44 protein-coding genes (1 of these 44 only partly in view) are annotated in these 46,841 nt (G+C 51.5%); 23 read left to right on the forward strand and 21 right to left on the reverse strand.

Annotation, left to right across the window (positions count from 1 at the left end):
- Together mutH and ABD028_RS02040 are read right to left on the reverse strand one after the other, a co-directional pair.
- Positions 1-376 carry the 5' portion of a DNA mismatch repair endonuclease MutH gene (gene mutH, locus ABD028_RS02035; protein WP_343841131.1) on the reverse strand. The gene continues 305 nt to the left of window position 1, outside the view, so only the first 376 of its 681 coding nucleotides appear in the window; the start codon lies at positions 374-376; its stop codon lies off the left edge, out of view.
- Positions 363-1,019 carry a lysoplasmalogenase gene (locus ABD028_RS02040; RefSeq protein WP_343841136.1) on the reverse strand — a complete coding sequence of 219 codons (657 nt, stop codon included), beginning with the start codon at positions 1,017-1,019 and terminating at the stop codon, positions 363-365. Before ABD028_RS02040 ends, mutH begins: the two co-directional genes overlap by 14 nt.
- A 139-nt stretch (positions 1,020-1,158) precedes the next feature.
- Here ABD028_RS02040 and rppH point away from each other — a divergent pair, with 139 nt between their 5' ends.
- The 7 genes from rppH (at position 1,159) to ABD028_RS02075 (ending at position 8,512) form a co-directional block, all read left to right on the forward strand.
- Positions 1,159-1,683 carry an RNA pyrophosphohydrolase gene (rppH, locus tag ABD028_RS02045; protein WP_102798096.1) on the forward strand — a complete coding sequence of 175 codons (525 nt, stop codon included), beginning with the start codon at positions 1,159-1,161 and terminating at the stop codon, positions 1,681-1,683.
- A 3-nt stretch (positions 1,684-1,686) separates the two neighbouring features.
- A complete protein-coding gene (gene ptsP / locus ABD028_RS02050) occupies positions 1,687-3,966 on the forward strand; it encodes a phosphoenolpyruvate--protein phosphotransferase (protein ID WP_102798097.1) in 2,280 nt (759 codons plus the stop codon).
- 38 nt (positions 3,967-4,004) lie between these two features.
- Positions 4,005-4,805, forward strand: coding sequence for a sulfite exporter TauE/SafE family protein (locus ABD028_RS02055; RefSeq protein ID WP_102798098.1), 801 nt, complete (start codon positions 4,005-4,007; stop codon positions 4,803-4,805).
- A gap of 105 nt (positions 4,806-4,910) precedes the next feature.
- The gene (gene lgt, locus ABD028_RS02060; RefSeq protein WP_102798099.1) at positions 4,911-5,708 is read left to right on the forward strand and encodes a prolipoprotein diacylglyceryl transferase; all 798 of its coding nucleotides are present in this window, start codon (positions 4,911-4,913) and stop codon (positions 5,706-5,708) included.
- Complete coding sequence (locus ABD028_RS02065; protein ID WP_343841143.1) at positions 5,705-6,538, forward strand: thymidylate synthase; 834 nt, start codon at positions 5,705-5,707, stop codon at positions 6,536-6,538. Before lgt ends, ABD028_RS02065 begins: the two co-directional genes overlap by 4 nt.
- A gap of 4 nt (positions 6,539-6,542) precedes the next feature.
- On the forward strand, positions 6,543-7,553 hold the full coding sequence (locus ABD028_RS02070; protein WP_343841145.1) for a response regulator: 1,011 nt from the start codon (positions 6,543-6,545) through the stop codon (positions 7,551-7,553).
- Positions 7,553-8,512, forward strand: coding sequence for a sensor domain-containing diguanylate cyclase (locus ABD028_RS02075; RefSeq protein ID WP_343841147.1), 960 nt, complete (start codon positions 7,553-7,555; stop codon positions 8,510-8,512). Before ABD028_RS02070 ends, ABD028_RS02075 begins: the two co-directional genes overlap by 1 nt.
- Positions 8,513-8,609: 97 nt before the next feature.
- On the opposite strand, the gene ABD028_RS02080 is transcribed toward ABD028_RS02075, so the two are convergent.
- On the reverse strand, positions 8,610-9,038 hold the full coding sequence (locus ABD028_RS02080; protein WP_343841149.1) for a MarR family winged helix-turn-helix transcriptional regulator: 429 nt from the start codon (positions 9,036-9,038) through the stop codon (positions 8,610-8,612).
- Between the two features lie 122 nt (positions 9,039-9,160).
- On the opposite strand from ABD028_RS02080, the gene ABD028_RS02085 reads away from it, so the two are divergent.
- Positions 9,161-9,970 carry a DODA-type extradiol aromatic ring-opening family dioxygenase gene (locus ABD028_RS02085; protein WP_343841151.1) on the forward strand — a complete coding sequence of 270 codons (810 nt, stop codon included), beginning with the start codon at positions 9,161-9,163 and terminating at the stop codon, positions 9,968-9,970.
- On the opposite strand, the gene ABD028_RS02090 is transcribed toward ABD028_RS02085, so the two are convergent.
- The 7 genes from ABD028_RS02090 to rapA form a co-directional block, all read right to left on the reverse strand.
- Positions 9,946-10,524, reverse strand: coding sequence for a paraquat-inducible protein A (locus tag ABD028_RS02090; protein WP_343841153.1), 579 nt, complete (start codon positions 10,522-10,524; stop codon positions 9,946-9,948). The genes ABD028_RS02085 and ABD028_RS02090 overlap by 25 nt on opposite strands.
- An 18-nt stretch (positions 10,525-10,542) precedes the next feature.
- Positions 10,543-12,099 (reverse strand): AmpG family muropeptide MFS transporter, encoded by a 1,557-nt coding sequence (locus tag ABD028_RS02095; RefSeq protein ID WP_425542047.1) that lies wholly within the window; start codon positions 12,097-12,099, stop codon positions 10,543-10,545.
- Between the two features lie 389 nt (positions 12,100-12,488).
- Positions 12,489-12,683, reverse strand: a complete 195-nt coding sequence (locus tag ABD028_RS02100; RefSeq protein ID WP_343841158.1) for a hypothetical protein — start codon at positions 12,681-12,683, stop codon at positions 12,489-12,491.
- Positions 12,643-12,966: a hypothetical protein gene (locus ABD028_RS02105; protein ID WP_102798961.1), complete on the reverse strand. Its 324-nt coding sequence runs from the start codon at positions 12,964-12,966 to the stop codon at positions 12,643-12,645. Before ABD028_RS02105 ends, ABD028_RS02100 begins: the two co-directional genes overlap by 41 nt.
- 388 nt (positions 12,967-13,354) lie before the next feature.
- A complete protein-coding gene (locus ABD028_RS02110; protein WP_343841164.1) occupies positions 13,355-14,263 on the reverse strand; it encodes a DUF3530 family protein in 909 nt (302 codons plus the stop codon).
- A 51-nt stretch (positions 14,264-14,314) separates the two neighbouring features.
- A complete protein-coding gene (locus tag ABD028_RS02115) occupies positions 14,315-14,971 on the reverse strand; it encodes a pseudouridine synthase (protein WP_343841167.1) in 657 nt (218 codons plus the stop codon).
- On the reverse strand, positions 14,971-17,793 hold the full coding sequence (rapA, locus tag ABD028_RS02120) for an RNA polymerase-associated protein RapA (RefSeq protein ID WP_343841170.1): 2,823 nt from the start codon (positions 17,791-17,793) through the stop codon (positions 14,971-14,973). Before rapA ends, ABD028_RS02115 begins: the two co-directional genes overlap by 1 nt.
- Before the next feature lie 326 nt (positions 17,794-18,119).
- Between rapA and ABD028_RS02125 the strand changes: the two genes are divergently transcribed.
- Both ABD028_RS02125 and ABD028_RS02130 read left to right on the forward strand, forming a co-directional pair.
- Positions 18,120-19,517 (forward strand): PhoH family protein, encoded by a 1,398-nt coding sequence (locus ABD028_RS02125; RefSeq protein ID WP_343841172.1) that lies wholly within the window; start codon positions 18,120-18,122, stop codon positions 19,515-19,517.
- Between the two features lie 14 nt (positions 19,518-19,531).
- Positions 19,532-20,467 carry a diguanylate cyclase domain-containing protein gene (locus tag ABD028_RS02130; RefSeq protein ID WP_343841175.1) on the forward strand — a complete coding sequence of 312 codons (936 nt, stop codon included), beginning with the start codon at positions 19,532-19,534 and terminating at the stop codon, positions 20,465-20,467.
- Here ABD028_RS02130 and ABD028_RS02135 read toward each other — a convergent pair.
- Positions 20,446-21,435: a hypothetical protein gene (locus ABD028_RS02135; RefSeq protein WP_343841178.1), complete on the reverse strand. Its 990-nt coding sequence runs from the start codon at positions 21,433-21,435 to the stop codon at positions 20,446-20,448. The two genes, ABD028_RS02130 and ABD028_RS02135, sit on opposite strands and share 22 nt — an antisense overlap.
- Before the next feature lie 106 nt (positions 21,436-21,541).
- Positions 21,542-24,097, reverse strand: coding sequence for a TonB-dependent receptor (locus ABD028_RS02140; protein WP_343841180.1), 2,556 nt, complete (start codon positions 24,095-24,097; stop codon positions 21,542-21,544).
- A 223-nt stretch (positions 24,098-24,320) separates the two neighbouring features.
- Between ABD028_RS02140 and ABD028_RS02145 the strand changes: the two genes are divergently transcribed.
- The 3 genes from ABD028_RS02145 to ABD028_RS02155 are packed head-to-tail and all read left to right on the forward strand — an operon-like array spanning position 24,321 to position 27,614.
- The gene (locus tag ABD028_RS02145; RefSeq protein WP_343841182.1) at positions 24,321-24,932 is read left to right on the forward strand and encodes a c-type cytochrome; all 612 of its coding nucleotides are present in this window, start codon (positions 24,321-24,323) and stop codon (positions 24,930-24,932) included.
- Positions 24,929-26,107 carry a cytochrome-c peroxidase gene (locus ABD028_RS02150; protein ID WP_343841185.1) on the forward strand — a complete coding sequence of 393 codons (1,179 nt, stop codon included), beginning with the start codon at positions 24,929-24,931 and terminating at the stop codon, positions 26,105-26,107. The genes ABD028_RS02145 and ABD028_RS02150 overlap by 4 nt, the downstream gene beginning before the upstream one ends.
- Positions 26,100-27,614, forward strand: a complete 1,515-nt coding sequence (locus ABD028_RS02155; RefSeq protein WP_343841188.1) for a parallel beta-helix domain-containing protein — start codon at positions 26,100-26,102, stop codon at positions 27,612-27,614. The genes ABD028_RS02150 and ABD028_RS02155 overlap by 8 nt, the downstream gene beginning before the upstream one ends.
- Positions 27,615-27,906: 292 nt before the next feature.
- Here ABD028_RS02155 and ABD028_RS02160 read toward each other — a convergent pair whose 3' ends face one another.
- Positions 27,907-28,077 (reverse strand): hypothetical protein, encoded by a 171-nt coding sequence (locus tag ABD028_RS02160; protein ID WP_343841191.1) that lies wholly within the window; start codon positions 28,075-28,077, stop codon positions 27,907-27,909.
- A 3-nt stretch (positions 28,078-28,080) separates the two neighbouring features.
- A complete protein-coding gene (locus ABD028_RS02165; protein WP_343841194.1) occupies positions 28,081-28,545 on the reverse strand; it encodes a CreA family protein in 465 nt (154 codons plus the stop codon).
- 151 nt (positions 28,546-28,696) lie between these two features.
- Between ABD028_RS02165 and ABD028_RS02170 the strand changes: the two genes are divergently transcribed.
- The gene (locus tag ABD028_RS02170; protein ID WP_343841197.1) at positions 28,697-28,918 is read left to right on the forward strand and encodes a hypothetical protein; all 222 of its coding nucleotides are present in this window, start codon (positions 28,697-28,699) and stop codon (positions 28,916-28,918) included.
- Positions 28,919-29,063: 145 nt separating this feature from the next.
- On the opposite strand, the gene ABD028_RS02175 is transcribed toward ABD028_RS02170, so the two are convergent.
- Both ABD028_RS02175 and cysG read right to left on the reverse strand, forming a co-directional pair.
- Positions 29,064-29,744 carry a TetR/AcrR family transcriptional regulator gene (locus ABD028_RS02175; RefSeq protein ID WP_343841199.1) on the reverse strand — a complete coding sequence of 227 codons (681 nt, stop codon included), beginning with the start codon at positions 29,742-29,744 and terminating at the stop codon, positions 29,064-29,066.
- Complete coding sequence (gene cysG / locus ABD028_RS02180) at positions 29,716-31,128, reverse strand: siroheme synthase CysG (protein ID WP_343841202.1); 1,413 nt, start codon at positions 31,126-31,128, stop codon at positions 29,716-29,718. Before cysG ends, ABD028_RS02175 begins: the two co-directional genes overlap by 29 nt.
- 325 nt (positions 31,129-31,453) lie before the next feature.
- Between cysG and ABD028_RS02185 the strand changes: the two genes are divergently transcribed.
- Complete coding sequence (locus ABD028_RS02185) at positions 31,454-32,146, forward strand: hypothetical protein (RefSeq protein WP_343841205.1); 693 nt, start codon at positions 31,454-31,456, stop codon at positions 32,144-32,146.
- Positions 32,147-32,194: 48 nt separating this feature from the next.
- Here the strand turns inward: ABD028_RS02185 and ABD028_RS02190 are convergent, their stop codons facing one another.
- Positions 32,195-32,695, reverse strand: coding sequence for a GNAT family N-acetyltransferase (locus tag ABD028_RS02190; protein WP_343841208.1), 501 nt, complete (start codon positions 32,693-32,695; stop codon positions 32,195-32,197).
- 126 nt (positions 32,696-32,821) lie between these two features.
- On the opposite strand from ABD028_RS02190, the gene ABD028_RS02195 reads away from it, so the two are divergent.
- Positions 32,822-34,141 (forward strand): Na+/H+ antiporter NhaC family protein, encoded by a 1,320-nt coding sequence (locus ABD028_RS02195; RefSeq protein ID WP_102798890.1) that lies wholly within the window; start codon positions 32,822-32,824, stop codon positions 34,139-34,141.
- Between the two features lie 13 nt (positions 34,142-34,154).
- On the opposite strand, the gene ABD028_RS02200 is transcribed toward ABD028_RS02195, so the two are convergent.
- The 4 genes from ABD028_RS02200 to ABD028_RS02215 form a co-directional block, all read right to left on the reverse strand.
- A complete protein-coding gene (locus ABD028_RS02200) occupies positions 34,155-34,742 on the reverse strand; it encodes a TetR/AcrR family transcriptional regulator (RefSeq protein ID WP_102798891.1) in 588 nt (195 codons plus the stop codon).
- Positions 34,739-35,605: an alpha/beta hydrolase gene (locus tag ABD028_RS02205; protein WP_343841213.1), complete on the reverse strand. Its 867-nt coding sequence runs from the start codon at positions 35,603-35,605 to the stop codon at positions 34,739-34,741. Before ABD028_RS02205 ends, ABD028_RS02200 begins: the two co-directional genes overlap by 4 nt.
- Positions 35,606-35,731: 126 nt before the next feature.
- Entirely contained in the window at positions 35,732-37,699 is a 1,968-nt protein-coding gene (locus ABD028_RS02210) for a TonB-dependent receptor plug domain-containing protein (RefSeq protein ID WP_343841216.1), read from the reverse strand.
- A 133-nt stretch (positions 37,700-37,832) separates the two neighbouring features.
- Positions 37,833-38,690, reverse strand: coding sequence for a LysR family transcriptional regulator (locus tag ABD028_RS02215; RefSeq protein WP_343841219.1), 858 nt, complete (start codon positions 38,688-38,690; stop codon positions 37,833-37,835).
- Positions 38,691-39,027: 337 nt separating this feature from the next.
- Between ABD028_RS02215 and gcvT the strand changes: the two genes are divergently transcribed.
- The 7 genes from gcvT (at position 39,028) to ABD028_RS02250 (ending at position 46,411) form a co-directional block, all read left to right on the forward strand.
- A complete protein-coding gene (gene gcvT / locus ABD028_RS02220; protein WP_102798895.1) occupies positions 39,028-40,110 on the forward strand; it encodes a glycine cleavage system aminomethyltransferase GcvT in 1,083 nt (360 codons plus the stop codon).
- A gap of 28 nt (positions 40,111-40,138) precedes the next feature.
- Positions 40,139-40,528 (forward strand): glycine cleavage system protein GcvH, encoded by a 390-nt coding sequence (gene gcvH, locus ABD028_RS02225; protein WP_102798896.1) that lies wholly within the window; start codon positions 40,139-40,141, stop codon positions 40,526-40,528.
- A 108-nt stretch (positions 40,529-40,636) separates the two neighbouring features.
- Positions 40,637-43,528, forward strand: coding sequence for an aminomethyl-transferring glycine dehydrogenase (gcvP, locus tag ABD028_RS02230; RefSeq protein ID WP_343841225.1), 2,892 nt, complete (start codon positions 40,637-40,639; stop codon positions 43,526-43,528).
- A 154-nt stretch (positions 43,529-43,682) separates the two neighbouring features.
- Positions 43,683-43,937: a hypothetical protein gene (locus tag ABD028_RS02235; protein WP_343841228.1), complete on the forward strand. Its 255-nt coding sequence runs from the start codon at positions 43,683-43,685 to the stop codon at positions 43,935-43,937.
- Positions 43,925-44,548, forward strand: a complete 624-nt coding sequence (locus tag ABD028_RS02240) for an ATPase (protein ID WP_343841230.1) — start codon at positions 43,925-43,927, stop codon at positions 44,546-44,548. Before ABD028_RS02235 ends, ABD028_RS02240 begins: the two co-directional genes overlap by 13 nt.
- Positions 44,549-45,269: 721 nt before the next feature.
- Entirely contained in the window at positions 45,270-45,923 is a 654-nt protein-coding gene (locus ABD028_RS02245) for a hypothetical protein (RefSeq protein ID WP_343841233.1), read from the forward strand.
- Between the two features lie 11 nt (positions 45,924-45,934).
- Positions 45,935-46,411 (forward strand): DUF2269 domain-containing protein, encoded by a 477-nt coding sequence (locus ABD028_RS02250; protein ID WP_343841236.1) that lies wholly within the window; start codon positions 45,935-45,937, stop codon positions 46,409-46,411.
- The last annotated feature ends 430 nt before the right edge of the window (positions 46,412-46,841 follow it).

Consider the following 46,841-nt stretch of genomic DNA (forward strand, 5'->3'; position numbering starts at 1 on the left):
GGCTGGCTTCAATAGGCACCCAGCATACGCAGGACAACTTATTTTTGACGTTGGACTGCTCCCAGCTTAATCCAGCAATGCCGGTAAGGGGCGCATAGCACACATATGTGGTTTCCAATGGCTTGCCTGAGCTGTCAATGGGCAACGTTTTTAGCTCCACACCAAGTTCAGGGAAATCCTGCTCTGGCTTCGAGCCGGCCTGCGCCCCGAGCCAGGTTTCCAGCAACTGGCCGCTCCAGCCTTTGTGTCTGCGCAAATCGGCCGGGGTGTGCAAACCGGCCATATCGGCTAGCTCCCCGAGGCTGTATCCCGCTAGTATGCGGGCCCGTTCAAGCAGTTCTTCTACACTGTGCGGAGCATGACTAGCGGGGTGCATGGCGTCCTTCATCGGCCATCGGCGCAATCTTCAATGCGCCATTCACCAGGCACAGCTGCGCAAGGTAATAGGTTAGCATGACGGCATAGGCTGAAAATGGGAAAGGTTGAATAAACAGGTTCCAGGCCAATAGCGCGTCTGACACCAAAAAGCTGGCAGCACCAAATAGTAACCAGTGTCCAGAACGGTTAGCCAGGACCGCCATGGTCGCCATACTGCAGATTACCAGCATATAGGCCAGAACAGGCAACCGCATCGCGTCCAATTTTGGTAGCAATTGCCACAGCATCAGTACTGCAAACAACAATACGGCCAGCAGTGGCCACAGCTTCCAGGGCTGCCAATGACGAAAACGCCAGAAGTTAGTGGCATAGGTTAACTGCGCCAGCAGAAAAGCACCTAATCCCAGTTCGAAGCTATGTTTAATGGGGAGGGCCAGAAAAATATCGCCGGTGGCAGAAAAAGCCAGGGCAAGCAAAAGCAGGTATTTATTGCTGGTGGCATTTCTCAGTACCAGCAGCATTAGCCACAGTATGGGCAGAGCCTTGAACAGGAAATCCATAGGGTAAGGGCGATAAGCCAGGCTGAACAAATAGAACAGGCTGCTACCGGCAAATATCAGATTCCAATGTGTACTTCTCATCCCGGGTTCCACTGCTGGTTAAAGGTATTTTGCTCCTGGCTTTGTCGCCTATTGTAATTAATCTTTCTGGGAGCTTTGAAACCTCCATAGTTTATGGAAGAATGCGGTACTAGAAAAGAACTAATGCCCGGGAGTCTAAGTGATTGATGCCGAAGGATTCCGCGCGAATGTGGGCATAGTGATTTGCAACAGAATCGGGCAGGTATTTTGGGCAAGGCGCTACGGCCAACATTCATGGCAGTTTCCACAAGGCGGAATTGATCAGGGGGAAACTGCCGAGCAGGCAATGTATCGGGAGCTCCATGAGGAAGTGGGACTGAAGCCCCAGGACGTGGAAATTCTTGGGGTTACCAAGAACTGGGTAAGATACAAATTGCCAAAGAGGTTGATCAGACAAGGTAGCGAGCCGGTCTGTATCGGGCAAAAACAGAAGTGGTTTCTGTTACGGCTGACCTGTAAGGAAGAAGATGTGAATCTTCTGCATTCGGGGCACCCGGAATTTGACGACTGGCGTTGGGTCAGTTACTGGTATCCGATTCGTAATGTGGTGTCATTTAAACGTGACGTCTATCGGCGGGTGATGAAGGAGTTTCTGCCTGTTGCGATGCCAGTGCAAGGTCGTCCGCCCTTGGCCAATAAGCCAAAGCGTAGAAGGAGAAATTAATCCGTGCTGACGCAGCTCAAGCGCATCGTTCAGGAAGTGAACCAGATTCCGATTCTGGATGATGCCCTTACCTTCTTAGCTAGACGATTGCAGGACACCATGAAGGTGGACTGCTGCTCAATCTATCTGGCTAATTACGAGCAGCAGCACTTTATGCTGATGGCGACCGAAGGCTTGTCCAAGGAGGCCATCGGCCAGGTGGCGATCGGTTTTTCTGAAGGCCTGATTGGTTTGATAGGCCAGCGCGAAGAACCCATCAATATCGAAGATGCACAGAGCCACCCGAGGTTTAAACATTACCCCGAGGTTAAGGAAGAAAAATACCACGCCTTCCTGGGCACGCCCATTATTCACCAGCGTAAGGTGCTGGGGGTGATGACCATTCAGCAGAAGCGTAAACGCAAGTTCAGTGAAGACGAAGAGGCCTTTCTGGTCACCCTGGCGGCGCAAATGGCATTGGAAATTGCCCATGCCGAAGCCCGCGGCGCGTTGAATCTCAGTGATGAGTTAACCAGGCAAACATGGCAAAAGTCTCTGCGCGGCGTACCTGGCTCCAACGGTTTGGCCATTGGTGTTGGGCACATTCCCAATATTAAGTTCAATTTGCGTGGGCTGATGCTCAGGCGCAATGCCGATGCTACCGATCAGATAGCCAGATACCGTGAAGCGGTGCGTCTTACCCGCGATGAAGTGCAAAAGCTGTCTGACAAAATGCAGGGCAGGGTGCCGGATGACGTGCTGGCGATATTTCACCTTTACCAGCACCTGTTAGATGCCAACAGCCTGGGCCATGAAGTGGAGGCTAAGGTTCAGTCAGGCTGGGACGCTGCCTCTTCACTGAAGATGGTGGTGGAAAGCTACATCAACCAGTTTCGCTCCATGGACGATCCTTATATGCAGGAACGGGCCGTGGATGTGGAAGATCTGGGTAATCGTGTATTAGGTCATCTGCTTAAAACCAATCAGGAACAAAGACCGGTGCCGGACCAGGCGATTCTGGTGGCCGAAGAAGTCAGTGCATCCATGTTGGCAGAATTCCCCCATGGCAAGCTGCAGGGCATCATTTCCATGCGGGGCTCCAACAACAGTCACGCCGCCATTCTGGCCAGGGCCATGGGGTTACCTGCCGTGATGGGGGTGACAGATATTCCGCTGTCGCTATTAAGTGGCAAAGACATTTTATTAGACGGTTACTCCGGCGAAGTGATTGTGTCGCCCAGTCAGGCTATTCGTCAGGAATTTCAACAGCTCATCAACGAAGAGCGTGAGCTCTATGGCTTGTTGCAGGAACAGGCGGATCTGCCGGCTGAAACCCGTGACGGTCACAGAGTTGAACTGTTGATCAACGCTGGCTTATCCGCCGAGCTGGAAGGGATCCACAGCGAAGTCGGTGACGGGGTGGGGCTGTACCGCACCGAAGTGCCTTTTATGATGCGTGAGCGATTCCCGTCTGAGCAGGAACAATGCAAGCTCTATCGCAGTGTGCTGAGCATCAATCCGGCCAAAAACATTACCATGCGCACCTTGGATGTAGGGGGCGACAAGCCATTACCCTATTTCCCGGTCACGGAGGAAAATCCTTTCCTTGGCTGGCGCGGGATCCGCATGACACTGGATCATCCCGAAATTTTTCTTGTGCAGGTCAGGGCCATGTTGCGCGCCAGTCTGGGCTTGGACAACCTCAAGATCATGTTGCCCATGATCAGCACTATCAATGAAGTTAATGAATCTAAGCGCCTGATTAGACAAGCTTACTATGAGGTCGCAGAAGAAGCGCAGTTGGACGGTCAAACTTTGAGTATGCCCGAAGTCGGGGTGATGCTGGAGGTACCGGCCGTAATTTATCAATTACCGCAACTGGCGGCCAAGGTAGATTTCTTTTCCATTGGCAGCAACGATCTGACCCAATATTTACTGGCGGTGGATCGCAATAATGCCAGGGTGTCAGGCCTGTATGACTCTTACCATCCTGCCGTGCTCAAGGCGCTGAAGCTGATTGTTGAAGAAGCCTCAAAGCTGAATAAACCGGTCACCCTTTGTGGAGAACTGGCTGGTGAGCCGGGCGGCGCAATACTGTTGTTGGCGATGGGTTACCGCAAGCTGAGTATGAACAGTTTTAACCTGGCCAAAGTCAAGTGGGTTATCCGCACCCTGAGCATGGCCGATGCTGAATTGTTGCTGGAAGAAGTACTGGATCTGGAGCATCCCCACCAGGTTCGCGATCGTATCAATCGTCATTTGGAAACCCTAGGCCTGGGTGGACTGGTGCGGGCCGGAAAATAGTGCAGTTGCCAAGCTCTTGGCAAAATGAGGTATAGCGTTTGGACCCTTTGTTGTTTTTGATTCTCAGCTGTATGGTGCTGGGGTGTGTCGCAGGTGTGCTGGCTGGTCTGTTGGGCATAGGTGGTGGGCTGATTATCGTACCGACTTTGGTGTATCTGTTGCAGTCGCAGCTATCCCTGCCCCTCGATATTGTGATGCCGATGGCGGTGGCAACGTCACTGTCGACCATTATTTTTACCGGGTTTTCGTCTTTTCTGACCCATTACAAGTTGGGAAATCTGGATATGCGGGTGTTTCTCACCTGCTCTATTGGCATTGCTGTGGGGGCCGCCGCTGGCGCACAATTTGCCGCGATGATGCCGGCTGACTTGTTGAAACAGGTGTTTGCCGGTTTGATGTTGTTGCTGGCTTTTCGCATGGCCTTTGGTAAGAATCGCGTCACGCAAAGTTCACTGAGCCGCGGTAAGCTGGTGGGCATCGGCCTGGGCGTTGGTGGTTTCTCGTCTCTGCTTGGCATTGGTGGTGGCGCCCTGTTGGTCCCCGCTCTGGTCTGGTTCAGGGTGGCGATGAAAACCGCCATTGGTTGTGCGGCGGCATGTGGTATGGTGATTGCCTTGTTTGGCAGCGCCAGTTTTGTTCACGCCGGGTGGCTGGAGCCCGGATTACCAACCTTCAGCCTGGGGTTTATTTATTTGCCTGCTACTGCCGCTATTGTCAGTACTTCTATGCTGGCTGCCAACCAGGGCGCAAAGTGGGGACATAAGTTGCCTATCCCCATACTAAAGAAAATTTTTGCTGGCTTCCTGGTTCTAGTAAGCTTGCACATGTTTTTGAACTGAACAGCCTGACGACTTTCTATATCAGGGATGATTCAGTGCATGCATTGGTGTCCCTGTGCTTTGGATATTTGGATTTTTTAAGATGTTTCCAATTGGATTTGTTAAATGACAGAGTATTTTACTTTCCCCGAGATCGATCCCGTCATCTTCAGTGTCGGTCCGGTAAGCCTGCGCTGGTATGGGCTGATGTATCTGGTGGGATTTGTGGCGGCCTGGTTTTTAGCCGGTAAACGCCTGCACCGAACGCACTGGAGCCGTGAGCAACTTAGCGACCTGATGTTTTACGGTTTTCTCGGTGTAATTCTGGGCGGGCGCATCGGCTATGTGTTTTTCTACCAGTTCGAGCATTTTCTGCAAGAGCCCCTTTACCTGTTCAAAATCTGGACCGGGGGCATGTCTTTTCACGGTGGTCTGCTTGGGGTTGTCGTTGCGCTGTGGTGGTTTGCTAAAAAGAATGGCTCCAGTTTGCTGCAGGTAGGGGACTTTATTGCCCCTCTGGTACCTATTGGTCTGGGGGCCGGACGCATAGGTAACTTTATAAATGCTGAGTTGTGGGGGCGTACCACCGATGTGCCCTGGGCCGTGTTATTCCCTGGTGCCGGGCCCTTGCCCCGCCACCCTTCACAGCTGTACGAATTTTTCCTTGAAGGGGCATTGTTGTTTGCGATTTTGTGGTGGTATAGCGGCAAGTCCCGTCCGGTTGGTGCAGTGTCGGGTATGTTCCTGGCAGGGTATGGCGCATTTCGTTTTATCGTTGAGTTTTTCCGTGAGCCGGATGCGCACATTGGTTTATACAGCGGTGCCGTGTCACAAGGGCAACTTTTGTGTATTCCCATGATCCTGATTGGCCTGATTCTGATTGTCAGGGCTGGGCGCCAACAGGTGGAGGGGCGACAGGCATGAAACAATATTTGAGCCTGATGCGTCATGTTCTGGAAAATGGCGTCAAAAAGGAAGATCGCACTGGCACCGGCACATTGAGTTTGTTTGGTTATCAGATGCGCTTCAATCTGGCTGATGGCTTCCCGTTAGTGACCACCAAGAAATGCCATTTGCGTTCGATTATTCATGAACTGTTATGGTTTCTCAAAGGGGAAACCAATATTGCTTATTTGCAGGAAAACAACGTGAGTATCTGGGACGAGTGGGCTACAGATGACGGCGAGCTGGGGCCGGTATACGGCCAGCAATGGCGCAGTTGGCAAGGGGCCGATGGTCAGGTGATTGATCAGATCAGTGAGGTTATTCAGCAGATTAAAACCAACCCGGACTCGCGGCGTTTGATTGTCAGCGCCTGGAATCCGGCAGTATTGCCAGATACCCGTTATTCCCCCAAAGACAATGCCGCCATGGGACGCCAGGCTTTGCCACCTTGTCATACCCTGTTCCAGTTTTATGTGCTGGACGGCAAACTGAGCTGCCAGCTTTACCAGCGCAGCGGCGACATTTTCCTCGGCGTGCCCTTCAATATAGCGAGTTATGCCTTGTTAACACTGATGGTGGCGCAGGTGTGTGGATTACAACCCGGGGATTTTGTGCATACCTTTGGTGATGCTCACCTGTATCTCAACCATCTCGAACAGGCCAAAACGCAATTGGCGCGTGAGCCCTATCCAATGCCACAGATGAAGATCAACCCGCAGGTACGGGATATCTTTGCCTTTCGCTTTGAGGACTTCGAACTGATTAACTATCAGGCCCATCCGCATATTAAAGCGCCGGTGGCCATTTAAGCTTATGACAATTAAGGTCCTCATTTGCGATGACTCCAAATTCGCCCGCCGCCAGTTGGCCCGGGCTATCCCCAAGCATTGGGATGTGGAGATTCAATTCGCAGAAGATGGCCAGCAAGCTTTGGATCTGATCCGCCAGGGCCGTTTCGATGTCACCTTTCTTGATCTGAATATGCCGGTACTCGACGGCTATCAGGCTATGCAGGCCATTCGCGATGAAGACCTGCAGACCATGGTCATTGTTGTTTCAGGCGATGTACAACGTGAAGCGCGCACCCGTATGTTGCAGTTAGGTGCACTGGACTTTATTGCCAAACCTGTAAATAGCCAGAAGCTCACCAGTCTGTTGCAACAGTTTGGTTTGTATGACGGTAACGCCATTGGCCGGGAGCTGCCGCAGGAAGACGATGATGAACTGCAGGATCGGCTGGATATTTACCGCGAGTTGATTAATGTTGCGATGGGGCAGGCTGGTGACAAACTGGCGCAGGTGCTTGGTGAATTTATTCATTTGCCGATTCCCAATGTTAACCAGATTGCCAGCAGTGAGCTGAGCATGGCGATTGCTGAGATTCAGCACAACAGCTATGTATCTGCGGTATCCCAGGGCTTTGTCAGTGCCGGTATCAAAGGCGAAGCGCTGGTGATCTTTAACGATACCGATTTTGGCAATCTGGTGCGTCTGTTGAAATATAAGAGCCAGCAGCTATCCGAACAGCTGGAAATTGAAGCGCTGATGGACTTGTCCAATATTCTTATTGGTGCTTGCCTAAACGGCCTGTCCAGCCAATTGGATGTCAGCTTCAGCCAGAATCACCCGATTATTCTTGGCCGTCATTGCGATCTTGAACAGTTGCTGAAGAGTAATGTTTCGCGCTGGAATCAGGTGGTGGCCATTGAGATCGGTTATTCTATCGACAGTCACAATGTGCATTTTGATTTATTGCTGTTATTTCCGCAGGATGCCATGGATGCCATGTTCGACAAACTTATGCTGTTAAGCGCGGAGGCCTGATGGACCCTTCAAACGGCCAGCAAATGGAAGACCTGCACTGGAAACTGGATCTGCTGGATTCCATCGAGGTTGGTATTGTGGTGATAGACAGGGACTTTCGGGTCAAAGTCTGGAATGAGTTTATGCATAACCACAGCGGTATTCATCCTGCAGATATCGAACAGCAATCCTTGTTTGACCATTTCGCCGAAATCGATCAGGACTGGTTTCGTCAGAAAACTGAGCCGGTATTCACCCTGAAAAGTCCTGCTTTTGTGATCTGGGAACAGCGTCCCTATCTGTTCAGGTTTACCAGTTATCGTCCGGTAACCAGTGCCAGTGACTTAATGTATCAGAATATCACGCTGTTCCCCCTCGCCTCTCGCAGTGGTGAGGTAGAGCATCTGTGCGTAGTGGTGTACGACGTCACCGACGAAGTGGTGAGTAAGCAGCGTCTGGCCTCGGCCAATGAGCAGCTACGTAAACTCAGCCGCATAGACGGTCTGACCGGCCTGTATAACCGTCGTTACTGGGAAGAGTCCTGTGAGCTGGAGTTTAAACGTTGTATGCGCAAACGCGGTTCGTCTTCTGTCGTCCTGTTGGATATCGATTATTTCAAAAGTATCAATGACACTTATGGCCATCCCGCTGGTGATCAGGTGATTCGTTCGTTGTCGCGTATCGTTCGCCAGACTGTCAGGGAAACCGATGTATGTGGCCGTTACGGCGGAGAAGAATTCGCCCTGGTGTTACCTGATACTTGTGCCGAGGAAGCCGGGCAGGTGGCTGAGCGGATCCGTGAGCAGGTGCAGTTGCAGCCTGTTCAATATGAAGGCCACAGCATTCCGTTTACTGTGAGCCTGGGGGTTTGTCAGTTCAACACGTCCTTCAAAAACCATATTGCCTGGGTAGAGCATGCGGATCGGGCCCTTTATCTGGCTAAAGATGGCGGCCGTAACCGCACCTGTATTCAAAGTTAGGCTGTCTTAGTGTCCCTGGCTGCTACCCCATTGATACGACGGCTACACAAGATTAGTTATTTTCAGTTGATTCTCTTCTGCATCTAACAAGGTCTGCTCAGCAACGGAGCAGTTTGTTACGTATCCCGTCCAGAGTCTGGATGAAATGCCGGGCTTGCTCGTCATTTAGATCGGCCAGCATCTCGTCACGTATCTGTTCTGCGACCTGTTGAATCTGCGCAAGATGCGGCGCAGCTGCCTCGGTAAGCCGAATCTGATAGGCCCGTCTATCCCTGGGGTCAGGCACCCGCTCAATAAGCCGGTTATCCGCTAACTGATCGAGCAGTCTTGCCATGGTCATTGGCTGAATCTCAAGGGCATCAGCCAGATCGACCTGTCTGACACCTTCAAAACGGGATACGTAAAACAGTGCTCTGGCCTGTGCCAGGGTCAGTGAACTGTTTTGCAGACGTTGCTGAAACAGTCTCCTCATCAGCCTGGAAACATCTGCGATAAGGAAGCCAAGATAGTTATGGGGAGATGACATAGTTGCATCTGCATATAATAAGCTTTGGCTATTATATGTTTTGGTTTTTAATTGTCCAGGTTGGCATTTCTGAATAAAAGCGCACAATGGTCAACATAACTTGACGCTGGGAAGGGCTTAGTATGTCTGTAATACAACCTGTTGTGTTTTTGTCACATGGTGGCGGGCCTTTGCCGCTGCTTGGCGATAAAAGTCATCTGGAAATGCTGGACGTCTTTGCCAGCCTGAAGGGGAGGCTGACAAAGCCTGCAGCCATTCTGTTGGTTAGTGCGCATTGGGAAGAGCCCCAATTTACATTAACAGCGACCGCGTCACCGGGATTGGTATTTGACTACTATGGTTTTCCACCTGAAACCTATCAGTACCGCTATCCTGTGCCCGGAGCACCTGATTTAGCCTTGAAAACTAAGGCGTTACTGCAGGAGCATGGCCTGGAAGCCCATCTTGAGTTGCATCGGGGAGTTGATCACGGTGTATTTGTACCCATGCTGTTGTTGTTTCCCGACGCCGATGTACCTGTGGTGCAACTTTCATTAAAAAGAGGTCTGGATGCAGCCGAGCATTTGCAGTTGGGACAGGCACTGCAGCGGCTCAGGCAACAGGGGATATTGTTAATGGGCTCTGGATATACGTTCCATAATTTGTCGGCAGTAATGGGTGTGAAAACCGCCAGTGTAGTGGAAAAGTGCCTGCAATTTCATGACTGGCTTGACATACAGATTACCGATCCGGGCTTAAGTCAGAGCCAACGGTTTGCTGCGCTAACACAGTGGCAACAGGCACCTAATGCCAGATTCTGCCACCCCCGTGAAGAACATCTGCTGCCTTTGCATTTTTGCTGTGCTGCGGCCGATGGGCAAGTGGCTGAAGCGCTGCATTTTAATATGATGGGGTTACCTGCGCGCTGTTACTTCTGGGCAGGCGCAGACTGAGTTTTCAGGCCATATTGCAGCAGTTGGCTGGCGGCCAATGACAGCAGACAATAGCCAACAAAGTAGTAAAAGCCATCGCCCAGCATTGACTGTGTGGCACTGCTGATATCAAAATCCAGGCGTAAGCCGAACATATTCAGGCTTTGCCGGGTTGTGGTTTCGGCATGATTGGTGGACAGCATGGCCAGAAAAATCGCCACTACAAACACATCGGCCATTGACCATTTGCCTATGGCAGCCACCCAGGTGGCCAGTCGTTTGCCTTTTTGCAGTTTGTGCCAATACCAGGCCAGGCCTACCAGTGTGGTTTTCAGCAGTGGTACCAGTACCGAGAACACAAATATCAGTGCGGCGACCAGTAACCTCTGGTCCCGCCAAAGTTCTTCTACTGTCTGCATAATAGATAATTCTTTGTCTACCAGGGAGGCCCCTAACCGGCCCTGACCAAACCAGGCATTCATCTCGGTTTTTAAGGCAAACATGGGTAGCAGAATGCCAGGAAAGAACAGCCCCAGCGCCAGCAAATTCAAACCCAGACCTAAGTGTCTTAACACCGTTTCGCGCTCCTGAAGTTAAGCCCGTTGTCCGGCCAGATCTCTGACCCGATGACGTATCAGATAAAGCAGCACCAGGCTGGGTACTACCATCAGCGCAGTCAGCAGGAAAAATAGCTGCCAGTTACCGCCCAGGTTGTCTACTATCAGGCCGCTGTAGGCGCCCAGCGTAGTACGCCCGAAGGTACCTATGCTGGCCAGCAAGGCATATTGGCTGGCGGTAAATGCCCGGTTACACAGCACTGAGATAAAGGCCATAAAGGCTACCGTGCCCCAGGCTGCTGTAAAACCGTCTACTACAATGGTGATAAATAATAAGGTTTTGTCCGGGCCCACCGATGCCATCAGGGCAAACAGCAGGTTACTGGCGGCCATGGCAATGCCACCCACAAACAGGCCTTTTATAATGCCGATACGCAGGTTAATCAGGCTTCCCGTTACCGATGCCACTATAGTAACTGCCCAGGTCAACAGCTTGGAATAGGCCGCGATATCTGAATTGCTGAAGCCCACTTCCTTGTAAAACACAATACTCATGCGACCCAGTATCGCCTCACCCATTTTAAACAGCATTACAAACAGAATCAGTGCCAGTGCCAAGCGCACCCCGTTGCGATTGAAAAAGTCCCGAAGGGGCTCGCCCATGGAAACCAGTACCCAGGCCATGGCCCGTTGGGCATGACCGCTATGCTGCATTGCTACAGAATGCGGTGTTTTCAGCATCCGGCTGGTGGCGCTGATGGCATATACCAGCAGTAAAATGACCAGCAGGCTGAATACGCCATTCTGATAGCTAAACCAGCTCGGGCCGAAGACCCCGGTGAAGCATAAAACAACGGCCAGACCAATGGCCATCAACACCAGTAAGGCCTGATGCCCTTTAGCCGAAACCGCGGCCAGGTAGCGGGACTGTGCTTCCTGATAGGCTTGTTCGCGAATAGAGTGTGGCTCTTTGGCCACACCGATAGCCAGCGTCAGTAACAGCATGATCGCGCCCAGCAGCAGATAAACATCGGGCCACTGCCAGCCGGGTAAGTCGGCAATAAAAAACGGGATAGCGCCAAGTAAGGCATAACCTGTCCACCAACCCGAGGTGGACATGGCGGCTGCGCTGGATTGCTGTTCATTATGCTGCGGATCGATACTGTCGATACGATAGGCATCAATAGCAATATCCTGAGTTGCCGAACATAAAGCGATCATCAGTGCTGCGAGTCCGGCCAGAGTCAGGTTGGCGTTCGGGTCAATTTGTGACAACAGCAGGCAACACAAGGCGATCAGTAGTTGCATACTCAGGATCCAGCCCCGCCGTTGTCCTAAGCGGCGACAGAGCAGCGGTACTTTTATCCTGTCCAGCATCGGCGACCAAAGAAAATTTACCGAGTACACGGCAAAAACCGCGGTGAAATAACCTATGGCCGAGCGGGTCAGCCCGGCGTCTTTCAACCAGGCCGATAACACCGAGCCAATCATCACCCAGGGAAAACCGCTGGCAATGCCAAATAGAAAAATACTTAGCATGGTGCGGTTGCCGAACTGACGGAAGTGCGAAATCAATGACTGCAAGGAGGTGATCTTGTTGCTTTTATTGTCAGGCTATTGGGCCATGACTGGCGCTTTGGGTCAAGGTTGGAGGGGGAGTTGTCAGTACTCAGTCGTCAGATGGCTGAATTAAGTGGTCAGTAATCAGTAGTCAGTTGGCAGAGCAGGGGCGACCTGAACTGCCAACTGTAAAGTACCTACAGATTTTGAAGCTATTGTTGTTGGGCTTAAGCCCAACCCACAGTGGGTCGAAATTAATTTCGACAGCAAAGTCCAGATAAACACAAAGAGTCAGAATTGATTCCGACAGCAAAACCCAGTCCAAGCACCGTGGGTCGGACTTGAGTCCGACGGGATGTAAGCCGTCAGAACTGAGTGGTCAGTAATCAGTCGGCAGTTAGCTGAAATCCGTTGACAGAACGCTAGGGCGAGTCAGACTGAACTGCCAACTGCCAACTGCCAACTGCCAACTGCCAACTGCCAACTGCCAACTGCCAACTGCCAACTGCCAACTGCCAACTGCCAACTGCCAACTGCCAACTGCCAACTGCCAACTGCCAACTGCCAACTGCCAGTTCAGGGACGTACCCCGACGCAATCCAGTGGATACTGGCCATCCCCTTCCAGATAATCCAGACAAGTCTGCAATTCGCTACGTAGAAATGGATCTTCCAGTAGTTTTTGCTCTGACCAGAAATGTAACTGATGCAATAAGTGCCAAAAAACCCGTTCTTTAGCACTGAAAGGTTGGTTGTTGCGATCTTGCACCTGATGCCATTCCTCCATGGTGTCCCAGAAGTAAAGATCCACTTCCCGGTAGGGAATACGTCTGTCCCAAAAGGCCCTCACAAAGAAGGCCAACTGCTTTGCCTTACGATTGATAAAACCCTGTACTGTCACTGGTATCACCCGGAGTTGCTTTAAACCCCAGTATAGTTGGGATTTACAGAATCGCTTGGAACGATTGATTTGACTTCGCAACCAGTATTGAAAGCGATCTCGCTGTGATGCTGAAGCGCCAAGAAAAGCCCGCAGCAACAATACCTTCAACCACTCGGTGTTCTCTGTGCCTCTGTGGTTTTTTTATACTTCTGCGCAGACAGATGGTCACCACAGAGGCACAGAGAGCACGGAGGTTTCACAGAAGTTTCAGGGCTTGCGCTTGGCGAACTTGGCGGCGCTGCGCGGGAGTTTTCGTTTTTTCGTGGTGATAAACACAAAGCGGCTAACAAGCACTGATGTAAGCAAAGACAGGGTCGTACAGACTATGTCCATTAGCGTTAAGGTGTCACCACCCCATTTGGGTTAACCAACCCTGTATTTCCTTGGCCAGGTAAGCGCTTTGATTGGTTGATAAAGGCTGACCAACGATTTCTCTCTGGCGATAGTGCAGTTTCAGGGCTTTTTGCGCTGCCACCATTCGCTGCTTGCGGCTTTGCCGGGTCCACTCATTGTCCCATTGATTGTAAATATCCAGCAATGGGCTGGGTAACTTGCCCACATACTGGCTGAGCTGATGGTTCCATTGGCTGTCAGGCCAGAATGGTGCGATGCTGATTAAAGCATCCGGCGGACCCAGCTTGTCTTCAGCATACAGTTTCGTTAGCCAGGCGGCGCTGGTGCCCTGGCTGATAACCAGGAAAAAACCAGGATATTGTTGGGCGACGGGCACTACCGCCGTCATCTGCTGACGTAGCGCCAGTTCCTGATTATCAAAGCTGCCTTGACTGATAGCTGATTGATACTGATTGGGCTTGACTGGCGTTGATTGCTGGCCTTGCTCAGTGGCAGGCGGTGCGGTTTGCTCTGCATCAGTATCGGTTTGAGATTCGGGATTGGACTCTGTTGATGGCGAGGCGACAGGTGATGCCGGCTGTGCGCCAAACAGCTCAGTGTCAGGAGCACTCATTAATACGGTAACCCAACCGGTATCATTTAAAAAGCCGGTTAAGGGTGCCAGTGACTGCGACCCCATATGCCCCAGACTAAAGTCATTGACCAGAATGGCCACCCCACGGGTATTGACCGTGGTGCTGTCCTGTATCACCACGGTAAAGTCTTTTTCACCGGCCAGCAGGGTCTGATACTGGTGTGGCGCCAATGCCTGCTGGATATCCTCGCTGCGCATAGCCTGGGGATCCAGTTGCTGGGCCAATATGGCCGGGGAAAGCAAGAGCAGGGCAAAAAATAACTTCATGGCATATCCATCTGAGGCTCAGCCTCTTTATCGGAGCCTCGGCGGCAAACTTTAAAATGGACAGGGGCTGACAAAGCGCAGTGTCTGGCCGCTTTGCGGGTGGCTAATCTGTAGCTCAGCGGCATGCAGCTGTAAACGTTCTGCCATCCGCAAGGCCTGGCCTTTGGCATATAGCCTGTCGCCCAGAATAGGGTGGCCGAGACTGAGCATATGCACACGTAACTGATGTGAACGGCCTGTTACCGGCTCCAGGCGTATAAGACTGTGATCGGCCTGGGCCTGCAGTAACGACCAGCGGGTCAATGCATGCTTGCCACGGACAAAATCCACCATTTGCCTGGGGCGGTTAGGCCAGTCACAAATCAGCGGCAGATCAATTTCCCCTGACTCCGCGCCCGGAACGCCGTAAACCCTGGTCAGGTAGGCCTTTTGGGTTTGGCGACGTTCAAATTGCAGGGAAATATGCTTGTGGCTATGTGCATTTAACGCAAACAACATAATGCCGGAAGTGGCCATATCCAGCCGATGTACCACAGTGGCAGTGGGGAACACCCGCTGCACACGCAATTGCAGGCTGTCTTTATGCTCGGCCGCCTTGCCAGGCACGGAAAGCAACCCGCTGGGCTTGTCCAGCGCCAGCAGGTCATCGTCCCGGTACAAAATGTTCAGGTAGGGACTTAAGGGGGGCGAATAATCCAGTAACGCCATCAGTGGCTGTTCACCACCAAGCGGATGGCTTCGAGGCGTATTTCCGCCTGCCCCATGGCTTGCTTCAGCGCTGCTATTTGTTCGCTGATATGGACCAGTTCTTCTTCACGCACAGAAGGATTGAGTGCCTTAAGGGTTTGCAGGCGATTGAGCTCATCGCCAAGCAGTCCTTGCATGGATTCAGTGGCCTGCTGGTTAATCGCGATGGCCTGTTTTGCCGCTTGAGCACCGGCCTGTTCCACGGCTGTGGCAATCTGTGCTTTGAGGGCGTCAACCAGTTGTCGGCCCATTTTACCCTTCAGGCGTTCCAGATTCACAAACTGCTGGTCGCACAATTTACCCGTGGCATCCACACACACGCGGATAGGCGTAGGGGGCAAATAGCGATGCAACTGCAGGGCGCGTGGCGCGCTGGCGCTGAGCACGAACAAACATTCCACCCAGTAGCTGCCGTTTGGCAGGGCTTTGTCCTGACATAAGGCAACACTGCTCATACCTATGGTATCGGTCAGAATCATATCCAGGGCGTGTTGTACCATAGGATGATCGGCGCTGATAAAACGCACATCTTCACGGGCCAGGGCAATACCTCGCTCGTAGGTGATGGTCATACCTTCTTCATCCAGGCCGGGTAACTGGCTGATCATGGACTCGCCAGGCCGCAGGATATAGCAATAGTCGTCCATTTCTTCCTGGGCAATACCAATGGCATCAAATAAGCGGGTCAGAAAGCTTTCCAATTGCGGGCTGTCATCCAAATCGGCAATGGCTTGCACCAGTGACTCAACCCGGCCACGGCCTGAGGAGTTCAGCTCCAGTAATTTATCACGGCCCTGCTCAAGCTTTTGCTTGAGTTGCTGGTGCAGGCTTAATGTGGTGCTGAGCAGATTATCGACGTCATCTTCTTGCTGAGCATGCAGGCAGCCAAGCAGTTGGTCTTTAAGCTGCTCGAATACCGCTGTACCAGTAGGGCAGGTATGTTCAAAGGCATTCAGCCCCTGGTGATACCAGTTCATCAGTAATTGCTGAGCACTGCCGCTGAAATAAGGGACATGAATATGGATATCGCGTTTCTGGCCGATACGATCCAGGCGGCCAATACGCTGTTCCAGCAAATCCGGCACCAATGGCAAATCAAATAGCACCAGCTGGTTGGCGAACTGGAAGTTACGTCCTTCACTGCCTATTTCACTGCAGATCAGCACCTGAGCGCCTTCCTCAGACTGGGCAAAATAATTAGCCACCCGGTCACGTTCAACAATACTCAAGCCTTCATGGAAAACACCGGCACGGATCCCGGCTTTAACGCGCAGTGCTTCGGCCAGTTGCATGGCAGTACCTGCACTGGCGCAGATGGTCAGCACTTTCTCGCCTTTAAGGTTTTGCAGCAGTTCAATAAACCAGTTAACCCTAGGGTCCAGTTCGGTCCAGGTGCCTTGCAGTAATGGGTGGCGTTCCGGTGTCAGACGAAACTCCAGTTTCAGTTCAGCGTCGTCGAACAACTGTTGATAGCGCTGTGGTAATGGCAATGCGTGGGGCAGCAACTGGCGCTTGGGGAAACCCTGAATACCGGCGCGACTGTTTCTGAATAACAGGCGACCAGTACCATGGCGGTCAATTAAATGGGCCAATAGCTTTTGTTTTTGTTGTTCTGTGGCGCTATTGATATTCGTCAGGCTCGCTTTCTCTTCCGGTGCAAATGCTGCGATGGCCTGAATCTGAGCATCGCTCAGTTGTTGTCCTTCCACCAGTGGGGCAATGGCATCGGCCAGCGCCGCATATTGCTGTTCTTCAGCCAGAAAGCTTTGATAATCGTGGAATCTGGCCGGGTCGAGCAAACGCAAGCGGGCAAAGTGGCTTTCATGGCCAAGCTGGTCTGGGGTGGCGGTCAGTAACAGTACCCCTTTTGTCTGAGCGGCCAGCGCTTCAATCACCCGATATTCTTCTGAGGCCTGCTGCTCCGACCATTGCAAATGGTGGGCTTCGTCGACTACTAACAGATCCCAGGGGGCCTCAACGGCCAGCTCGTGGTATTGCGGATGGCGGGTCAGAAAATCCAGGCTGCACAATACCAATTGTTCTGATTCAAACGGATTACCGCCTTCTTCGGCCAGGGACTGACAACGCTCCTCATCAAAAATGGCAAAGGCCAGATTTACCCGACGCAGCATTTCTACCAGCCATTGGTGCACCAGGCTCGACGGCACCACAATCAATACCCTTGCAGCGCGACCCGTCAGCATTTGCTGATGAATAATCAATGCCGCTTCAATGGTTTTGCCCAGGCCTACTTCATCGGCCAGTAATACTCTTGGGGCAAAGCGGCCAGCTACGGACTGAGCGATATGCAACTGATGGGGGATCAGGTCTACCCTTGCGCCGGTCATACCCAGCAGTGGCGAGGTTTGATGCTGATGCTGGTGGTTAAGGCAGGCCAGACGCAAATCGAACCAGCGTGGATCGTTAAAATTGCCGCTGTACAGGCGCTGGTCAGGTTTGTCCAACTGGTAGTGGTGGTCAATAAAGGTTTCTTTCAGTTCCACCAACTGACCGCTGTCCAGTCGCTTGCCTGTATAGGTGAGCTGACCATTTTGTTCTGTAACCTCTTCTACCTGCAATTGCCAGCCTTCATGACTTTTGACCTTGTCGCCCTGAACAAATTCGATACGGGTCAATGGTGCGTTATCCCTGGTGTAAGTGCGGCTTTCCCCGGTGGCGGGAAACAGCATCGTCAGGGTACGGCCCTGGGCATCAACGACTGTACCCAGTCCCAATTCGGTTTCGGTATTACTGATCCAGCGTTGACCTAAGGCAAATGACATGAAGGCTCCTGATGACAAAAATTGCGGCGCGGGATCTTATGTGAGAATCCCCTCTGGGGCAATTCGCGTTGGCCATGGATTTTATGCAAATACGATGTTGCTGTGCAATTTGTGAGCAAACAATCCCGCTGCAGCCGCCCTTGTCTAAAAATAGGTGATTCACCGGGAAAAGTGTTCTATTGTGAGGTTGTCAGGCCAGTGAACTCAATTGCTGGTCTGCACGGGGAATGCGCGGTCCATGGCTGGCATCCAGCGGCTATGGGCTAAAACCACACCCTGCCAGTCAGCGGATGGCCCAGGGTGGGAATAACCAGCCGGAGATGCGAATGGTAAGAACCAAACCTGCCAACAGCAAAATTTACGTCCTCGATACCAATATTCTTCTTCACGAACCTTTTGCCTTCCTGTCCTTCAAAGAACACGACGTAGTAGTACCTATGACGGTGCTGGAGGAACTGGATTACATAAAAGACAGTAAAAAAGATGTGTCCCGTGATGCGCGTATTTCTATCCGCGCCATGGAAGATGTGTTGCACGAGGCGACTCCCGATCAATTGACCGCCGGTGTGTCTCTGAAAGGTCTGGGCTCTGGCGAAGCCGCACCTACTGGGCGCCTGTCCATTTTCGCTGATGTGGGAATGCCCAAATCCCAGCAGGTATTTACCAGCAACGAAAACGACAACCGCATCATTAATGCGGCACTGCATATTCAGCAACGCGCTACTCCTCGTCAGGTGGTATTGGTTACCAAAGACATCAATATGCGCCTGAAAGCCAAAGGTGCCGGCCTGGCCCATGTGGAAGACTATCGTACCGACCAGTTGGTCAGTGATATTAAGTATCTGAGCAAGGGCTATCACAAGTTTGAAGGCGACTTCTGGGATAAGGTTAAATCAGTGGAAAGTCGTTCAGAAGGGCGTGAAACCCTGCATGTGGTTGAACGCAAAGTCTTTCCGGAAGCTTATATCAATGAATTTTTGATCGACGACAGTAAATCTTTTGCCGGTATTGTGGAAAATGTATCGGAATCCAAACTGGAAATTCTGGATCTCGGCTACGAGCGACTGATGTCGCGCAAGGCATGGGGTATTCACCCAAAGAATATTGGGCAGGCTATGGCCTTACACGCCTTGCTGGACCCGCATATCGACCTGATTATTCTGACCGGCCCGGCTGGCTGCGGTAAGACCTTACTGGCCCTGGCTGCAGCGCTGGAGATGGTGGTTGAGCGTAAGATGTACGATAAAATTATCGTTACCCGTAATACGCCGGAAATTGCTGAATCCATCGGTTTTCTGCCGGGGACCGAAGAGGAGAAAATGGCGCCCTGGCTGGCCGCCATTACCGATTCACTGGAAGTGCTGCATAAACATGACGAAAACGTCAAAGGCTCTATGAGTTACATTATGGAAAAAGCCAATATCCAGTTTAAATCGGTCAACTTTATGCGTGGACGCAGCATTCAGAATTCCATTGTGATTCTGGATGAAAGCCAGAACTTAACCGCGTCACAGCTAAAAACCATCATCACCCGTTGTGGTGAAGGAACCAAGCTGATTTGTAGTGGTAACCTGGCGCAAATCGATTCTAACTATCTGTCGCCGGTGACCTCGGGTTTGACATATTTAGTGGAAAAATTTAAGAATTTCGCCGGGAGCGCTACTATTAATCTCGACGGTGTGGTTCGTAGCCGTCTGGCCGAATTTGCTGAAGAGCATCTGTAACAAAGGTAAGCAGTTTGAGCCCTTATCGGGATAACCAAAAACAAAAAGTGCTGGTCGTGGACGACCAGCCAATAAATCTGAAAATCCTTGGTCAGGCGCTGGCCGGGGACTATCAGGTTTTAGTGGCGTCCAATGCCGAGCAGGCTCTGCAAATAGCGATTCTGCAGCAACCCGACCTGATCTTACTGGATATTATTATGCAGGGTATGGACGGCTATCAAACCTGCCGGGCGTTAAAGCAGGACTCGCGTACAGTCAATATTCCGGTAATTTTTTCTACCTCGATGGATTCCGAGGCAGATGAAGTCAAAGGTCTGGAAGCAGGCGCGGCTGACTATATCACCAAACCCTATAATCTGGCCCTGGTGAAAGCCAGGGTCAGAAACCAGATGCAGTTAAAGAAAAAAACCGACTTACTGGAAAAGCTTGTTAGTCTGGACGGGCTGACCGAGATTCCAAACCGGCGTAATTTTGAGCAACATTTTGAGGTGGAATGGCGCCGGGCGCAGCGCTCCGGTTTGCCCTTAAGTCTGTGCATGATTGATATAGACTCTTTTAAACAGTACAACGACAACTATGGCCATGGCGCCGGTGACATTTGTTTGCAACGTGTGGCACAGACTCTGGCCAGTACGGCCAAACGCTCAGGCGATCTGGTGGCCCGTTACGGTGGAGAAGAGTTTGTTGTGCTGCTACCAGACACTGAGCTGGAAGAAGCCAGCGTGGTGAGTGAGCGTTTACGCCAGGCAATAGAAAGCCAGGCCATTGAGCATAAATATTCCAGTTGTGCGCAAGTCGTTACGATCAGTGCCGGATTGGCCAGTTGTCAGGTACAGATAGGGATGGAGCGTTCGCAATTAATGGAAGAGGCCGATAAGTTTCTGTATGAAGCCAAACAGCAGGGGCGAAACAGAGTGAGCAGTGGCATCTATTCGCCTGATGTCGCCTGAGGAATGCCTGTAACCTTTTCATAGGTAAACATATTGCCGGCAATGGCAGCCAGGCTGGTGGGTGAGGCTTCACCCACCTGATAAGGTGCCGGTCCAGTCGGTTCAACCAACAGATAATCGCTTCCTTCAATAGTAACAGTGGCATCTTTTTCCCGGTGCGACAGTTTTACTCCCATCAGTGCGTGCCCAGGTAGATAAAGAATAACCATACTCATATTGGGTAGCATCGAACGAAGTAGTGAAACTGCCAATGTTGTTTTGCTGTCACAGTCACCATGGTTATTGATCAGGACTGACGCTGGAGGCAAGAATCCCGAGCCATTCGAGGTTAGGCGGCTTTCCAGGGTATCGTAGGGAATGGCCTGGATCCAACTCAATAGAATGTTCACATAAGCGCGGGGCTGACTGTCGTCCATCAGCTTGGCATAGATGGCGTTAGCGGCCGGCAGCAGGGTGACAATACTTTCATTGGCATAGCGAATATGATCCGGTTTAACTCCTTGCTGCCCGAGGTAATCTGCATAGCGGGCATAATAGTTACTGGCCAGGTAATCATCAAAGGCCTGACGTTCAAGATTAAATAGTCTTGACTGCCATTCGCTAATCAACTCCGGATTGCTTGCCCGCACCTGGTATTGCAACTCCTGGCCGACTTTGCGAATGGCTATTCGCGCTTGTTTAGGGTCTATGTCTCTGGCCGCTTTTTGCATGGCAAGCATTACTGAGCGCTGCGCGATATGGGGCTGATAGCTTTTCAGCTTCTGAAATTGCTGATGGATAACCTGCTTGTCCAACTCGAAAGATAATGACTGTTCTTGATTCTGAAAGTCTGTCCAACGATAGCTTAGCTGTATTTTGTCTGCATTGTCCTGCCGTTGAAAATCCAATTGCTCAGCCCGGGCGGGCATCGCAAGCCACAGCAAACATGCAACACTGGTTGTCAGAACATTTTTACTTATCAACGCCATATACTTGCCAATACAGAGGCCGTTCAGTTTGTACGATTAATTGTTCAAATAAAATTCAGTATAACGACAAAAGGGCGCCATGGCGCCCTTTGCTCAATCATATGAATTAGAAAGACTGGCTAAATTCCACGCCCCACATTCTCGGCAGGCCAGGACTGAGGTTGGCTGAGCCGGTATTTTCCCCTTGTCCGCCAAAACCAGATAACAGGTATTCCTCATCGGCCAGGTTGCGTACAAACAATGACAGTTGCCAGTCATCGTCACTGCGATAGCTGACCCGGGCATTGATAAGATCGTATCCTTCCACCCGATTTTCCGAGGTCAGCCCCGGCACCTTACCCGGATCTACCGGCAACAAACGCACGGAGTTTATGTCGCTGGCGGTAGCGCGTTCGTCCACCGAGGTAATATCCATATGCAGCATCCATTCGCCATTGTCAGCAGGAATAAAGTAGTCTGCACCTAAATACCAGCGATTTTTCGGGACCCCGGCCAGCGGGCTGCCGGTTAGATCATCAGCGGCGGTTTCCCCTACAAACAGCGAATACTTAGTGTATTCGCTGTCCAGATAGGCATAGTTAAAGTTAAGCACCAGATTATCAGTGGCGGCCCACTCCGACTCTACTTCAAAACCTTTACCTGCCGCGTCAACGTTTCGCACGTTATACACCGGTATATTGCCGGTTGAACCGGTCAGACGCAGGATCTGCAAGTTGGTGTAGTCGTAGTCATACGCAGACAAGTTCAGCTTCAGGCGATTGTCGAACAAAGTGGATTTCATCCCCACTTCAATATTATCCACTTCTTCCTGGTCAAACGGCGGGGCAGCACCAAGACTGTTAAAACCGCCAGCCTTAAAGCCGCTGGCGGCGGTGATATAGGTCATCAGATTGTCTGTCCACTGGTAATCCAGCACTACCCTGGGGGTTAGTTTGGTCCAGCTGTTAGTCTGTTCAAATGGCTGGTAATTGCCATCGGCGTCCAGTATCGCTTCACCATTGGCGTCGCGCAGGAAATACTCCGTGCCAAACGCCAGCCCGAATGGCATGGCTGGCACACCAGGCAAGGGGATGGTGACTTCATTCTGATAGCGGGACAGAATGCCGAAGTCCTTTCTGTCCTTGGTGTAACGTAATCCAACCGTCAGATCCAGCTTATCGGTCACCGGGTAAGTCACGTCAAAGAAGGCCGCATAGGAAGTGTAATCACCAAAGTTTTCGGTGGTTTCCGTCCAGGGTTTACCCAGATTGTCGCGGGCGATTCGCCACGCCAGTTCTTCGCTGGATACGCCGGAAAGTTGAGAAAGATAAGCCAACTCGTTGGGCAGTAAGCTTTGCAGGAAACCTGACAGACCTGTACCTACCGGCATATCCATAATGCCTGGCACGCCCAGTTGCACAGCGCCTGTTGGTGGCAGGCCAAGGGCCTTGAGCTGTTCATTAATGGCAAAGCTGTCCAGCGATTCCATCATAAACTCCGCATCGGTGATCTGATGAATATCTTCATTGGCGTAAGTGGCCCCTACAGTCCATTTCATGCCGCCTTCGGTGATGCCGGTCAGGCGTATCTCCTGGCTGAAGTAGGTTTGGTCTTCCCTGTTGTTGGAGGCAAAGAATCCGCGGGTTTCGGCACTGCCATCGTCATCGGTGTGGTTTTCGGTATTGAAGCGTCTGTAGGCTGTAATGGAAGTTAGGGTACCCACTTCCAATTCCTTATTGATTTCCAGCGAGGTGCCAAACAGGTTGCGGCTTTCCACCGATTGCATATCGGTTTCGTAGGTACCAAATGGATTCAGACCGCCATCAGCCTGTTGCTTGTAATAGCTGCTATTGGCTGAATAGACCGGCCTGGCATCGCTGTCCAGTTCGTCAAAATCCGCGCGCCAGATAACCTCCAGGCTGTCACTGGGAAGCCAGCGCAGGGCTGCCCGGCCTGATAGTACATTCTCAGCGCCTAACTTAACCTTTCTGGCTTCCCCTTCGCCGTTATTCACCCGTGGGTCGGGATACTGGATAGCATCCACATAGCCGTCGCGATCGCTCAGATTCATGCTGCCGCGAAAATACAATTCGTCGCTCAGGGGCAGGTTATATACGCCTTCAAACTGTTTCTTATCATGGCTGCCCAGCGTCAGTCGGTAATTACCCTCGGTAATATCTATGGGTTTCTTATTAATGATGCGCACAGCGCCAGCGGCGGTATTACGGCCAAACAGGGTGCCTTGTGGGCCTTTTAACACCTCCACCCGCTCAACGTCGTTGAAATTCATCAGCGCCGAACCACTTCGACCGGCATACACATCATCCACATAAATACCCACGGCCGGATCGGCACCAATGCCAAAGTCATTGGTTTTAATCCCGCGTATATCAAACTTGGGCTGAGTTGGTGAAGTAACGTTAGTTTCAAAACCCGGTGTCAGGTTACCCAGATCGTTTATGTTGTTTGCGCCGATTTTGCGCAGGTTCTGTGCTGAGAATGCACTGATCGCAATAGGCACCTGCTGGATGTTTTCTACCCGCTTCTGCGCGGTTACCTCCAACACTTCGATGCCGATGGTTTCTTTATCTGTGTTGTCTTCCTGTGCGTATACCGCAGTGCAGGTGAGAATGCTGGCAACGGCACTGGCAATCAGTGTCGGGCGCTGGGTCAGATGCTTCATTGTGTACCCCAAATCATTGCTGCTGATGTTTATTGTCGGGCTTGCACCCGTTTTTATAGACAGCGCGAGAATAGCAATTCTTCACTACTGTCGAATGACATATCTGGCCCAACCAGTTTAAGGACGGATGTAAACAGATACCAGATCAAAGTTAAAAAAATGTTTTAATTGGTACTATAGTTCCACTAATATGCATGTCACAACTAAAATATGAGAATTCTTCATGCCGCATTTTGTCTGCCGTTTTTTGTTGCCAGCAGTGTTTTTTACCAGCCTTTGTGCCTGGGCCGACCCCTCGGCAGTTTATGCAACTTGCGCCGCCTGCCATGGCGAAAAGGGACAAGGCAACACACAGATGCAGGGCCCGGTATTGGCTGGCTTGTCAGCCGACTACCTGACCCGGCAATTGCTTCACTTTCAAAACGGTAGCCGGGGGCAGCATGCCGATGACGTTCAGGGCCAGCAAATGGCCGCCATGGCGAAATCCTTATTGCCGCAAGACTCAGACATTCAGGCCTTGGCAGCCTATATAGAGAAAATGCCGGTACCAAATGAACACCGCCTGTTACCCGGCGATCTGAAAACCGGTAACGCCTATTACCAGAATAACTGCGGCGCTTGTCATGGTGGTCAGGGGCAGGGTAATCCTGCTCTTAAAGCACCGCGTCTGGCCGCACAGGACATGGATTATCTGCGCCGCCAGTTTATGCACTTTAAACAAGGCCTGCGTGGTAATGCAGATGCCGACAAAGCGGGCAGACAGATGGCGATGATGGCCAAAGTACTGCCGGATGACAAAATTGAAGATGTGCTGGCGTTTATTAGTTCTCTATGAATAAGTTTCTAATTCTATTGATGTTGATGACCTGCCATGTGTTGGCTGGGCAAGATATTGAGCTGACGGAGCAATGCCCCCCCAGTTTCGAGTTGCGGGCTGGCAAGTGTTACCTGGTGAATCGTTATCAGTTCTTCGATTCATTACAAAACCGCGGAGTGGGGGGCACCCAGACAGGGTTGCCAGCCTTTCGTGATGGCTTCAGTCCGGCGCAGATTGATTTAGGCCGTTACCTGTTTTTTGATCCCTTGTTGTCCAAAGATGGCTCGCTGTCCTGTGCCAGTTGTCATCAGCCGGAGCTGGGCTTTGCCGATGGTCGTCCCCGCAGTATTGGTATTGATGGGCAGGTGGCCAAACGGGCGGCACCCAGCCTGTGGAATGTGGGTTTTCTGCAGAAGCTGTTTTGGGATGCGCGGGCAGACAGTCTTGAAGCGCAGGCGGTAGGGCCGCTATTCGCAGCAGATGAAATGGCCAATACACCACAGCAATTAATGGCAGATTTAACCGCCAATTCAGACTACCAAAGATTATTTGGGCAGGCCTATGCTGACACTTCGCAACCCCTGAGCCTGGAAAATCTGTTGCATGCGCTGGCGGCATTTCAGAGTTCGCTGATTTCATTAAACAGCCGTTATGACCGATATGCACTGGGCCATCATCAGGCTTTAAATGAACAAGAGATTGCTGGCATGAATGTCTACCGGTCGTTTGTTGCGCGCTGTTCTGAATGCCATACCCCACCGCTTTTTACCAATCAACAGATTGCCGTGATCGGCACGCCGGAACCCCAGGGGCTGGCATTGGATATTGGTGCTGAAGCGACCTTTAATGCCCCCAAACTTAAGGGCGGTTTTAAGGTGCCCAGCCTGCGCAATATCGTGAAAACCGCGCCCTATATGCATTCCGGTGTTTTTGCGTCTTTACGCGATGCCGTAGCGTTTTATAGCAAAGGTCGCGGCCATGCTGTACCACCCGGCGTGGAAATGCAGATTCATTGGCATATTTGGGAGCCGAAACTCAGCGACCAGGAAATTGACGACATTGTCACTTTCCTGGGCACCCTGACCGATGAAAGCCTGATGCCAAACATTCCAGAAAAATTGCCGTCTGGACTTAACCCCAGGACAGCTTTTCAACCAACACGCAACCAACAAGCGGAGTATACCGATGAATAAGGGCAACCTTTTTGCCGTGGTGTTAATTGTCGCGGCATTTTTTGCTGGTCGACACTGGTTCGCCGACACCCCAGCGCAAATGACCGATAGTCGCAGCGGCCCTGGCTACAGCGGCGGCAGTGGCAATGACAATAAGCCCAGCGGGCGAACCGGGCTGGTCAGGGCAATACATACCTCGGCGCAAAACGGCACTGTGCATGAGGTACGCGAAGGCCAGTTGATTATGGACAAGGTAAAAATCGCCGAACCCGGGGATACCATTCTGGTGTATCCGGGCAACTATTCTGAGACGGTGTATATCGATAAAGACAATATCCGTCTGACAGGTGTGATTGAGGAAGGGCGGCGGGCTACATTAGACGGTAAAGGCCATCTGAATGATGCGGTGCTGTATTCGGGCAACGATATTGTGGTGGAAAACCTGCTGATCACTAAATACAAAGGCAACGCCATTATGGGGCAGGCCGGCAACAACTTTGAGATCCGCAACAATATTATTGTGGATACCGGCGTCTACGGTATTTTCCCGCAACTGGGTAAAAACGGCATTGTGACCCACAACGTGATTTCCGGTATTGAGGATGCCGCCATCTATGTGGGCATGAGCGATAACATTCACGTGGCGCATAACCAGGTGTTTGAGAGTGTGGCCGGTATTGAGATAGAAAACAGCCGTCACGCCATAGTGGAAAACAACTATGTCACCAATAACACCGGCGGTATTCTGGCCTTTATCACGCCCGGCCTGCCAGTGAAAACTACCTATGACGTGATTATCCGCAACAACTTTATTGTGGGTAACAACCATAAAAACTTTGGTGCGCCTGGCAGTACGGTGGCAGGCATTCCACCGGGTACTGGTATTCTGATTATGGCGGCCGATGAAGTGGTGGTGGAAGGCAATATTATCAGCGACAATAAAACCGCCGGTATTATTATTACCGACCACAATAATGCGCCTAATACCACTATCGACCCGGAATCCGATCCGGCCCCGGATAAAGTGGCGATTCTGGACAACCTGATGCACAACAACGGCTACGACACCATCGACGAAGCCAAAGCACTGATGCTAACCGAATTTAAAACCGGTAACCCGGATATCGTGCGGGTGGGGGTCAGTCGTGACAGTTGCATAATTAATCGCCACCAATATGTCACTGTCGGGGTGGATAAGTGGGCGGAATGTGGCTTTACCCATACGGGTGACATTCTGACTTACCTGCTGGATGAACCGGTCGCGCCACGTGAAATTGACCCCAGCGAAGTGGGCAAGGTGGCCTATCTTGGTATCTGTGCTGGTTGCCATACCTACACCGGGCGTATGATCGGCCCACCCGTGCAAGTGATTCAGGCCCTGTATATGGATAACCCACAAGGGCTGGCCGACTATATTGCCAAGCCGGTGAAAAAACGTGATGACTACCCCGAAATGCCGCCCCAGGATTATCTGGATGCAACCACACGTCTGGCGGTGGCGGAATATATGCTGAGTGTCACGAAGTAAGTTTGCCGTTTGGAGTTGGCAGATCCAAGTAGTCAGTAAATCAGTTGTCAGTTGGCAGAGCAGGGGCGACCTGAACTGCCAACTGTAAAGTAACCACAGATTTTGAAGCCATTGTTGTTGGGCTTAAGCCCAACCCACAGTGGGTCGAAATTAATTTCGACAGCAAAGTCCAGATAAACACAACGAATCAGAATTGATTCCGACCGCAAAATCCAGTCTAAACACCGTGGGTCGGACTTAAGTCCGACGGGGGGAAGTCGTTGGATCAAAGTGGTCAGTAATCAGTCGGCAGTTAGCTGAAATCCGTTGACAGAGCATGAGCGCGAGTCAGACTGAACTGCCAACTGCCAACTGCCAACTGCCAACTGCCAACTGCCAACTGCCAACTGCCAACTGCCAACTGCCAACTGCCAACTGCCAACTGCCAACTGCCAACTGCCAACTGCCAACTGCCAACTGCCAACTGCTAGCTGCCCACTTTAGAATAAGCCTCTGTTCCCCACAACGGCACAGTAGACAGGCTATGTTTGAAGCTACCTGAGGTTTCTTTGGTGGAGTAGGACACATACATCAGGGTCTGATGCTCGGCGTCAAAGATGCGGCGAATCTTCATGGATTTAAAGAAGATGCTTTTGGACTTACTGAATAACACCTCACCGGACTTACTCTTGTCGATTTGCGCAATCATGGCAGCGGTAATCGGGCCAGTTTGCCGACAGGCAATAGCGCTGTCGGATGGGTCGGAAAAATCCAGATTGGCTTCGATACTGGACACATGACAGGTGACACCAGTCACAACAGGATCCGTAAAGGCATCCAGCTTAATATCTTTGGTAGTAAACACCCCCAGCGACACATCGCCGACTTCATTGGGACTACAGGCCAATAAACACCAAAGCGTGAACGTCGCTAATGAAATATGTTTACCCATAGTTTGTAACTCCTTCTGGCTTGATTTTGATTGCATTCTTATAGAGAAAGGCAAAAGCTCTATGTGATGGAATAGTTAATAAGTTTAAATTTCAAGAAACAATAATTGAATGAAAACAGAATGAAAGAACAATATTTGCGAGATGAAATGCATGACTGAATCAACAACAAAAGAACACCTAGCAGAAAAATTCGCCCATTATTGCCTGCAAATTGGCACAGACCAACAAGTGGCAGACGCAATAGCGAAAATGACTTATGGCGTCGGCATAGACCGTTCAACCGTCTGCCGTCTGCGCAGGGGAGAGGGCAAGCCCGCTATGTTTGCAATGGCCACCAAACTGCTGGAGCTGCATTTGACCCACAAAAAGTAGACTTCTTCTGGGATGATTCCTTTCACTACTCTCATAAAATTTTGAAAAGGCGTCAGAAATGTCGCTTACACACCACCTTAAGCCCTTTTGTAGGTCAATATTGCCTATGGTTATAGCTGGATGAGTGTGAGTATCGCGGCTGAATTCAGGTCAATCCGAACAGCGGTCCTTCCAGCAAGGTACTCAGTACCGACTTTACCTGATCAATCTGCATTGTCGAACTCGGGCTGCTAAGTAGTTGATACTCAAGATGATACAAGGTACCCAGCAGAATTTGCGCTCTTTCAATGGCCTGTTCCTTACCCAGCCCGGCAAAAAAATGTTGGATGGCGCGGGTCATCATTACCTGTGGTTGTTGGTAAAGTTCGGTCAGCTTAGGGTTACGCAGTGCTTCCTGACGGAATGACCATTCCAGTATCCTGGCGTCCTTATCCTGTATCTGATTTTCAATATGGGAGACCAGAAAACGCAGCAAATCTTCCTTCAGTTTGCGCTTATCACGGTGGCGGCTGAATTCCTCCAGCGCGATCCAGGCACTGCGCTCCAGCAGTTGCACATGGCTGGCGTTTTTTTCGGTGAAGTGCACAAATGCATCGTGGATCAGACACTCGATAGTATCGAAGTAATAGGTGGTGGCAGATAATGGCACGCCCGCTTCTTTGGCGACGGACCGGTGGCGAACTTCACGAATTCCGTCCCTGACCATCACGGTCAGGGCTGCATTGAGTATGGCGTTGCGGCGTTCAGTGCTGTCCTTGCGTTTGGTAGGGCGCCCCTGATAGGGCAGGTGTAGCTGGTCAAGAGCCAGGCTGCTCCTTGTCTGCATCGGCATTACCTTGTGGTTTAAACCAGTTGAGTTTATCTCTTAAGGTCACCACAGTGCCAACAATGATTAGTGCAGGGGGCTTGATATGCGCTGCTTTGTCCTGAATGTCGGCCAGTGTGCCGGTGACCACCTGCTGCTGCTCTGTGGTGGCTTGCTCCACCAAAGCTATGGGCATATCAGACGGCATACCATGGGCGATCAGCTCCCGGCAGATAACCGGCAGCCCCGTCAGTCCCATATAAAACACCAGGGTCTGGCGTTTTTGTACCAAGGCCGGCCAATCCAGATTGATACTATCGTCTTTTAAATGGCCGGTAGCGAATACCACGGACTGTGCGTGATCCCGGTGCGTCAGTGGAATACCTGCGTAGCTTGATGCGCCACTGGCCGCAGTGATACCGGGCACCACCTCAAAGCCGATATTGTGTTCCAGTAATACTTCTATTTCTTCACCGCCGCGACCAAATATAAAGGGGTCACCGCCTTTTAAACGCACTACACGTTTACCGGCTTTGGCTTCGCGGACCAATAACTGGTTAATGTCCTCTTGTGGCAGAGTATGATTGCTGGCCGCTTTACCCACATACACTTTCTCGGCGTCGCGCCGCACCATATCCAGAATGTCCTGCGAAACTAACCGGTCATATACCACCAGATCGGCCTTTTGCATTAAGCGCAGGGCACGGAAAGTCAGAAGCTCAGGGTCGCCGGGGCCAGCGCCTACCAGATACACTTCTCCTTGTGCTTTTGGTGCATCATTCTGCAGCTTGGCTTGCATCATTTCCCGGGCTTGCAAGGGGTTACCTTTTAACACCTGCTCGGCAATATCGCCGTCAAAGACCTCTTCCCAGAAATAGCGCCGCTGGGTGACATTGCTGAAACGCTGCTTAACCTGTTCGCGAAAGCTGTCGGCAAACTGGGCCAGACCACTGATGCGCCGGGGTAAAAAGGCTTCCAGCTTCTGACGCAAATAACGCAGCAGGACTGGCGCTGCGCCGCCGCTACTCATGGCGATCAGCAGTGGCGAACGGTCAATAATAGACGGCGTAATAAAACCGCATAAATCCGGAGCATCAACCACATTAACCAACAGCTTCTGGGCTTTGGCCTGCTGACTGATTTGCTGGTTGAGCATCGCATCATTGGTTGCAACAAACACCAGATGGGCATCATTCAGATCACTTGTTTGATAGGGGCGTACTGATAAGGTCAGTTTACCGCGCTGCGCCAGGGTCATCACCGAGGGGCTGACTTCAGGTGCCACCACATGCACCTGGCAATGGGTGCGCAGCAGCAGCTCTATCTTGCGGGTGGCCACTTCTCCGGCACCTACCACCAGTACGGGCAAGCTGTGGGTGTCAACAAATAAAGGGAAGTATTGCATCTGGTCTTAGTTTTCTATTGCACTTTGTACATTCTGCCAGCTCTGCTTATAACCACATAATATTAATTTCAGAAAACATATAATCAAACTGTTGTAGAACAGTCATTCCACTAACCTCGCGTTATAAAGGGCAAGATCTCCTGCTTTAGTTTGAAGAAATTGTATTCTTCTTTTTCATATTCGCTGCATGCCAGATGATGTGGCGACAAAGTGTAGGTTCGTCCCTTATTATAATGTCGACAGTATGTCTGTGTTAATGAGGTTTTGATTGATTTTATGGTGTTAAAAATAAATAATTGTCGACAATATTTGGTGGGGATGCGAAATGTCGATATATGATTTGCTTGGCAGTATCAATATGCTGCTAATTTTTGTCAGTGTCCTGGGGATCTACTCACAACTGGCAAAGATCTGGCAGCGTAGAAGGACGTTGGTCAGTGGCCAGGTAACCACGGTGCTTTCTGTTAACCAGTTCACTATCAGTTTTTTTGCATACTTTTCATTCTTTGTTTATGGCTACAGTTTGGAGCCTGTCAATCACTATCTGCTGTGGCCGCGTCTGACGGCGGCGCTGCTGGTAACTGGGATTCTCTATGAAATTGCGCGTGACAGGCATACGCGCAGTGCCAGACTTTGTTTTACGCTTGCGGTAATGAGTCTGTTGGTGGGAGTCGCTGGATATATCGGGTTGGACAGCCTGGGGGAGCGCAGTAAAACGATCTCGGCCACGTTAATCGTGGGCATTACGTTATTGCTTGCGCAGGGCTATGTACACCAGATTTTGCTGATTGTGCGTGCCGGGCAAACTGGTGCGGTAGATATTCGCATGAGCCAGTTTATTTTGCTGATGGATATCTCCACCATTGCCTTCGCACTCAGTATGGGATTCGCTGATGGCTGGCCATTGCTACTGCTGGCCTGTGTCAGTGCAGTAACCAAGTTGGCTATTATGTATTTGTTCTATTGGGTGCGGGTCAGCCCTGTAGCTCTGGCCCGTCGCCAAGCCGCGATAGGGTAGTCTACCAGGGCTTGGTTTGAGCAAACCTGTCTGCAATGAGCGCGCGTTTTAATACTCAATAGCGTAGTAAACACATTCAGTGCCCAGATGGGTCACCTGTTTTTCATACTGCATGCCCAGTTTCTGCAGCAGCCGAATCGAGGCCTGGTTGTCTGGCATGGCCATGCCGATAATACGTTTAAGTCCTAATTGTTCCTTACCAAATTGCATGGCTGCCTGTGCGGCTTCAAATGCCAGGCCTTGCCCCCAATAGCTTGGCAGCAGGCGGTAACCAATATCCACCTCATTGAAATCCGGCAGAAATTTCAGACCGCAAAAGCCAATAAATTCATTATTGGCTTGGTGGACCAGGGCATGGCGACCATAGCCATATAACTGATAATCACGTAACGGACTGTCTTTAAGATACTGGCGTGTCAATGCCACACTGGTTTGCAGCGGGCCAATATGGCGCATAACCTGTTGGTCGCTGTTGAGGCGGTTGAGCGCCTGTGCATCTTCTAATTTCAACGGGCGCATAAGCATTCGTTCGGTATGCAGGACTTGCATGGCAGACTCGCAGGTTTAAAGAGAGCGAAGGGTAGCGCAGATCGTTGCCCGAGAAAATAAAGCTTGTTTGGCCGGGAGTGACTATTTACACTTTTAGACGTCTAAACGTCTTTATGGTGAAAGCAGTTGTCTGACCTTAATTCCGTATCGGCTCGCGGCAAGTATGCATTGCTGCCGCTTGGCCTGTTTCTGCTGCTGTTTCTGGGGGCTGGTTTTTACTACCAGGCGCAAGGAGTGGAGTTTGCCTTTTATCAACTGCCGGCCCCTGTCGCTGTATTGCCTGCAGTATTGTTGGCGGTCTGGCTATCCAAAGATTCACTGAATCGCACTATTGCCCAGTTTACTGATGGCGCCGGACATCAGGATATTATGACCATGTGCATGATCTTCCTGCTGGCCGGTGGGTTCTCGGCGGTGGCGAAAGCCACGGGGGGAGTGGATGCCACCGTGGCCCTTGGAGTCAATCTGATCCCTGCCCAGTTCCTGTTGCCGGGGTTGTTTCTGCTGGGGGCTTTTGTGTCGACGTCGATGGGGACGTCCATGGGCACCCTTGCTGCGATGGCACCTATTGGCATGGGCATGTCGCAAGTGACCGGTATTGAGCCGGCGCTGATGGCGGGCGTGCTGATGAGTGGCGCGATATTCGGTGACAACCTGTCGATTATTTCTGATACCACCATCGCCGCTACCCGCACTCAGGGCTGCCAGATGCGCGATAAGTTTGTTGAAAATCTGAAAATGGCCTTGCCAGCAGCCATTGTGACTTTGCTGTTATACGCCTGGATCAGCCCGCAGCCCGAACCTGTTACGGTGGAGCAGGGCAACCCCTGGCTGGCCATTCCTTATTTGCTGATCCTGGTGCTGGCTGTATCCGGGGTCAACGTTTTTGTGGTGCTGGTATTGGGGATTGTATGCAGTGCATTGATGGGCTTGTGGCAGGCTGATTATGCACTGAACCAACTGGGTAAGGACATTTACGCCGGTTTTACCTCTATGCAGGAAATCTTTATGCTCAGCATTCTGATCGGCGGCTTGTCCGGTTTGATGCGCTCCCAGGGCGGGTTGGATTATCTGGTTGGCAAGTTGCATGCGTTGTCGCAAAAGTTGTCCCGCCATGCCCAGGCCAGTCACAGTTTTGCCATTGCGGCGCTGATTGCGCTTAGCAACCTGTGTATTGCCAATAACTCGGTGTCGATTATCGTGGTGGGCGAAGCGGCGCGCAAGCTGGCCGAACATGGCGAAATTGACCCGAAACGCAGCGCCAGTTTACTGGATATCTTTGCCTGTATTGTGCAGGGGCTGATCCCATACGGTGCGCAGGCGCTGCTGTTAGGTGCCAGCTTTGCCATCTCGCCGGTAGAAATTATTCCTTATGTATTTTACTGCTACTTGCTGGCGCTGGTGGCCTGTGGCTATATTGTCTGGAAGCTGGCCGCTAAACGTTAGCGGCTTAGCTGGTTCATGCTGAGCGATGAATAAGGCGGGCCAGGCTTTGCTGATAAAGCCCTGCGGCCTGCTCTTTATTCATACAATCCCGCAGCAGAATATGGCCAAGATACAGGCTGTACAGTTCATAGGCCAGGGTATCGGCAGCGATATTGGACGGGAGTTGTGCAGCGGCCTTGACCACTTGTCTGCGCAGGTACTCCAGCAATCTGGCCTGCTGCTCCAGGGCAAAACGCCGGACCGGGCTTTGCGGGCGATTCTGGTATTCCACCGCCGCTTTAATCAGCGGGCAGCCCATACCGGTTTCACCCATTACCTTGTCGGCCCAATTCATCCAGGTCAGCATCAGCGCTTCAATTCGTTCGATGGGGTCGTCCCGGCGGGTTGGCACTAGTACCTGCTGTTTAAACTGTTCCTCAATATAGGCAAGAATCGCCAGTTGCATGGCTTCCTTGTCTTTAAAGTGCGAAATCACGCCGGTTCGCGATAAATTGCACTGCTTGGACAATGTGCCTATGGTGATATCGGCCAAGCCGAATTTACTGCTGTGTTTAAACCCGGCTTCCAATATGGCCTGCCGGGTGCGCTCGCCTTTATTCATGTGCCTACGAGAATGGACGAAATCTGCTGAATAACCCCAGTATCTCTCAACAATTTGTTATGACCAAGGTTTTGCGTGCGATACAACGGCATACCCTGTTCGCGGCTCACATCTTCAATGTGATTGAAAGGCGCGAATTTATCGTCGGTATCATGGATCAGATAAAGGCGATCACGGTATTTATGCAGGTGATGCTGGTACTGCAGTTGCTGCCATTGGGTTTGATACTGGCCAGAGATATGTTCCAGCACCAGCGACAGCATCTTGGCGGAAATACCCATACGTTCCACTTGTACAAACATTAGCTCAAACAAGCGGATAGGCATGGCAATCAGGATCAACTTGGTATCTGTCAGGTACTGAGGTTGCAGATTCAGGCTGGCCAGCCCGCCCATGGAATGGGCAATAATGGCGGATACAGCCTGATGGTTTTGCTGAAAATGGGCCAGCAGTTTTTCGGTGGCTTCAATAAAGGCCAGTAAATGCGCCTGCTTGCCAGTTGCACGTCCATGCGCCACATGATCAATGGCAGCCACACTGTAGCCTTGTTGCAGCAAGGTCTGAATCAGGGGTTCAAAACAGCGGCTGTTATCTGCCCAGCCGTGACTGGTGACAATCCATGGGCCACTGTGGCCAAACAGATGTACTTTTGCCATGCCTTGCCTGGTGTCAATATCCAGTTCTGCCGACGGGCTCACTTGTTCAAAGTGGCGGGTGCGCTTGCCATAGGGCCGCAGCAGTAACTGGCGGCCAAGCCATAACGCCAGTTTAGGGGTATTGTCACTCAGAAAACCGGTAATGCCTTGTAAAACGCGTTGCCTGCGATTGCCACCCTGATCGTCTGCAAAGTAATTCAACGCCATGTTTGTCTTCCTGATCATAATAAATAGTACAGTTGTACTAATAAAATAGTTCAACTGTACTATTTTGGCAATGAGTAAGTGTCAGAGATAACAGCACGGAAGACCAATAAAGCGAAAGGGAGCCGGTTAGAACCGCCAGTCAATGCCGGCGGTCAGCTGGCGCTGCTGCTCCAGGTAAGGCCAGGTATTCACTACCCGCCGCGTTACTTCCGGTTGCCAGCGGCTTTGATCGAACACATTATCAACATCCAGCCATAAGGACAGGCAGGCGTTAACGTGATAATTCAGGTGGGCATTGACGCCGGTCTGAGGATTGGTCAGCGGATTGTAAGGCAAGGCGCCGGGCGGGTTTTGCCAGCCACGCACATGTTGCATATGCACGCCAAGCTGCAGATTGTCCCCCAGGGTTTGGATCCAGCCTAGTTTCAACAAATGCCGGGGCATGCTGCTGGCATTGTCAGTATTCACGCCGGGAGCCAGGTTCTGCTGGTATGTCCAGGACAGCTCCAGGCGCATATTGCTGTCGACGGGTTGCCAGCGACTTTCCCACTCCAGCCCTTTGATGCGTTGTTCACCAAAGTTAAAGTAGCTGGCGGTCTGCCCTGGTTGGGCACGGCGAATAATCAAATCCTGGTTGTGACTGTAAAACAGACTCACGGCGCTGTAGAAACTGGCGCTGCTGTATGCCAGTTGAGCATCCCAGGTCTCAACCGTTTCCGGCTGCAGAGCACCATTGCCCATCACCACACCAGGCAGGGCGATGCCTTGCTCCAGCATCGAGGGGGCGCGATAAGCTTCGGCATACTGAATTTTTGCCAACCAACCATTTTGCCATTGGTAATTGGCAGACACCCGGCTGGAAAGATGGCTGTCGCCATGCTCGGCTTTATTTAGTTGTAAACCGGCCACCAGCGACAAGCGTTGGTTAAATTGATGGGCAATTTCGCTGAAGGCACGTTGCTGATTGTCCTGATAGGCAGGAATTATCTGAATATGGCCGCTTTGTGCATGGTCACCGGCGGAATCCCCCTTATTACGCTGCAGCTCAACGCCCAGTGTCAGGGTGGTGTCGGCACTTAAATCGCGTTGCCAGCGCATATCCCATTGCCAGTCGTGTGCGTCCATATAGCTGGGCTGCGGACCGGGGTTAGTATAGTGATTGTGCATCGCGTTATAGGTGAGCGCGATACTCAGTTGGCCCTGCCACAGATTCTGTTGAGTGGAAAGGCTCAGCCATTGCCGGGTGGCTTCAATGCTGGCCTGTTCAGTAAACAGACTGGCAATGGGTAAGGTGCCGCCATGACCAGAATGGCTGTCGGTATACAAATAGCTGAACTGCCAGTCTCCCCAACCGCCTGCCAGGCGCATGCCCAGGTTCTGCTGGTCAAAATCTCGCACAAAGCCCTGGTTGGTCTCATCTTGAGCACGATATGGATTATGTCTGTCGTTAAAAAAACGCAGGTTAACCGTAGCCCAGGCTGACTGGCGTTCAATGCCCTGACTGAGGCTGAGCATCTGCCTGCCGCCTGAGCCAAGGGCGGTGGTGATACCCTGGCTGCCAACACCGGGGTCGGTGACAATGTTCACCACCCCGCTAAAGGCATTGGTGCCATATTGCACCGAGCCCGGACCACGAATAATCTCAAGTTGTTTAATCCCACCAAGCGGCATGGCGCGCAGAATAGCCAGATCGGCACCGCCATTCTGGGTTTCGCGAACGGGCTGACCGTCAAGCAGAATAAGCACATGAGTATTGTATTGGCCTGGCTGATCGCCGCGAATACTCAGGCTGTTCACCGGAAACATATAAGTGCCGGTGCCCAGTACCCCTGGGGCGAGCTCCAGCGCTTCAACCAAACTGGTAGCGCCATAAGCCTGGATCTGCTCGCGGCTGACCACCGACAGTACCCCCGGTGCTTGTGATAACGCCTGCAGCCTGCGACTGGAGGTCACCACTTCCACGTCCAGCAGTTCTTCAAAAGACAAAGCGAAAGGGTCAGGGGCTTCAGTTTGCCGGGCGTTAGCAGTATGCACCAGAAACAACAAGGGAAGGCAGACTCCCTTAAACAACAAATTCCGTTGGCGCCGCGTCATGCTTTCCCAAACAAAGACAGGTTATTGATGTTAAAAGCTAAATCATCTTCGCCCGGGTTGCAAAGTTGTTTATGTAGTCGCACTGTAAGCTATTGTTATTCAGACTAAAGTGCCGCTGCTACCGCTAACTGATTCAGGCCGCCAGGTAACTTAACCTGGAACGGATAAACTCAGCCAGTTTTTGGCTGGCCTGAGGATGCTTGTTGGACTGGATAAACAGGTTAATCCCCACCAGACCAAGCGACGGCAGACTGCGGTGTTTAATCAGGGTTAAATCGGTTGGCAGGGTACTTTTGGCCAGCACGGTGACCCCCAATCCTTCTTTTAACGCCGCGGTAATACCGCCGATATCGGCATTGGTGTAACTGATGCGCCAGGGTTGATTGGCGGCTTGCAGGCGATCCAGTGCACGTCGCCGGTAAATGCAGCCACTGGGTGCCACCACCAGGGCCACTTTATCGTCTGCAGGCCGGTATTGCGGGTTGGCTACCCACACCAGTTCATCTTGCAGCACGGTTTCCGGCTGGTTGGGGTGGGGCATATCGTCCAGTGCCAGAATCAAATCAAACTGGCGACGACGCTCTTTGTCCAGCAGCGACTTGCTTAAGTCGCAGGTCACTTCCAGGGTCACATCCGGGTAGGCCTTGTTAAAGTCACCGATAATAGCGGGCAGCAGGCTGGTGGCGAACTCACTGGGCAGGCCCAGGCGCAACTGGCCGGTGAGCTGGGTTTGCTCAAACTGGCGAAACAGTTCATCGTTGATCGCCAGCATCTGCACCGCTTGCTGGTACAACTGCATACCGTCGCTGTTCACCTGCTGGCGCTGGCCTTGACGAGTAAAGAGCTTGCGCCCGAGCTGTTCTTCCAAACGCTTGATCTGCAGGCTGATGGCGGGCTGCGAGCGGCCAAGAAAATCCCCGGCCTTGGCATAGCCGCCCATTTCCACCACAGTGACAAAAGCACGTAAATTATCCAGGGACAGTTGTTTCATGGTCGTCGCGTTAGGTGTTAGGTGCCAGGCGAGAGGAGTAAAGTGCCTTGCACCAATGTGGATGAATCAGAGGTGGTGGCGGTAAATAAGGCAACAGGCGTATCTGGGTTGTCTTTTGACTATTGCCCCTTATGGTTTCCTCACTCCTCACTCCTCACTCCTCACTCCTCACTCCTCACTCCTCACTCCTCACTCCGTTGGCATCAGTTTCTTAAATGATGTATGGATAATACATAACAATTCTTAATGTATCCATTTGGATTTCCAATTTGTTGCCTTGTGTTGAAGCTCCTATAATCAGGCCACTTTTTTTGAACCTCACAAGAGTGCCAAAGCCATGACCAACAAGACTGTGCTGCACCCCAAACACCTTGAAGCCGGCGCCAAAATGGTGGATTTCCACGGCTGGGAAATGCCCATTAACTATGGCTCCCAAATTGAAGAGCACCACGCCGTTCGTCGTGATGCCGGTATGTTTGACGTGTCGCATATGACCATTGTTGATATCAAAGGTCCGCAGGCCAAAGCCTATTTGCGTTATCTGCTGGCCAACGACGTGGAAAAATTGAAGGACAAAGGCAAGGCACTGTACAGCGGTATGCTGAACGAAGCGGGTGGCGTGGTAGACGACTTGATCGTGTACTTCTTCGCAGACGACGATTACCGCCTGGTAGTGAACTCGGCCACCCGTGAAAAAGACATTAACTGGTTAAACAAAGTTGCCGACGGCTTTGATATCCAGATTATCGAACAGCCTAACCTGGCTATGATCGCCATTCAGGGTCCCAATGCCAAAGCCAAGGCCGCCGAGCTGTTCAGCGCCGAGCAAAAAGCCGCCGTGGAAGGTATGAAGCCATTCTTTGGCGTACAAAGTGGCGAACTGTTTATTGCCACCACTGGCTACACCGGTGAAGCCGGTTATGAAGTGATGGTACCGGCCGAGCAGGCCTGTGACTTCTGGCAAAAGCTGCTGGATCTGGGCATTCAGCCTTGTGGTTTGGGCGCGCGCGACACCCTGCGTCTGGAAGCGGGTATGAACCTGTACGGCCAGGATATGGATGAAACCATTTCGCCGCTGGCCGCCAATATGGGCTGGACCATCAGCTGGTTGCCGGAAGAGCGTGACTTTATGGGCCGTAAGGCACTGGAAGAATACAACCGCAGCGGTAAAGACAAGCTGGTTGGCCTGGTGATGGAAGAAAAAGGCGTACTGCGCGCTGGCCTGACCGTTAAGGTGGAAGGTGGCGAAGGGGTGATCACTTCTGGTACCTTTTCACCGACCTTGGGTTACAGCATTGCAATGGCCCGTGTGCCTTCCAGCGTAAGGGATACAGCCGAGGTGGAAATGCGCAAAAAGTGGGTTACAGTAAGAGTGGTTAAACCCAGCTTTGTCCGTAACGGCAAAAAAGTAGAACACTAAAAACGTCACAAGTATTAGAGGAAATACAATGAGCAACATCCCTGCCGAATTGCGTTATGCCGCGTCTCACGAATGGGTGCGCCCCGAAGGTAACGGCGTATACACCGTAGGTATTAGCGAACACGCCCAGGAACTTCTGGGTGATATGGTGTTTGTTGAACTGCCTGAAGTAGGCAGCAATGTCAGCGCCGGCGACGACGTAGCCGTAGCGGAATCTGTTAAAGCGGCATCCGATGTATATGCCCCTATCAGCGGTGAGATCCTGGCGGTAAACGAAGAGCTGGAAGACTCCCCTGAGCTGGTCAACTCTGACCCCTACGGCGACGGCTGGATGTTCCGCATCAAAGCCGACGACGAGAGCGAACTGGCAGAGCTGCTGGACGCTGAAGGCTACGAAAACAGCATCGACGAAGAGTAACAAATATTGAAAGGCCGCGCCGACCAGGTGCCGGCCTTTTTCCGTTAAGCGCCCTGGGTTTTCCCGGGGTTTGCTTTTGCAACTTCCCTAACCGAGATACCAAGCATTATGTCTGACACCAACCTCTCCCTGTCGCAACTTGAACAGAAGCAGGATTTTGTCCGTCGCCATATCGGCCCAGGCCAGGCAGAAACCGCTGCCATGCTGGACGTGGTAGGCGCCAGCAGCCTGGATGACCTGATTGAACAGACGGTACCCGCGGCCATTCGCTTACCTAAGCCGTTGAATCTGGGTGAGAGTCAGACAGAAGTCGAAGCCCTGACGGCGCTAAAAGCCGTGGCCAGTAAAAACAAGATTTTCCGCAGCCACATTGGTATGGGCTATCACGACACCCTGACCCCCAATGTGATTTTGCGTAACGTGATGGAAAACCCCGGTTGGTACACGGCGTATACCCCTTACCAGCCCGAGATTGCTCAGGGCCGCCTGCAGGCGCTGCTGAACTTCCAGCAAATGACCCTGGACCTGACCGGTTTGCAACTGGCTTCTGCCTCCTTGTTGGATGAAGGCACCGCTGCCGCCGAAGCCATGGCCCTGGCCAAGCGTGTGTCCAAAAACAAAAAGGCCAACCTGTTCTTTATTGCCGACGATGTGCACCCACAAACCATCGACGTGGTAAAAACCCGCGCCGAGATGTTCGGTTTTGACATTATCGTCGCCCCGGCGGCTGACGCCCCTAATCACGATGTATTTGGTGCGCTGCTGCAATACCCAGGTACCACAGGTGCTATCAGCGATCTGGAATCTCTGATTGCCACTTTGCAAGGCAACAAGGCCATTGTGTCGGTGGCGGCCGATATTATGAGCCTGGTGCTGCTGAAATCCCCTGGTGAAATGGGTGCCGATGCGGTTCTGGGCAGTGCCCAGCGTTTTGGTGTACCTATGGGTTACGGCGGCCCGCACGCGGCCTTCTTCGCCACTCGCGACGAGCATAAGCGTTCACTGCCTGGCCGGATTATCGGTGTGTCGCAGGATACCCGTGGTAAGCCAGCTCTGCGTATGGCGCTGCAAACCCGTGAACAGCATATCCGCCGTGAAAAAGCCAACTCCAACATCTGTACTGCGCAGGTGCTGCTGGCCAATATGGCGTCTTTCTACGCTGTGTATCACGGTCCAAAAGGCCTGAAAACCATTGCCAGCCGTATTCACCGTTTGGCCGATATCCTGGCTGCCGGTTTGCAGGCCAAAGGCCTGGAACTGGTGAATGACACCTGGTTCGATACCATCACGGTTAAAACCAGCAATAAAGACGAGATTGTTGCCCGTGCTATCGCTTCTGAGCGTAACCTGCGTACCGACCTTGACGGCGCGCTGGGTGTAAGCCTGGATGAAACTACCACTCGTGATGATATCAACAGCCTGTTCGACGCCTTCTTAGGCACCGGCCACGGTCTGGATATCGATGTACTGGATGCGCAAATCACTGCCAGCGGCTCGGCTTCTATTCCAGCCAACCTGCTGCGTACCAGCGAGATTTTGACCCACGAAGTGTTCAATAAGTATCACAGCGAAACCGAAATGCTGCGTTACATCAAATCGCTGGAAGACAAAGACCTGGCCCTGAACCACTCGATGATTTCACTGGGCAGCTGCACCATGAAACTGAATGCCACCGCCGAGATGATCCCGGTGACCTGGCCTGAGTTTGGCCGACTGCACCCCTTCGCGCCGCTGGATCAGGCCCAGGGTTACCAGCAAATGATCAACGAGCTGGGCGATGCGCTGGTGGAAATTACCGGTTACGACAATATCTCCATGCAGCCTAACTCAGGTGCCCAGGGTGAATACGCCGGTTTGATTGCCATTCGTCGCTACCACGAAAGCCGCGACGAAGGTCACCGCAATATCTGTTTGATTCCAAGCTCTGCCCACGGTACCAACCCGGCGTCTGCGCAGATGATTGGTTACAAGGTGGTGGTGGTTGACTGTGACAAGAACGGTAACGTTGACCTGGCCGACCTGAAAGCCAAAGCCGCTGAAACGGCCGATAACCTGGCCTGTATCATGGTGACGTACCCTTCTACCCACGGTGTATACGAAGAAACCATTCGCGAGATTTGCGATATCGTGCACCAGCACGGTGGCCAGGTATACCTGGACGGTGCCAATATGAACGCCCAGGTTGGCCTGACCAGCCCCGGCTTTATTGGTTCTGACGTATCGCACCTGAACCTGCACAAAACCTTCTGTATTCCACACGGCGGCGGCGGCCCCGGTATGGGTCCAATCGGTGTGAAATCGCACCTGGCGCCTTTCCTGCCCAGCCACCCGGTAATGGCAATCAGCGGTACGCAGCCAACTAACGGTGCCGTATCTGCCGCGCCATGGGGCAGTGCGTCTATTCTGCCAATCAGCTATATGTACATTAAGATGATGGGCGGCGAAGGGCTGGCCAAAGCCACCGCGATGGCGATTCTGAACGCCAACTACGTGGCCAAGCGTTTGTCTGGCCATTATCCGGTGCTGTACAAAGGCCGTAACGACCGTGTGGCGCACGAATGTATTATCGATATGCGCCCGCTGAAAGAAGCCTCTGGCGTTACCGAAATGGACGTGGCCAAGCGTTTGAACGACTACGGCTTCCACGCCCCGACCATGAGCTTCCCGGTAGCCGGTACGCTGATGATCGAGCCTACCGAGTCAGAAGCCAAGGCCGAGCTGGATCGCTTCTGTGATGCCATGATCAGCATCCGTGAAGAAATAGCCAAGGTAGAAAGCGGTGAGTGGAACGACACCGACAACCCGCTGCACAATGCCCCGCACACCCTGGCGGATATTTGTGACGACGAGTGGAACCGTGCCTACAGCCGCACCGAAGCAGCCTACCCGGTAGACGCCGTGCGCCGTAACAAGTTCTGGCCAAGCGTTAACCGTATCGACGACGTGTTTGGTGACCGTAATCTGGTGTGTTCTTGCCCTGCTACTGATACGTACAGATAAGCTTGAATTAGGCCATTGAAACAACAAAGCGAGCTTAGTGCTCGCTTTGTTATTTTTCGGCCCCATATACACTAATAAGCTAAGCGACAAATCGCTCGCTTGATGCGTGCAGACTCCAGAGATAATATTGCCTGGCGTATCAGAGGAGAACTTAATGACTCAAACAATTAAAAAGGTTTATGTTGTACAGCGTCAGGACCCTTTAGATGATTTTGATACCTTGGCTAAAATTGGTCGCAGTGCTTCTCGTTCTGCAAGGGCCAAAGCCAGAAAACAGGGGGTGAGTTTTACCTACGCTAAAGCCGGGCGGGTGATAAAACAGCATCCGGATGGTTCTGAACAGCTTGTTCGAATTATGAGTGAGCTTGAAAACTTCCCAAGCTTGCAAGCGGATCTATGCCAAGACTAAGGCTTATTGCTGGTCCCAATGGCTCAGGGAAAACCACCTTAACCAACGAATTACGGCAAAAATACGATGTGCCTTTGGGGCAGTATGTTAACCCTGATGAGATTGAGTTGACGCTCCATGAATATGAGCCAGATCCGCTAAAGCGTTCCAAGTTGGCACAGAAAATCGCAACCGAGCAGCGACAGATGTGGCTGACATCAGGGGTGTCTCATAGTTACGAGTCTGTTATGAGCCATGCCAGTCATCTAGACTACATTCAAGAAGCCAATAGACGCGGTTATAAATCCTACCTTTACTATGTTTGTATTGCCGATCCTGACATCAATGTCGAACGTGTTGATGAAAGGGTTGCATTGGGTGGACACCCTGTACCTAAAGAGAAGATTCGCAGCAGATACAGCAGGAGTTTATCCCAGCTATTTGACATGGCCAGACAATGCCACCGCGTTTATTTCTTCGATAATACAGACATGCTGGTGCCTATTGCTGAGGTCAACCCAAACAGCTTTCTGGATGTAAAAGAAGAAGCCTATAACAGAGTTAAGCCTAAGTGGTTTCGTGAAAGCGTTCTTTTGAAATGGGATAAGCAAAAAGTCCGTATTCTTCGGTAAGTTGGCGGGTTACGCTGAATAATTGAAAAAGGGCCTTGTGGCCCTTTTTTGTATCTGTAACATCCTTGTTTTTTATGACAAGCTGCTTTTGGCGCGCTAGATACAGTTATTCACCACAAAGGACACGAAGTGCACGAAGGGTTATAGAGATCGTCTACTCTTCGTGTTCTTCTTATCTTCGTGGTAGAGAAATAATTTTGGATACTGACCTCCTTGTCTTATATGACGCGCGGTCCCTTGCGCGCCAGTCCCATTCGAGCGTCCTGCCTCCAGCTAAAGCTGTTCAATCTGGTTCCTGACCAGGTTGTCTTCACTGCGAAGAAACGAGACGCAAAGACCAAATCTTCGGGAAAGATTTCGGACAGCTTTATGCTGGTCCGGAGGAAAAGCTACAGGGACGTAGCATTCAAAACGCGCCGCTGGATTCCCAACAACGTCAGTCCAGGACACTACTAAAAGGTGGTCGTGAAAACGACGTTCCAGACGCGTCTTCCACTCAATTTTCTCCCAGCAAATTGCCCACCTTTTAGCTGCGCCCTGAACCGACCGGGAATTTTTAAGCGGGGTGAAGCGGCTTAGGTCGCTTGGGGGCTGGATGTTTCGGCAGCTCTGGCTCTTTGATCCGTGACCCCTTTGATCCAAGATCAAACAGTTTCCTTAGTCAATAACAGACTGTAGGATGCGGCTATATCAGCGGACGTTTTACAGGAAGCCGAAGGCCATGGAGCAGACGAATAACAATAACAGGATGAAGTTCTACCTGGTTCATCTGATTGCCGGAATTATCGTCGTTGCCTGTTTACTGATGAATGGTCCTATGCGAGGTGGTCTGCCTGTTGACAATACATTGTCAGAGAGAATGACTTTCATCGTTGAGCATCAGGTAATTTGGCAGTTTTCCTGGTGTATTTGGATGCTCTGTGCCCTGGGACTTTTCACTTTTTGCGCAATTCTGGCTGATAACCTCAAGCCTTCATTGTTTCGTAACCTTGGGCTGGCCTTTGTGGCCATGGGCATAGTGCCGGATCTCAGTGCCGAGGTGCTGTATGCCTTTGTAATCCCGAATCTTATTCATAGCAACACCAGTTTGGAAACGTTGTCAGCGCTGGAAGTGATAGCTACTCATTTGACCGGCTTTCTTGGCAACGGCTTATATAACTTGGGTGGCATGCTACTGACGGTGATTGCCATTCAGGAAGGCCTGATTCGTACATGGGTAGCCATTTGGGGGATAGCGGCGTGGGTATTGGGACTAATGTTGTCCTTCTCTATAGCCTTAAACGCTATGCAAGCGGCAGAACTATTTACCGCCACTAGCATGGTGTTAAGCACCATGTGGATGCTTATCTTTGCTCACAAGGTGTTGCGGCGATAATGGACTATCCGTTGTTAAAACTGTTACATATTGGCGCTTTGATCTTCTGGCTGGGCCCAGCCTTGGGTGCCTGGTTGGTGCTTAAGGCCGTGGATAAAATCGCCGACCTTAGTAATCCCATTGCTGCCAAGGTCAGTAAAGTCTTCTTCTTTACCATAGTGATCGAACATGTCGCTTTTGCTGTGCTGCTGGCCAGTGGATTTACCCTGGCATTTCAATACGGCTTTATTCACACCGACTGGCTGCAGCAGAAACTTTATATCGTTCTGTTGATTATCGTACCGCTGGAAGTCGTGGATATCTTACTCGGCAACTGGCTCACTGCGCAGGCATCGAAAAAGCTTTATGCGGGGCAGCCGATGACAAAGTGGGACCAACGCTGGATAGACGTCTATCATGGGCCATTTACTAAAATCGCATTGTTGGTCATTCCAATTTCGGTGTTGATGGTAATGTACTTGGCTGTTGGTAAGGGGACGATTGTATAAGTATGGATCTGCATCTATTACTTTTTATCGTTAGCTGACATTGTGCATCATGCAAGATCTGACCCGTGCTACGTGTAAGTGACAACTGTTGAGGATAACCGTCAATATCAGATTTAGACTATTCCCATAGCAATCATTTTGCCAAACTGAGTTTCAGTATCCACAGTGAAAGCTGCTGTAACAAGGTTATCGTGATATGACTTTCTTGTCTTATATGACGCGCCGTCCATGGCGTGCCAGCCCCATTCGAGTGTCCTGCCTGTTGCCCTGCGGGCCAGCTAAAGCTGTTCAATCGGGTTCCTGACCAGATTGTCTTTGCAGCGCGGTAAAGACACGACGTTCCAGACGTTTCTTTCACTCATTTTGTAGTGGTCTAATAAAACCAGACACCAAGTTAGGTGGTAGAATCCAACCATCAAATGAGGTGAAT

Origin of the sequence: Bowmanella denitrificans (genome assembly GCF_039522935.1) — a bacterium.
Taxonomy (GTDB): Bacteria; Pseudomonadota; Gammaproteobacteria; order Enterobacterales; family Alteromonadaceae; genus Bowmanella; species Bowmanella denitrificans.

Excerpts from the sequence above, each read along its gene's own strand:
- gcvP (WP_343841225.1), top strand. The coding sequence starts at position 40,637 with ATGTCTGACACCAACCTCTCCCTGTCGCAACTTGAACAGAAGCAGGAT.
- ABD028_RS02215 (WP_343841219.1), bottom strand. The coding sequence starts at position 38,690 with ATGAAACAACTGTCCCTGGATAATTTACGTGCTTTTGTCACTGTGGTG.
- cysG (WP_343841202.1), bottom strand. The coding sequence starts at position 31,128 with ATGCAATACTTCCCTTTATTTGTTGACACCCACAGCTTGCCCGTACTG.
- ABD028_RS02110 (WP_343841164.1), bottom strand. The coding sequence starts at position 14,263 with ATGAAGTTATTTTTTGCCCTGCTCTTGCTTTCCCCGGCCATATTGGCC.
- ABD028_RS02235 (WP_343841228.1), top strand. The coding sequence starts at position 43,683 with ATGACTCAAACAATTAAAAAGGTTTATGTTGTACAGCGTCAGGACCCT.
- ABD028_RS02205 (WP_343841213.1), bottom strand. The coding sequence starts at position 35,605 with ATGGCGTTGAATTACTTTGCAGACGATCAGGGTGGCAATCGCAGGCAA.
- gcvH (WP_102798896.1), top strand. The coding sequence starts at position 40,139 with ATGAGCAACATCCCTGCCGAATTGCGTTATGCCGCGTCTCACGAATGG.
- gcvT (WP_102798895.1), top strand. The coding sequence starts at position 39,028 with ATGACCAACAAGACTGTGCTGCACCCCAAACACCTTGAAGCCGGCGCC.
- ABD028_RS02175 (WP_343841199.1), bottom strand. The coding sequence starts at position 29,744 with ATGCAGACAAGGAGCAGCCTGGCTCTTGACCAGCTACACCTGCCCTAT.
- ABD028_RS02185 (WP_343841205.1), top strand. The coding sequence starts at position 31,454 with ATGTCGATATATGATTTGCTTGGCAGTATCAATATGCTGCTAATTTTT.
- ABD028_RS02155 (WP_343841188.1), top strand. The coding sequence starts at position 26,100 with ATGAATAAGGGCAACCTTTTTGCCGTGGTGTTAATTGTCGCGGCATTT.
- ABD028_RS02115 (WP_343841167.1), bottom strand. The coding sequence starts at position 14,971 with ATGGCGTTACTGGATTATTCGCCCCCCTTAAGTCCCTACCTGAACATT.
- lgt (WP_102798099.1), top strand. The coding sequence starts at position 4,911 with ATGACAGAGTATTTTACTTTCCCCGAGATCGATCCCGTCATCTTCAGT.
- ABD028_RS02165 (WP_343841194.1), bottom strand. The coding sequence starts at position 28,545 with ATGGGTAAACATATTTCATTAGCGACGTTCACGCTTTGGTGTTTATTG.
- ABD028_RS02125 (WP_343841172.1), top strand. The coding sequence starts at position 18,120 with ATGGTAAGAACCAAACCTGCCAACAGCAAAATTTACGTCCTCGATACC.
- ABD028_RS02040 (WP_343841136.1), bottom strand. The coding sequence starts at position 1,019 with ATGAGAAGTACACATTGGAATCTGATATTTGCCGGTAGCAGCCTGTTC.
- ABD028_RS02070 (WP_343841145.1), top strand. The coding sequence starts at position 6,543 with ATGACAATTAAGGTCCTCATTTGCGATGACTCCAAATTCGCCCGCCGC.
- ABD028_RS02240 (WP_343841230.1), top strand. The coding sequence starts at position 43,925 with ATGCCAAGACTAAGGCTTATTGCTGGTCCCAATGGCTCAGGGAAAACC.
- ABD028_RS02210 (WP_343841216.1), bottom strand. The coding sequence starts at position 37,699 with ATGACGCGGCGCCAACGGAATTTGTTGTTTAAGGGAGTCTGCCTTCCC.
- ABD028_RS02075 (WP_343841147.1), top strand. The coding sequence starts at position 7,553 with ATGGACCCTTCAAACGGCCAGCAAATGGAAGACCTGCACTGGAAACTG.
- ABD028_RS02065 (WP_343841143.1), top strand. The coding sequence starts at position 5,705 with ATGAAACAATATTTGAGCCTGATGCGTCATGTTCTGGAAAATGGCGTC.
- ABD028_RS02200 (WP_102798891.1), bottom strand. The coding sequence starts at position 34,742 with ATGAATAAAGGCGAGCGCACCCGGCAGGCCATATTGGAAGCCGGGTTT.
- rapA (WP_343841170.1), bottom strand. The coding sequence starts at position 17,793 with ATGTCATTTGCCTTAGGTCAACGCTGGATCAGTAATACCGAAACCGAA.
- ABD028_RS02100 (WP_343841158.1), bottom strand. The coding sequence starts at position 12,683 with ATGGCCAGTATCCACTGGATTGCGTCGGGGTACGTCCCTGAACTGGCA.
- ABD028_RS02190 (WP_343841208.1), bottom strand. The coding sequence starts at position 32,695 with ATGCAAGTCCTGCATACCGAACGAATGCTTATGCGCCCGTTGAAATTA.
- ABD028_RS02145 (WP_343841182.1), top strand. The coding sequence starts at position 24,321 with ATGCCGCATTTTGTCTGCCGTTTTTTGTTGCCAGCAGTGTTTTTTACC.
- ABD028_RS02085 (WP_343841151.1), top strand. The coding sequence starts at position 9,161 with ATGTCTGTAATACAACCTGTTGTGTTTTTGTCACATGGTGGCGGGCCT.
- ABD028_RS02140 (WP_343841180.1), bottom strand. The coding sequence starts at position 24,097 with ATGAAGCATCTGACCCAGCGCCCGACACTGATTGCCAGTGCCGTTGCC.
- ABD028_RS02080 (WP_343841149.1), bottom strand. The coding sequence starts at position 9,038 with ATGTCATCTCCCCATAACTATCTTGGCTTCCTTATCGCAGATGTTTCC.
- ABD028_RS02245 (WP_343841233.1), top strand. The coding sequence starts at position 45,270 with ATGGAGCAGACGAATAACAATAACAGGATGAAGTTCTACCTGGTTCAT.
- ABD028_RS02170 (WP_343841197.1), top strand. The coding sequence starts at position 28,697 with ATGACTGAATCAACAACAAAAGAACACCTAGCAGAAAAATTCGCCCAT.
- ABD028_RS02135 (WP_343841178.1), bottom strand. The coding sequence starts at position 21,435 with ATGGCGTTGATAAGTAAAAATGTTCTGACAACCAGTGTTGCATGTTTG.
- ABD028_RS02150 (WP_343841185.1), top strand. The coding sequence starts at position 24,929 with ATGAATAAGTTTCTAATTCTATTGATGTTGATGACCTGCCATGTGTTG.